At 35.5% G+C, this 57,671-nt stretch carries 59 protein-coding genes and 1 other annotated feature (1 of these 60 running past the window's edge); of the genes, 6 read left to right on the top strand and 53 right to left on the bottom strand.

Annotated elements, in window-relative coordinates; translation table 11 throughout:
* On the bottom strand, nucleotides 1–956 hold the 5' portion of the coding sequence (locus tag M2139_RS05840; protein ID WP_280737888.1) for a DUF1002 domain-containing protein. The gene continues 67 nt to the left of window position 1, outside the view; the window shows 956 of its 1,023 coding nt (coding positions 1–956); the start codon lies at nucleotides 954–956; its stop codon lies beyond the left edge, outside the window.
* Nucleotides 957–1,128: 172 nt separating this feature from the next.
* The gene (locus M2139_RS05835; protein ID WP_280737887.1) at nucleotides 1,129–1,311 is read right to left on the bottom strand and encodes a hypothetical protein; all 183 of its coding nucleotides are present in this window, start codon (nucleotides 1,309–1,311) and stop codon (nucleotides 1,129–1,131) included.
* A 119-nt stretch (nucleotides 1,312–1,430) separates the two neighbouring features.
* On the opposite strand from M2139_RS05835, the gene M2139_RS05830 reads away from it, so the two are divergent.
* Nucleotides 1,431–1,988 carry an AAA family ATPase gene (locus M2139_RS05830; RefSeq protein WP_280737886.1) on the top strand — a complete coding sequence of 186 codons (558 nt, stop codon included), beginning with the start codon at nucleotides 1,431–1,433 and terminating at the stop codon, nucleotides 1,986–1,988.
* Nucleotide 1,989: 1 nt separating this feature from the next.
* Here M2139_RS05830 and M2139_RS05825 read toward each other — a convergent pair whose 3' ends face one another.
* The 26 genes from M2139_RS05825 to M2139_RS05700 all read right to left on the bottom strand — a co-directional run bounded on the left by M2139_RS05825 (nucleotide 1,990) and on the right by M2139_RS05700 (nucleotide 28,141).
* Entirely contained in the window at nucleotides 1,990–2,592 is a 603-nt protein-coding gene (locus M2139_RS05825) for an NUDIX hydrolase (protein ID WP_280737885.1), read from the bottom strand.
* 143 nt (nucleotides 2,593–2,735) lie between these two features.
* The gene (pheA, locus tag M2139_RS05820; protein WP_280737884.1) at nucleotides 2,736–3,581 is read right to left on the bottom strand and encodes a prephenate dehydratase; all 846 of its coding nucleotides are present in this window, start codon (nucleotides 3,579–3,581) and stop codon (nucleotides 2,736–2,738) included.
* Entirely contained in the window at nucleotides 3,581–4,090 is a 510-nt protein-coding gene (locus tag M2139_RS05815; protein WP_280737883.1) for a shikimate kinase, read from the bottom strand. Before M2139_RS05815 ends, pheA begins: the two co-directional genes overlap by 1 nt.
* A 33-nt stretch (nucleotides 4,091–4,123) precedes the next feature.
* A complete protein-coding gene (gene aroA, locus M2139_RS05810; RefSeq protein WP_280737882.1) occupies nucleotides 4,124–5,410 on the bottom strand; it encodes a 3-phosphoshikimate 1-carboxyvinyltransferase in 1,287 nt (428 codons plus the stop codon).
* 39 nt (nucleotides 5,411–5,449) lie between these two features.
* Complete coding sequence (locus M2139_RS05805; protein WP_280737881.1) at nucleotides 5,450–6,541, bottom strand: prephenate dehydrogenase; 1,092 nt, start codon at nucleotides 6,539–6,541, stop codon at nucleotides 5,450–5,452.
* A gap of 46 nt (nucleotides 6,542–6,587) precedes the next feature.
* Nucleotides 6,588–7,754, bottom strand: a complete 1,167-nt coding sequence (gene aroC, locus M2139_RS05800; RefSeq protein WP_280737879.1) for a chorismate synthase — start codon at nucleotides 7,752–7,754, stop codon at nucleotides 6,588–6,590.
* A 27-nt stretch (nucleotides 7,755–7,781) separates the two neighbouring features.
* Nucleotides 7,782–8,843: a 3-dehydroquinate synthase gene (aroB, locus tag M2139_RS05795; protein WP_280737878.1), complete on the bottom strand. Its 1,062-nt coding sequence runs from the start codon at nucleotides 8,841–8,843 to the stop codon at nucleotides 7,782–7,784.
* A 43-nt stretch (nucleotides 8,844–8,886) separates the two neighbouring features.
* Entirely contained in the window at nucleotides 8,887–9,909 is a 1,023-nt protein-coding gene (gene aroF, locus M2139_RS05790; protein ID WP_280737877.1) for a 3-deoxy-7-phosphoheptulonate synthase, read from the bottom strand.
* An 81-nt stretch (nucleotides 9,910–9,990) separates the two neighbouring features.
* On the bottom strand, nucleotides 9,991–10,860 hold the full coding sequence (gene aroE / locus M2139_RS05785) for a shikimate dehydrogenase (RefSeq protein WP_280737876.1): 870 nt from the start codon (nucleotides 10,858–10,860) through the stop codon (nucleotides 9,991–9,993).
* 397 nt (nucleotides 10,861–11,257) lie between these two features.
* Nucleotides 11,258–12,523 (bottom strand): MFS transporter, encoded by a 1,266-nt coding sequence (locus M2139_RS05780; protein ID WP_280737875.1) that lies wholly within the window; start codon nucleotides 12,521–12,523, stop codon nucleotides 11,258–11,260.
* A 31-nt stretch (nucleotides 12,524–12,554) separates the two neighbouring features.
* Nucleotides 12,555–13,847: an ectonucleotide pyrophosphatase/phosphodiesterase gene (locus tag M2139_RS05775; protein ID WP_280737874.1), complete on the bottom strand. Its 1,293-nt coding sequence runs from the start codon at nucleotides 13,845–13,847 to the stop codon at nucleotides 12,555–12,557.
* 395 nt (nucleotides 13,848–14,242) lie between these two features.
* A complete protein-coding gene (locus M2139_RS05770) occupies nucleotides 14,243–16,237 on the bottom strand; it encodes an ABC transporter permease (protein WP_280737873.1) in 1,995 nt (664 codons plus the stop codon).
* On the bottom strand, nucleotides 16,227–16,991 hold the full coding sequence (locus tag M2139_RS05765; RefSeq protein WP_280737872.1) for an ABC transporter ATP-binding protein: 765 nt from the start codon (nucleotides 16,989–16,991) through the stop codon (nucleotides 16,227–16,229). Before M2139_RS05765 ends, M2139_RS05770 begins: the two co-directional genes overlap by 11 nt.
* Before the next feature lie 85 nt (nucleotides 16,992–17,076).
* Complete coding sequence (locus M2139_RS05760) at nucleotides 17,077–18,087, bottom strand: sensor histidine kinase (RefSeq protein ID WP_280737871.1); 1,011 nt, start codon at nucleotides 18,085–18,087, stop codon at nucleotides 17,077–17,079.
* Nucleotides 18,084–18,752, bottom strand: a complete 669-nt coding sequence (locus M2139_RS05755; RefSeq protein WP_280737869.1) for a response regulator transcription factor — start codon at nucleotides 18,750–18,752, stop codon at nucleotides 18,084–18,086. Before M2139_RS05755 ends, M2139_RS05760 begins: the two co-directional genes overlap by 4 nt.
* A 202-nt stretch (nucleotides 18,753–18,954) precedes the next feature.
* A complete protein-coding gene (locus tag M2139_RS05750) occupies nucleotides 18,955–19,764 on the bottom strand; it encodes an SDR family oxidoreductase (protein ID WP_280737868.1) in 810 nt (269 codons plus the stop codon).
* Nucleotides 19,765–19,856: 92 nt separating this feature from the next.
* Nucleotides 19,857–20,273, bottom strand: a complete 417-nt coding sequence (locus tag M2139_RS05745; protein WP_280737866.1) for an Rrf2 family transcriptional regulator — start codon at nucleotides 20,271–20,273, stop codon at nucleotides 19,857–19,859.
* Between the two features lie 252 nt (nucleotides 20,274–20,525).
* The gene (locus tag M2139_RS05740) at nucleotides 20,526–21,359 is read right to left on the bottom strand and encodes a MerR family transcriptional regulator (RefSeq protein ID WP_280737865.1); all 834 of its coding nucleotides are present in this window, start codon (nucleotides 21,357–21,359) and stop codon (nucleotides 20,526–20,528) included.
* A 4-nt stretch (nucleotides 21,360–21,363) separates the two neighbouring features.
* On the bottom strand, nucleotides 21,364–22,098 hold the full coding sequence (locus tag M2139_RS05735; protein WP_280737864.1) for an ABC transporter permease: 735 nt from the start codon (nucleotides 22,096–22,098) through the stop codon (nucleotides 21,364–21,366).
* Complete coding sequence (locus M2139_RS05730; RefSeq protein WP_280737863.1) at nucleotides 22,095–22,808, bottom strand: ABC transporter ATP-binding protein; 714 nt, start codon at nucleotides 22,806–22,808, stop codon at nucleotides 22,095–22,097. The genes M2139_RS05735 and M2139_RS05730 overlap by 4 nt, the downstream gene beginning before the upstream one ends.
* 63 nt (nucleotides 22,809–22,871) lie before the next feature.
* Nucleotides 22,872–23,381: a DUF2922 domain-containing protein gene (locus tag M2139_RS05725; protein WP_280737862.1), complete on the bottom strand. Its 510-nt coding sequence runs from the start codon at nucleotides 23,379–23,381 to the stop codon at nucleotides 22,872–22,874.
* Between the two features lie 178 nt (nucleotides 23,382–23,559).
* Complete coding sequence (lepB, locus tag M2139_RS05720) at nucleotides 23,560–24,093, bottom strand: signal peptidase I (protein WP_280737861.1); 534 nt, start codon at nucleotides 24,091–24,093, stop codon at nucleotides 23,560–23,562.
* A gap of 104 nt (nucleotides 24,094–24,197) precedes the next feature.
* Complete coding sequence (locus M2139_RS05715) at nucleotides 24,198–24,968, bottom strand: ATP-binding cassette domain-containing protein (RefSeq protein ID WP_280737860.1); 771 nt, start codon at nucleotides 24,966–24,968, stop codon at nucleotides 24,198–24,200.
* Between the two features lie 30 nt (nucleotides 24,969–24,998).
* On the bottom strand, nucleotides 24,999–25,877 hold the full coding sequence (locus tag M2139_RS05710; protein ID WP_280737928.1) for an ABC transporter permease: 879 nt from the start codon (nucleotides 25,875–25,877) through the stop codon (nucleotides 24,999–25,001).
* Between the two features lie 25 nt (nucleotides 25,878–25,902).
* On the bottom strand, nucleotides 25,903–26,910 hold the full coding sequence (trpX, locus tag M2139_RS05705; protein ID WP_280737859.1) for a tryptophan ABC transporter substrate-binding protein: 1,008 nt from the start codon (nucleotides 26,908–26,910) through the stop codon (nucleotides 25,903–25,905).
* Between the two features lie 451 nt (nucleotides 26,911–27,361).
* The gene (locus tag M2139_RS05700; protein ID WP_280737858.1) at nucleotides 27,362–28,141 is read right to left on the bottom strand and encodes a hypothetical protein; all 780 of its coding nucleotides are present in this window, start codon (nucleotides 28,139–28,141) and stop codon (nucleotides 27,362–27,364) included.
* A 447-nt stretch (nucleotides 28,142–28,588) separates the two neighbouring features.
* Here M2139_RS05700 and M2139_RS05695 point away from each other — a divergent pair, with 447 nt between their 5' ends.
* Nucleotides 28,589–30,250 (top strand): phosphoenolpyruvate carboxykinase (ATP), encoded by a 1,662-nt coding sequence (locus M2139_RS05695; protein ID WP_280737857.1) that lies wholly within the window; start codon nucleotides 28,589–28,591, stop codon nucleotides 30,248–30,250.
* A gap of 54 nt (nucleotides 30,251–30,304) precedes the next feature.
* Here the strand turns inward: M2139_RS05695 and M2139_RS05690 are convergent, their stop codons facing one another.
* The gene (locus M2139_RS05690; protein ID WP_280737856.1) at nucleotides 30,305–31,450 is read right to left on the bottom strand and encodes an MFS transporter; all 1,146 of its coding nucleotides are present in this window, start codon (nucleotides 31,448–31,450) and stop codon (nucleotides 30,305–30,307) included.
* Nucleotides 31,451–31,555: 105 nt separating this feature from the next.
* Here M2139_RS05690 and M2139_RS05685 point away from each other — a divergent pair, with 105 nt between their 5' ends.
* Entirely contained in the window at nucleotides 31,556–32,353 is a 798-nt protein-coding gene (locus M2139_RS05685) for a helix-turn-helix transcriptional regulator (protein ID WP_280737855.1), read from the top strand.
* A gap of 49 nt (nucleotides 32,354–32,402) precedes the next feature.
* On the opposite strand, the gene M2139_RS05680 is transcribed toward M2139_RS05685, so the two are convergent.
* The 4 genes from M2139_RS05680 to M2139_RS05665 all read right to left on the bottom strand — a co-directional run bounded on the left by M2139_RS05680 (nucleotide 32,403) and on the right by M2139_RS05665 (nucleotide 35,534).
* On the bottom strand, nucleotides 32,403–33,200 hold the full coding sequence (locus M2139_RS05680; protein ID WP_280737854.1) for a DUF2785 domain-containing protein: 798 nt from the start codon (nucleotides 33,198–33,200) through the stop codon (nucleotides 32,403–32,405).
* An 84-nt stretch (nucleotides 33,201–33,284) separates the two neighbouring features.
* Nucleotides 33,285–34,700: a signal recognition particle protein gene (ffh, locus tag M2139_RS05675; protein ID WP_280737853.1), complete on the bottom strand. Its 1,416-nt coding sequence runs from the start codon at nucleotides 34,698–34,700 to the stop codon at nucleotides 33,285–33,287.
* Between the two features lie 16 nt (nucleotides 34,701–34,716).
* On the bottom strand, nucleotides 34,717–35,055 hold the full coding sequence (locus tag M2139_RS05670) for a putative DNA-binding protein (protein ID WP_280737852.1): 339 nt from the start codon (nucleotides 35,053–35,055) through the stop codon (nucleotides 34,717–34,719).
* A gap of 17 nt (nucleotides 35,056–35,072) precedes the next feature.
* Nucleotides 35,073–35,534 carry a DUF523 domain-containing protein gene (locus M2139_RS05665; protein ID WP_280737851.1) on the bottom strand — a complete coding sequence of 154 codons (462 nt, stop codon included), beginning with the start codon at nucleotides 35,532–35,534 and terminating at the stop codon, nucleotides 35,073–35,075.
* A 162-nt stretch (nucleotides 35,535–35,696) separates the two neighbouring features.
* Here M2139_RS05665 and M2139_RS05660 point away from each other — a divergent pair, with 162 nt between their 5' ends.
* Complete coding sequence (locus tag M2139_RS05660; protein WP_280737850.1) at nucleotides 35,697–36,416, top strand: response regulator transcription factor; 720 nt, start codon at nucleotides 35,697–35,699, stop codon at nucleotides 36,414–36,416.
* 2 nt (nucleotides 36,417–36,418) lie between these two features.
* Nucleotides 36,419–38,164: an ATP-binding protein gene (locus tag M2139_RS05655; protein WP_280737849.1), complete on the top strand. Its 1,746-nt coding sequence runs from the start codon at nucleotides 36,419–36,421 to the stop codon at nucleotides 38,162–38,164.
* Nucleotides 38,165–38,218: 54 nt separating this feature from the next.
* On the opposite strand, the gene M2139_RS05650 is transcribed toward M2139_RS05655, so the two are convergent.
* The 7 genes from M2139_RS05650 to M2139_RS05620 all read right to left on the bottom strand — a co-directional run bounded on the left by M2139_RS05650 (nucleotide 38,219) and on the right by M2139_RS05620 (nucleotide 44,189).
* A complete protein-coding gene (locus tag M2139_RS05650) occupies nucleotides 38,219–38,791 on the bottom strand; it encodes a DUF6434 domain-containing protein (protein ID WP_280737848.1) in 573 nt (190 codons plus the stop codon).
* 87 nt (nucleotides 38,792–38,878) lie between these two features.
* Complete coding sequence (locus M2139_RS05645) at nucleotides 38,879–39,634, bottom strand: helix-turn-helix domain-containing protein (RefSeq protein WP_280737847.1); 756 nt, start codon at nucleotides 39,632–39,634, stop codon at nucleotides 38,879–38,881.
* A 46-nt stretch (nucleotides 39,635–39,680) separates the two neighbouring features.
* Nucleotides 39,681–40,700, bottom strand: coding sequence for an alcohol dehydrogenase AdhP (gene adhP, locus M2139_RS05640; RefSeq protein WP_280737846.1), 1,020 nt, complete (start codon nucleotides 40,698–40,700; stop codon nucleotides 39,681–39,683).
* 286 nt (nucleotides 40,701–40,986) lie between these two features.
* On the bottom strand, nucleotides 40,987–41,301 hold the full coding sequence (locus M2139_RS05635) for a YciI family protein (RefSeq protein WP_280737845.1): 315 nt from the start codon (nucleotides 41,299–41,301) through the stop codon (nucleotides 40,987–40,989).
* A 23-nt stretch (nucleotides 41,302–41,324) separates the two neighbouring features.
* Nucleotides 41,325–41,624, bottom strand: coding sequence for a hypothetical protein (locus M2139_RS05630; protein WP_280737843.1), 300 nt, complete (start codon nucleotides 41,622–41,624; stop codon nucleotides 41,325–41,327).
* A 44-nt stretch (nucleotides 41,625–41,668) separates the two neighbouring features.
* Nucleotides 41,669–42,574: a YafY family protein gene (locus tag M2139_RS05625; protein WP_280737842.1), complete on the bottom strand. Its 906-nt coding sequence runs from the start codon at nucleotides 42,572–42,574 to the stop codon at nucleotides 41,669–41,671.
* A gap of 142 nt (nucleotides 42,575–42,716) precedes the next feature.
* Nucleotides 42,717–44,189, bottom strand: coding sequence for a UDP-N-acetylmuramoyl-L-alanyl-D-glutamate--2,6-diaminopimelate ligase (locus M2139_RS05620; protein ID WP_280737841.1), 1,473 nt, complete (start codon nucleotides 44,187–44,189; stop codon nucleotides 42,717–42,719).
* A gap of 289 nt (nucleotides 44,190–44,478) precedes the next feature.
* Here M2139_RS05620 and M2139_RS05615 point away from each other — a divergent pair, with 289 nt between their 5' ends.
* On the top strand, nucleotides 44,479–44,958 hold the full coding sequence (locus M2139_RS05615) for a LysM peptidoglycan-binding domain-containing protein (protein WP_280737840.1): 480 nt from the start codon (nucleotides 44,479–44,481) through the stop codon (nucleotides 44,956–44,958).
* Between the two features lie 99 nt (nucleotides 44,959–45,057).
* Here M2139_RS05615 and M2139_RS05610 read toward each other — a convergent pair whose 3' ends face one another.
* The 13 genes from M2139_RS05610 to M2139_RS05550 all read right to left on the bottom strand — a co-directional run bounded on the left by M2139_RS05610 (nucleotide 45,058) and on the right by M2139_RS05550 (nucleotide 57,488).
* Nucleotides 45,058–45,987 (bottom strand): TraB/GumN family protein, encoded by a 930-nt coding sequence (locus M2139_RS05610; RefSeq protein WP_280737839.1) that lies wholly within the window; start codon nucleotides 45,985–45,987, stop codon nucleotides 45,058–45,060.
* Nucleotides 45,988–46,000: 13 nt separating this feature from the next.
* Nucleotides 46,001–46,498 carry a GNAT family N-acetyltransferase gene (locus M2139_RS05605; protein ID WP_280737838.1) on the bottom strand — a complete coding sequence of 166 codons (498 nt, stop codon included), beginning with the start codon at nucleotides 46,496–46,498 and terminating at the stop codon, nucleotides 46,001–46,003.
* Nucleotides 46,499–46,517: 19 nt separating this feature from the next.
* Nucleotides 46,518–47,333 carry a Cof-type HAD-IIB family hydrolase gene (locus M2139_RS05600; protein ID WP_280737837.1) on the bottom strand — a complete coding sequence of 272 codons (816 nt, stop codon included), beginning with the start codon at nucleotides 47,331–47,333 and terminating at the stop codon, nucleotides 46,518–46,520.
* Nucleotides 47,334–47,506: 173 nt separating this feature from the next.
* Nucleotides 47,507–48,961: a sodium:alanine symporter family protein gene (locus M2139_RS05595; RefSeq protein WP_280737836.1), complete on the bottom strand. Its 1,455-nt coding sequence runs from the start codon at nucleotides 48,959–48,961 to the stop codon at nucleotides 47,507–47,509.
* Between the two features lie 180 nt (nucleotides 48,962–49,141).
* Entirely contained in the window at nucleotides 49,142–49,519 is a 378-nt protein-coding gene (locus tag M2139_RS05590) for a P-II family nitrogen regulator (RefSeq protein WP_280737835.1), read from the bottom strand.
* Complete coding sequence (locus M2139_RS05585) at nucleotides 49,516–50,286, bottom strand: DUF1538 domain-containing protein (protein ID WP_280737834.1); 771 nt, start codon at nucleotides 50,284–50,286, stop codon at nucleotides 49,516–49,518. Before M2139_RS05585 ends, M2139_RS05590 begins: the two co-directional genes overlap by 4 nt.
* Nucleotides 50,283–50,966, bottom strand: a complete 684-nt coding sequence (locus M2139_RS05580; RefSeq protein ID WP_280737833.1) for a DUF1538 domain-containing protein — start codon at nucleotides 50,964–50,966, stop codon at nucleotides 50,283–50,285. Before M2139_RS05580 ends, M2139_RS05585 begins: the two co-directional genes overlap by 4 nt.
* 151 nt (nucleotides 50,967–51,117) lie before the next feature.
* The gene (locus M2139_RS05575) at nucleotides 51,118–51,777 is read right to left on the bottom strand and encodes a methionine ABC transporter permease (protein WP_280737832.1); all 660 of its coding nucleotides are present in this window, start codon (nucleotides 51,775–51,777) and stop codon (nucleotides 51,118–51,120) included.
* Nucleotides 51,777–52,796, bottom strand: a complete 1,020-nt coding sequence (locus M2139_RS05570; protein ID WP_280737831.1) for an ATP-binding cassette domain-containing protein — start codon at nucleotides 52,794–52,796, stop codon at nucleotides 51,777–51,779. Before M2139_RS05570 ends, M2139_RS05575 begins: the two co-directional genes overlap by 1 nt.
* Before the next feature lie 21 nt (nucleotides 52,797–52,817).
* Nucleotides 52,818–53,663, bottom strand: a complete 846-nt coding sequence (locus tag M2139_RS05565; RefSeq protein ID WP_280737830.1) for a MetQ/NlpA family ABC transporter substrate-binding protein — start codon at nucleotides 53,661–53,663, stop codon at nucleotides 52,818–52,820.
* Nucleotides 53,664–53,794: 131 nt separating this feature from the next.
* Nucleotides 53,795–54,057, bottom strand: a binding site (T-box leader).
* A gap of 62 nt (nucleotides 54,058–54,119) precedes the next feature.
* On the bottom strand, nucleotides 54,120–54,857 hold the full coding sequence (locus M2139_RS05560) for a YdcF family protein (protein ID WP_280737829.1): 738 nt from the start codon (nucleotides 54,855–54,857) through the stop codon (nucleotides 54,120–54,122).
* Nucleotides 54,841–55,305, bottom strand: a complete 465-nt coding sequence (locus tag M2139_RS05555) for a SprT family protein (protein ID WP_280737927.1) — start codon at nucleotides 55,303–55,305, stop codon at nucleotides 54,841–54,843. The genes M2139_RS05560 and M2139_RS05555 overlap by 17 nt, the downstream gene beginning before the upstream one ends.
* Nucleotides 55,306–55,307: 2 nt before the next feature.
* Nucleotides 55,308–57,488 (bottom strand): Tex family protein, encoded by a 2,181-nt coding sequence (locus tag M2139_RS05550; protein WP_280737828.1) that lies wholly within the window; start codon nucleotides 57,486–57,488, stop codon nucleotides 55,308–55,310.
* Between the last annotated feature and the right edge of the window lie 183 nt (nucleotides 57,489–57,671).

Raw genomic sequence — 57,671 nt, 5'->3', positions numbered from 1 at the left:
TCCTTAACTGCATTAGTTAAATCGCCAAATTTATCACCAATGCCATTTAAAGTATTTTTAAAACCATCACTAATTTTATCTAATTGGGCTAATGATTCTTCTGAAAGCACACCATCAGTACTTGCATAGCGTTGCGCTAAAGCCACCAATTGATTAATGCTATCTTGCGAGATATAGTCAGATAAATCATTTTTAGCTAAAGCGTTGTTAACAATTTCAGTGACTTCTTCTGCAGTAACATTTTCACCGACTTTTTCTTTTAACTCCGCCAAATCTTTTTTGATATCAACTAAAGTTTGATTTAATTGGGTTTGATAAGCTTCTTCCGCCGCCGCTTGTTCTTCTGCTGATAAATCACTATTTTCACTAGCTGCTTGTTGGGTAATTTCGTTAGCCACTTGATTGGTGGTTGCTAATTCATCTTGGGCTAACTGCGCGCGATCGGTATCGATCACATCACCATTGGCTTCAAAGGCCTTATAAACACCAGTCAAAGCACTTTCACCAGTTACTTTAACAATACTTCCTACGTTAACGGTGGCGTCCGTAATCCCAGCGGTAATTAAAGGATTTTTATACTGGTCAGCTGTAATTTCGGTAATATTTTCTGGTGTTAAAATACTAACAGTAATTCCCTTACCAGGATTTTCTCGCGTTACAACTACGGAACTAAGCATAGAAGCATCATCGCCACTACCAGAGCCTAAATAATGAATTAAATCCGCCCCAGTCGCTGTTTGAATATTGACTTGATCAGCATTTACTTTTAATAAATTCATGGTTTCTCCCCGCTGAGCTTCAGATAAACCTGCTCCAGCGACAAAAGTTGGTTTCCCCCAACGTTCATTAATAACGGTATCTTCATTGACAGCCTCGCTAATTGAAGCAAAACCTGCTAAACTCACGGTACTAAGTAATAGGGTCATCATCCCAGTAACTACTTTATTTATTTTCATTGTTTCGTTCCTCCATTATCTATATCTATCAAAAAATAAGTACAAATTTATCATAACGTAATTTTTGTCAGTTCCCAAATAAGAAGACTTATTTTTAGAGATACTTAAACATTTTCAATAAAAATTAAAAAACTTGAATATCTCATAAAAAATGAAATACCCAAGTTTTGCTTTAAATATCTTTTGTTAAAAAGTGAATTTGACCATCTTTATCACGAGATAAGATTGTATTTTCTTTCAAATAAGTAAAGGTTAATTGATTAACACTCTCATCTTGTAACATTGTTTCATAGCCATTAAAGATGTCTCGCATATATTTTTTGTATGCAAATTTCTTTTTTAAACGTTTATTCATTGTCCACCATCCTGCTGTTTTCTACCTTCTTATCCTAACAAGAAATAGCCTAAGAAACAAGATATTTTTCTTAAATCAGCAAGTCATGATACAATTATCAAGGAGGTGTTAACTACGTCATGACAAATCATTGTTATATTTTTATTGGCCCTAGCGGCTCTGGAAAAACAACTTTAACCAATCAACTTTTTTCCGAAAAACAAAAAATTATTTCTCATACCACCCGTGCTCCCCGTCCAGCAGAAATAGCTGGTAAAGACTATTATTTTATTTCTGAAAAAGAATTTAAAACTTTAATTGCCACAGAAGCTTTTGCTGAATACGATTGCTATCAGGGCGATTATTATGGCGTTACTAAAAAAGAATTAACTGACAAATTAGCAGCCGCTGATTGCTATAATGTCTTGACTTTAAAAGGTTTTTTAACGCTAGCAGAAAACGACTCACAGCAAGCTATCTTGCCAGTTTTATTAACGGCTAATCAAGCTACTTTGCAACAGCGTTTAAGTAAACGTGGCGATGCAGAAGAAATAATCACAAAACGCTTAGCTTCAGCTGAAGCAGAAATGCTTAGCTATAAAATACTTGATAACCACCCAAAAGTCATCCGAATTGATGCTAATCAATCATTAACTAGCATGATTTTGTCTTTTAAAGAGCAAGTTCAGCAAGCATGATTTACTGACAAATTAGTTCCTTAGTGGTTACTAATTGCTGTAACTGCTCTTTAGTTGTTCTTTTTTTCGATAGCGCAGGAAGTTCAGCTAATGAAAAATAGTCCATCTGCAAAGTTTCCAGATTTTCCTGAAATTCACCACTTAACACTTCACAGCGAAAAACTAATTTATAATATTGAAATAACTGGGGAATATCTCCCCGTAAATTCGTATCAAAAATCGCTAATAATTCTTGAACAGCCACCTCTAAGCCTGTTTCTTCAAAAACTTCCTTGCGAACATTTTCCATCGGGGTGATTCCCACTTCAGCGTAGCCGCCAGGTAAGGACCACTCCTCACTAATAGCATCTTGAACTAATAAAATTTTATCTTCTTTTTGAATAAAAGCCCGCACATCCACTTTCGGTGTTGGATAGCCTTCATCTTTTTCTGTAATTTTTTGTAAATCAGTAAAAGAATTTTCGCTCACTTTACTTAATAACTGTAAAGAAATTTCTTTTAATTCTCGATAGCGTTCTTGATCAAATTGATCTTTTCCATAAAAAATACCCGCTTCGGCAATCGTTAACAAGCGACGATAAGTATCAAATAGTTGGCGATTCATAAAATCAGCTCTCCTTTTGAATTCGATTTCATTGACAACTAAACTATAGCAAAGCCACGTTGACTTAACAAATAATTTTCTAAAACTTCAGATAAAATTAAAAAGAGTAGGGCAAGTTGCGTTTACCCTACTCTCCTATTATTTTATTCACTAATTAAATGCACTGGATAATGACCGAAAATCTTGATTTCGCCACCTAGCAAACGAATTTCCTCTAAAGCATTTTCAATTAACGCCATCGGTTTCTCGACATTAATATCAATTAAAAAGAAATATTCTCCCAAGCTAGTTTTTAAAGGGCGAGATTCAATTTTACTTAAATCTATTTCCCGCCAACCAAAAGCCGATAAAGCTTTATGTAAAGAGCCTGGTTGATTGTAAGGCATAGTAATCGCTAAACTAATTTTCTCCATTGAAACTGGTAATGGCAAAGTCATATTTTTACCACCAATCACCCAAAAACGGGTGCGATTGATTTCAATATCTTGAATATTTTCAGCGACAATTTTCAAACCATATTTTTCGGCAGCTTGTTTTGCAGCAATTGCACCAATATTTCGTTGACGATTCAATTGAACATAATTGGCACCATAAGTTGTTGACGGAGCTTGCTCTATTTCAATCTCATCAAAATGTTCTTCAATAAATTTACGGCATTGGGCCAAGGCTTGCGGATGAGAAATAATTTTTTCTAACTGCTGCCAATTGTCTTGATGCTCTGGCGCCACCATTAAATATTGATGAATCGGTAAAACAATTTCTGCCCCCACTGTTAAATCGGCTTGATGGAATAAATAATCCAGCGTGGTATTAACAGAACCCTCAATCGTATTTTCAATAGGAACAACCGCTAAAATCACTTCTTCATATTCCACTGCTTTAATACAAGCGGGAATTGATGGATAAGCAATTAATGTTTCAGTTGGAAAAGCCGTCATGGCTGCCCGATGAGTAAAAGAACTTTCAGGCCCTAAATAACCAATTTTCATCACATTTCACCTACATACGCTAAAATTTCCGCCACAATCGTTGCCGGAGTTTTACCAGTTGTATCTACAATCAAACTGGCACTTTCTTCATAAAAAGGAATTCTTCCTTGATAAATTGCTTTAATTTCCTCAGGATTTTTTGCTGCAACTAAAGGTCGAACATTTACGGTATCAGCTAATAAGCGTTTCACTAATTCATCTGCATCAGTTTTTAAATAAACGACTACAGGCATTTGTTTTAACAACTGGCGATTTTCTTCTTTTAAAACGATGCCACCACCAGTTGAAATAATTTGCGTTAAATTCATAGTTTTTTTCAACACTTGGGTTTCTTTTTCTCTGAAAGCTGCTTCCCCGTATAAATCAAAATATGCTTGAATTGTCATGCCGATTTCTGCCACGATTAAATCATCAAAATCAATCGGCTGCATTTGTAAACTTTCTCCTAAAGCTTTGCCAATTGTAGTTTTCCCAGCTCCCATAAAGCCAATTAAAACGATACTTTTCATGGAAATCCCTCTTCCTTTTCTCTAAAAGCTAAGTTAATCTTGTTGAACTAATTTCGCTAAATCATCAAAGAAAGTTGGATAAGAAACCGCCACAGCTTCAGCTTGCTCTAAAATGACTTCCCCTTCAGTAACTAACAAAGCCGCAATTTGCAACATCATCCCGATTCGATGATCTCCGTAACTAGTAACTTTAGCCCCATGTAATGGCGTTGGGCCATTAATAATTAACCCATCATCCGTGCCTTGAATATCCGCCCCCATTTTTTGTAGCTCACAGGCAACTGCGTCAATTCGGTTGGTTTCTTTAACTTTTAATTCTTCAGCATCACGAATAATCGTTTGCCCTTCTGCCTGAGTGGCTAATAAAGCAATAATTGGCAACTCATCAATTAAGCGGGGAATAATTTCGCCCCCAATAGTTGTTGCTTTTAACTGAGAAGTTGTGACGCTTAAGGATGCTGATTGATTTAACTGATCAACTTCCGTGATTTCTAGTTGGCCATTCATTTGCTGAATCACCTCTAAAATTCCAGTACGAGTAGGATTTATCCCCACATTAGCTAAATGAATTTGGCTATTGGCAACTAATAAACCAGCTACTAAGAAAAAGGCCGCTGAAGAAATATCTCCCGGAACAATTACTTCTTGACCTATTAATTTTTGTGGACCGACAATTTTAATTTCTTTGCCTATTACTTCAATTTCACCGCCGAATTGACGAATCATTTCTTCTGTATGATTTCGTGAGATCTCTTTTTCAAAAATCACACTTTCGCCGTGAGCTTGTAAAGCTGCAAAAATAATCGCTGATTTTACTTGGGCGCTAGCCACAGGCATTTGATAAGTAATTGGTTGTAAATCTTTATTGCCTTTAACGGTAATCGGTGGAAATTCGCTGTTAACAACACCATTTAAACTTGCCCCCATTTGACTAAGTGGCGCCATCACCCGATTCATCGGTCGTTTGCTTAAAGAATCATCACCTGCTAACACTGTAGTAAAATCAGAACCAGCTAAGATTCCCATTAACAAACGAATCGTCGTGCCAGAATTCCCCATATCTAAAGTTTCTGCTGGGGCTTTTAAGCCAGTAAAACCTTTACCATCTACCGTAATTGTTGTGCCATCATCTTCAATCGCCACACCTAGTTTACGAAAAGCAGCTAAAGTTGATAAACAATCTTCTCCTCTCAGAAAATTATGAATTACCGTCTGACCTTCAGCAATCGCCCCAAACATAATGCTACGATGAGAAATTGATTTATCTGCCGGTATTTCTAAGCTACCAACTAAGCTTTTTGGATTTGTTAATAATTTCATTTTAGCTGTTCTCCTTCATTTTCCACCACAATAGCACTGTTATTTCAAGCGACAAGCATAGCTAGTTTGCGCTTCAATACAAGCTTTGCCTTTTAATAAATCATGGTTAGTTTTAAAAGAAACTTGCAGGACACCAATAATTTCTTCCCGTGTTTCTTGAATTTTCAAATTAATAATCGAAAGGCCCGCTTCCCCTAATAAGCCCGTAACTTCAGCAATTACCCCTGGTTGGTCAGGCACATCAATATATAAATCATGAAAGGCCGGAATCGCCCCATTTTCATGAACAGGTAAACGATCTCGGGTATCTTTTGCTCGATCGAAAAATTGATAAATCGCTGCTTCATCGCCAATTGCTAACCAATGAGTGACATGGGTCATTAGACGTTGCCATTCAGCAATCCCCGCTAATAAAGTTTCCCGATTACTAATCAAAATATCCGTCCACATTTGTGGGTCCGAAGAAGCAATCCGGGTAATATCCCGAAAACCACCTGCCGCTAATTGCTTGGCACGGGGATATTTTTGACTAAACACATCGCTTTGATTCACTAACCCCGCTGCAATAATATGGGGTAAATGACTTAACATGCCGGTAATTTGATCATGTTCATCAGCCTCTAACTCAACAAATTTTGCCCGCGTGCCCTTTAATAAATCTTGCAAGCTAGCTAAAGCCATAGGATTTTTTTCAATAGGGGTAAAAATATAATAAGCATTTTCAAATAAATCAATATTTGCTGCTAAAACGCCTGATTTATGAGAACCCGCCATTGGATGACCACCGATAAAAGTAATCGGCAATTCCGCAGCTACCTTAGTGATTTCTTCTTTGGTGCTACTGGCATCTGTGATAATCGCCTGTTCTTTCAAAGGTAATTGTGCCAACTCTTGCAATGTAGCAATGCCCGCTTTGACAGGAATCGCTAAAAAAATCACATCCATTTCAACAGCTGTTGTTTGCCAAGTTTGACTGATTTCATCAATAATACCTTTTTCTTTGGCGATTGCTTCACTGCTTTTATTTTTATCCCAACCATAAATGATGATTTCAGGATGTTCTTTTTTGATAGCTAAAGCTAACGAGCTACCAATCAAACCTAAACCAATCATTAAAATTTTCTTTGTCATTGCCATTTACTCCCATCTCGTGAATGTTATTGAAAAACTTAACTAATTAATAGTTTTGCAAATATTCACGATAGGCAGTTAGATTGATTTTTAATCTTTCAAAAGAATCACTTTCAAATTGGGCTAAAATTTCTTTAGCTAATTCAGTCGCTACCACGCTTTCACAAACAACACTGGCTGCCGGAACAGCGGTACTATCTGAACGTTCAACACTAGCTTTAAAAGGTTCTTTCGTATCAATATCGACACTTTGCAAAGGCTTATATAAAGTCGGAATCGGCTTCATAACTCCTTGAACAACAATTACTTCACCGTTAGTCATACCACCTTCAAAACCACCTAGATGATTGGTTTTACGAGTGTAGCCAGCTTTTTCGCTCCAAATAATTTCATCCATCACTTGTGAACCTGGCAGATTTCCCATTTCAAAACTAACGCCAAAAGAAACGCCTTTAAAAGCATTAATACTCATGACTGCTTGCGCAATTTTGGCATCTAATTTGTGGTCCCACTGCACATAACTACCTAAACCGGCTGGCACACCACCAACTACGACTTCAACAACGCCACCAATGGTATCCCCATTTTGCTTCGTTTTATTAATTAATTCTTTCATCGCGACTTCACAAGTTCCGTCAACTACCCGAACTTCAGAAGCTTCAGAGAGCTGTTTAATTTCTTGCACTGTAATATTTTCAGGAACAGTTGCCTTAATACCGCCTAAAACGACCACATGCCCCGCTACTTCAATGCCTAATTCTTTTAATAATTTTTTAGCTACTGCACCAATTGCTACCCGCATAGTTGTTTCTCGTGCAGAAGAACGCTCTAAAATATTCCGTAAATCTCGTTGGTTGTATTTCATGCCACCAACTAAATCAGCATGGCCTGGTCGTGGATGACTGACACGACGAAGCTGCTGATCTTCTACGCTAACTTCTGAAACTGACATAATTGTTTGCCAATTTTTCCAGTCTTTATTTTCAACGACTAAAGTTATGGGTGAGCCTAACGTTTTACCGTGACGAACACCAGATGTAATGCGCACTTGATCTTTTTCAATTTTCATGCGACCGCCACGACCATAACCGGTTTGGCGACGCGCTAATTCACGATTGATATCGTCAGCTGTTAAAGGCATCCCAGCTGGTAAGCCTTCAATAATTGTTGTTAATTCTGGACCATGTGATTCTCCAGCTGTAATAAAACGCATGTTCTTGCTTCCTTTCAAAAAAATCGTTTATTTTTTTAAGTAGTCTTTCATTTCTTCAATCGCTACTTGTTGGATTTCAGCCTGACCAATTGCCGTAACTAAAATCAGTTTCAAGTTGCTACCTCGTGTTTTTTTATCATGAGTAATCGCTTGATATAATTCTGCTTCATCCCAATTTTCACAAGTAATCGGTAAACCAAACTTTTCAACTAAGGTCGTTAACTGATTGGTAAAATCAGCTGGCATTTTGCCTTTAGCTTCAGCTGCTTTTGAAATTTGAATCATGCCAATCGCTACAGCTTCACCATGAGTTACCACACCATAGCCAATCGTATTTTCAATGGCGTGACCGATCGTATGACCAAAGTTTAAATTCAAGCGAATCCCGTTATCTAATTCATCTTCTTCTACCACTTTTTTCTTGATTTTTAAACAAGCTAAAATAACAGCTTCAGCATTTTCTAAAAGTTCATATTCATCTTTAAATGAATCCAACAGCTGCCATAAATCTTGATCGGCAATTGCCGCATATTTGATAATTTCCCCAATTCCTTCACGAATCCGACGAGTCTCTAAAGTTTGCAAAGTAGCAATATCAATTAAAACTCCATCTGGTTGCCAAAAAGCACCAACTAAGTTTTTAGCTTTGGTTGTATTAACGCCAGTTTTCCCACCAATACTGCTGTCCACTTGCGCCAATAACGTTGTCGGCACTTGTAAGAAGTGAATGCCCCGCATATAAGTTGCGGCCACAAAACCTGCCAAATCGCCAACAACACCACCACCTAAAGCCAAGATACCATCAGAGCGGGTAAATTGTTGCTCCGCTAAAAAATCATAACAGTTGCTAACTTGACTTAGGGATTTGCTTTTTTCACCAACTGGCACTACGAATTTATAAGGGGTAAAGCCTGCTGCCTGTAAAGCCTGCATAACAACTTCGCCGTAAAAACCATCCACCGTTTCATCGGTGATTACTGCAATTTTTTGGCTCTGCCATAATTTCGCTGCCCAAGTTCCAACTTGTTTTAAACCTTGGTTTTCGATTAAGATATCATATTGATGATGGGGCAATTTAACAGTTAACATGCCGTCACTTCTTTCTAATTTTATCTATTTTTCCATTAATAAATTATAAAGCATCAATTTCTTTCATCGCTTTTTCGATAATTTTAACTTCTTGCATCATTTTTAAATAAGTTTTTTCATTTAAAGATTGTGGACCGTCTGACCAAGCATTTGCTGGATCAGGATGAATTTCAACAATCATTCCGTCTGCTCCTGAAGCAACGCCAGCTCTAGCCATTGGTGCTACTAAATCCCAGATACCTGTACCGTGACTTGGATCCACAATAATTGGGAAATGACTCAATTTTTTAATCAAAGGTACAGCACTTAAATCAAAAGTATTACGGGTTGCTGTTTCGTAAGTCCGAATGCCTCGTTCAATGAAAATGACATTGTTATTATTTTCAACCGCAATGTATTCGGCAGCATTTAACCACTCATCAATTGTACCAGAAATTCCACGTTTCAAACCAATTGGCTTGCCAGTTTTGCCGACTGCTGTCAATAATTTAAAGTTTTGCATATTCCGGGCACCGATTTGTAAAATATCGCTGTATTCAGCGACTATGTCAATATGGCCTTCATCCATGACTTCGGTAATGACTTGCATACCTAATTCATCGGCTGCTTGGCGAATGTATTTCAAACCTTCTTCTTCCAAGCCTTGGAAAGCATATGGGGAAGTTCTTGGTTTAAAAGCACCTCCACGTAAAACTTGTGCGCCACCAGCTTTAGCAATGCGGGCACATTCACGAATTTGATCCAGTCCTTCAATCGAACAAGGCCCTGCCATCGTGACAAAATTCTCCTTACCTCCAATTTTTACGCCATTAACATCGACAACGGTATCTTGCGGGTGAAATTCTCTTGAAGTAAGTTTGTAAGTATTAGAAATACGGACAGTATTTTCAACACCTTCGTAACTGTTGAAAGCTACATCTTGCAATTTTCGGGTATCTCCTAATAAACCAATCACCACATGGTCCTTGCCTTGATTGATTTGAACTTCTAATCCTTCACTTTGTACTCTTTTAATAATATTTTCCACCTGTGTTTTTGTTGCTCCAGCTTTCATAATAACGATCATTTTATTTTTCCTCCAATTAGTTCATATTTTAGTAATAAATTTTTTCAAAAATTTAATTCTATCTTCACTCTGCTTTTCCTACTACATCTTTTCAATAATTGGTTTAACTAAATCAATTGGTAGTTCTTGACCTGTCCAAAGTTCAAAAGCAGCGGCTCCTTGATAAAGTAGCATGCCTAAGCCGTTAGCGGTTTTAGCACCACGAGCTTTGGCGGCTTTTAATAATTTGGTTTCTCTTGGGTTATAAATAATATCAACCACTGCTAAGTTTTCACGAATGATATCAAAATCATTGATTGGTGAAACTTCTACATTCGGTTGCATCCCCACGCCAGTTGCGTTAGTTAATAAAACACTTTCAGCAACATCTTGGGCTAAATTTTCTTGATTGGCTAAATCATTTAAATGAATCTTACAATTAGTTTTTTCACTAATATAAGTTAATTTAGCTTGAATCTTTTCATAAAACTCATCTTTTCTGTTATAGACAGCAATTTCTTTCACGCCATCTAAAGCAGCTTGCACAATAATTGCGGTAGCGGCACCACCCGCTCCAATGATTGTCATTTTTTTACCAATCACTTCAACTTGAAGGTCTTCCAGGTTGCGCATAAAACCTGTACCATCAGTAATATACCCGATTAATTTGCCATTCTGATTAACAATTGTATTGATTGCTCCCACTAATTGCGCGGCTTCACTTAATTCATCCATGTAAGGCAAAGCTGCTATTTTGTTAGGCATCGAAAGATTGGCACCTAGCATTTCAAGATTACGAATAGAATCAATCCCTCTTTCAATTCTTTCTGTACCTAAATCAAAAGCCAGATAAACTGCGTCAATTCCCAATGTTTCAAATCCCGTATTATGAATCATTGGTGAAATACTGTGACGAATCGGGGTTGCAAATAAGCCAACTAATCGTGTATGACCGGTAATTTTATTTTCCATACTTTTTTCCCTTCCTATAATTAATCATTGCTAACCTTCAAATTCCTTCTTCTTGAAAAACAAAAAGAAAGTATCCAATGTAAATTTACAGAAAATCTACAGTGAATACTTCCCAAAAAAGGATAAAATAAAAGCCACTATAGATATTCTCTACGTGGCTGAAAGTCATAACGAAATTCTCTAACCATCATAGATACAAAACCAAGTTTGGTGTTTGCATCCATGAAATCATGAATACAAACCTATCTAAAATAGCTAAAGTAATAGCGATTAGTATTTAACTGTTGTCGAATATTTAGTTCCATGATTAACCGCTCCTAACTGTTTTAAGGTTGAATTTAGTATAGACAGTAAAATAAAGAATGTCAATCTTTTTTTCAGATTTTTTTCAATTTCTCTAAATTGCTGAATCTTTTTGAATGGTTGGCGTCTTAGCAAATAAAATCGCTCCGATAATAAATAGTAAGATTAAACTAGCGATACCATAGCGAGAGTTCCCGGTTAAACTGGTCATAAAACCAAATAACATTGGCCCTAAAATTGCAGAAAATTTACCAAAAATATTATAGAAACCAAAAAATTCATTGGCGTGCTCTTTAGGAATCATCTGGGCAAAATAAGAACGACTGAGCGCTTGAATTCCCCCTTGTGAAGTTCCCACTAAAATACCGACAATCCAAAAATCTAAAACAGAATCCATAAACAACGCATAAATACAAATGAAAGTATAAACCGCAATTGCCAATAAAATCATTTTTTTCGTACCAAAACGTTTAGCCCCTAAGCCATATAAGATAGTAAAAGGGAAAGCAATAAAATTAATCACTAATAAGATAATAATCAATTTATCAGAAGAAACCCCCATATCAATCCCAAAGGCTGTCGCCATGGTAAAAATCGTATCTACCCCATCAATATAGAAAAAGTACGCAATCAGGAAAAAGACGATGCCTTTATATTGACGGATATTTTCAATCGTTCCTTTTAAACGCTGAAAGCTAACTTTCACCGGATTATCAATTGCTTCTAAAGAAAACTTTTGATGAACATGACGAAAAAACGGCAAACTAAACAATAGCCACCACAAGCCCGTTAAAATAAAACAAATTTTCGTAACTAAAATCGTATCTAATAAGCCAAAACCATCAGTCACTTGTAAAATCATCACGGCAATAAATAATAAAGCACTGCCAATATAACCTAAACCATAGCCCATAGAAGACACATTATCCATGCGTTCATCATCGGTTACATCCACCAAAAAGCCATCATAGAAAATATTGGCTCCTTGATAACCCATATGGGAAATGGCATAAATTACTAATAGAGCCACCCAACTTTTATTAGGAACAAAAGCTAGGACAAAAGTCATAATAATACCTGATAAAGCAAATAAGTTAAATAATTTTTTCTTTTTGCCTTCATAATCGCCTAAAGTCCCTAAAATCGGGGCGCTTAAAGAAATCAGCAAAGTTGCAAAAGAGCTAGCATAGCCCCAATAAGCAGTGGAATCTCCATTAGAAATCCCCGCTTCACCAGCGACAAATTTAAAATAAATCGGTAAAATTGCGGTTACCACCACTAATGAATAAGCTGAATTGGCCCAATCGTATAAAATCCAGCCCCGTTCTTCCTTTGTATAACTTTTCCAAAACTTTAACATATGTTAGTTTCCTCTCCCTTTAAGGATAAATTTATGACTCAAACAGCTCAGTTAAAACTTTACCAGCGACAGCTTGTGGAAATGTTTTTAAATCTAAAATTTTTGCAAAAGTCGGTGCTTCGTCAATCAAATTGGCAGCTTCGATGATTTGTCCTTGTTTAATACCAGGACCTTTTATCATCATCGTTGTTGCATAATCAGGTTTGTCAGGAGAAAAACCGTGAACGGCTTTATAGCGCTCGGAAGTCCCTAAGCTATCATCAGGAACAGCTTCAACCACCGCCCCTATAGCTTCATCAATAAAATAATAGCCACTTTTGGCTTCCAACATAAACGTCACATTGGGCGCTGCGCCTTGAGCCGCTGCTTCTTCTGTTGTATAAATTTTTTCAATGCCTGCCACTTGTTTTAATTGGGCTTTAACTTCAGCTGGAGTTACTGAACTGGCTTGGTCAATATAAATATAACAAGAGCCATCACAACTTTTGGCGTAGACTTGCCATTTTTTCTCAACTGTTGCATCGCTTTTGGCTTTTAGCCAACGGTTTTTAGCGAAAAGTGCATTTAAACGAATCATGTTATTTACATCAATTTGATAATGATCCCCTAAAATCACAAAAGTCGTTTCGTCATAGGTTCCCGCTTCTTTAGTCGCTTCAATAATTTCGGCAACTCGCCGATCTTGACGAAGTAAAGCTTGTTTGGCTTCATCCGAACGAACACCATAGCGATGACGCATACTGTCCATATCCACCAAATGAATTAATGTTAAATCGGGCTGCTTGCTTTTTAAAGTATCTACAGCACAGGCCGTTACAAAATCATCTAGCTGTGGTTGCTTAATGCCATTACGCAAATGACCGTATTTCTGATTCATTTCAATTAAAAATAAAGGTGAGCTTGCGCTTAAAGAACGCAATACTTGATTGGTCCAAATGCGATTAGGAAAAATTTCGGCAATATTATAATCAATCGAGCTTTTAGCCGTAACTGGCCATAAAAAAGCCGCTGTCGTAAAGCCTTCTTTTTTAGCGACATCGTACAAAGTTGGTGCTTTAACATCTTTAGCAAACCAATACCAATCAGGTGATTTTCGGTGGGATTGAATTTTGGTATTGTTAATAATGCCATGCTTTTTCGGATATTCCCCCGTTACAATTGTGGTATGTGAAGGATAGGTCAGCGTTGGATAAATCCCCCGCACCTTTTGTACTTGGGTCGCTTCTTTTCTAAAAGCTGCTAAAGTAGGTAAATTATTAATTTCTCCAGCTAAATCACTAGCCCCCATCGCATCAATCGAAATAACTACCATTTTCTTTTTCATAAGCCACTACCCTTTCTACTTGAGCTTATTATACAGAACAAAAAAGCCAACGTCTATTAATAAAAGCGGAGGGTGCTCGTTCAGCTCCCGAGCAAAGTGCAGAATCAAATTATAGTGGCGTTCTTCTGCCACGAATTTTATTCTCACTTTGCCGAGAGGAGCTAGCACCCGCAGCTAGATATCAAGAAAAGCTGTAAAAGCTCGTTCAGCTCTCGAGTAAAGTGCAAAAATAAATTATAGCGGTGTTCTATACCGCGAATTTCTTTTTCACTTTATCGAAGAGAGCTAGCCTTTACAGCTAGACACCATTAAAAGCGGAGAGACTTGTTCAGCACTTCTTCAAAGCCAAAAACCACTTGCCTGCCGCAACAGGCAAGTGGTTTTACTCAATCTCGCTATTTTTCTATCATCCGTAAGAAACTTACATAAGTGATGACAAAGTATAATAAGAATAAAACTAAGAAAACGCCCACGGCACTTAAATAGTATTGCGGGCCAAAAACGTTGATTAAACCGGTGTTGGCTACAAAAGCACTACTTAAAAATATTCCTAAAAATAAACCTAAGAAAATAGTAATCGCCACGGGGAATAAATAATAAAGAGCTAATTGTTTCAAAACGATTTTATTTTTCTCTCGCTGATTAACGCCTAAATTCCCTAAAATTTGGTAGCAATATTTATATTTAGTCGTATCGGAAAGTTGCTGAATCGCTAAAATACTCATGGCTACGATTAGAAAAACTGCTCCGATATAACCTAAAGCAAAACTCATGGTCGCTGCTGAATTGGTGTAATCATGAACCAAATCTTCTCTAACAATTAAAGGACTACCTAATGTAATAATATCTTCACTACCATTGCCATACTCTAGTGTCATCGCAACGCCATCAGGTTCTCCATCTTCATCAACATAAAGATAATCCTGCTCTAATTGACGAGCTAACCCATAAGTATCTTCAACAGAAACATTGGCAGCTAAAACCTCATAATAAGGTGTCATGGTTTCAATTAAGGAATCCGCAACTACAATCAAATAATCCGCGCCATTAGTACCAGCCTGCGTAAAAGGAATCGTTTCGGTATCTTGATATTTTAAAGCTTGCTTGGCAACATTCACTTGGTTGTGCTCCCCATAGTCCACAAACGTTTTTTCTAAACGAGCAGTAACTTGTAAAAGATAACTATCTTCAGCCAAATCAACTGCTTCATAACCAGTTAATTCCCGCAAATAATTATAATCTGACAAAGCCATAAATGTATCATAACCAAAGTATTCCCCTTTAGTTTTGGGTTTTAAATAGTCGTTTAATTGCGTATTGCCATTTTGATAGATAACATAAGTGTATTGCGCCGTCACTTCCCCAAATTCTTCAATCGTCGCCAACGGTTTTGCAAAATCTTCATTTTCTTCTTCACTGACATAGAGAACATCAATTGGCATTAAATACATATCAAAAGCTTCTTTACGATAGCCGTCAAACATCAAGACACACATAAATGACAAAATGGTAACGGTAAACAGCACGGTTAACGTCCCCATAGTAAAACGCATCGTGCGAATTTTGGCACTTAACTGTCTAAAAATAAAAATATTTTCTCGCCGATTCACCCGCCCTTTGCCTTTTTCAATATACGCAGTTAAGTAAGCAGACAGCCCGATAAATACGCCATAAATCGCTAAAGCTAAGCCAATAATTAAAACTACCACAAATGAATTTGAAGCTAAACCGGTATATACGAAGATATGAAATAGAACAATGTAGCTTAAACTGGCAAAAAAGACGACTTTCTCACTGACTTTTGCTTTAATTTTCTTTTCGTTTTGATTTTCTAAAGAAAGTAAATCAACAATTTCCATTTTCTTAAACTTATTGCCTAAACGGAATAATGATATGCCATATGCAATCACATAATAAAGCAAAGCTAACAAATAGGTATACAAACTAAATTCTATTTGGTAACTGTAAGTCACACCAAAAATGCTGTAGAAAATATTAACAAAAGCAACCTGAACTAAATAACCAGGGATAATCCCTAATAAGAAAGTAACGCCACCTAAAATAATATGCTCTCTTCTAAACATTTTAGTAATTTGCTTTTTCGTCATGCCGATTAACAAGTAATTACCAAATTCTTTACTTCTTCTTTCCAGCATGAAATTAATAATATATTTCGTCATCCACACCACAATAATTAAGATAAAGAAAGAAGCCATGCCGAAAATTACAATTAGCGAAGTTGCGTCTGCTAATAAATCTTGAATTGCTTGTGAAAAGAGCATGCCATTAAAAGCAAACATCAACATGGAAATCAAAGTCATGGTTAAAATGTAAATACTATAATCTTTCGCAGAGCGACGGGCGTTTCTAAAGGAAAGTTTATTCAGCATCCGCCTGACCTCCCATAATCGCTAGCACATCTAAAATCGTATTTAAAAATTCTCGGCGGGTTTGTTGCCCACGATAAAGTTCTTGGAAAATTTCTCCGTCATTTAAAAATAAAATCCGTTCACAATAGCTAGAACTAAAGGCATCGTGAGTTACCATTAAAATCGTCGCTGCCAAATTTTTATTCATGAACTCCATTAAGCTCAATAATTTAGTAGAAGATTTTGAATCCAACGCGCCAGTGGGTTCATCGGCTAAAATTAATTTAGGTTCGGTAATTAAAGCGCGAGCACAAGCACAACGCTGTTTTTCACCCCCAGACACTTCATAAGGAAATTTATTTTTCAAATGAGAAATGCCTAGCTGCTCCATAATTTTAGCAACTTCCTTCACTCGTGTTGCTTTGTCAACATCTCGCAAACTAAGGGCCATTTCAATATTTTCATCAATAGTTAAAGTATCAATTAAATTAAATGCCTGGAAAATGAAACCGAGATTTTTTTTCCGAAATTCAGCCAGTTCTTCTTCATTTAATTTAGTAATATCGACATCTTCAAAATAAATCTGACCAGCACTGACACGGTCAATAGTTGCTAACATATTCAATAAGGTTGTTTTTCCACTACCAGAAGTTCCCATAATACCGGTGAACTCCCCTTTATTGACTTCAAAACTGACACGGTTAAGGGCTTTGGTTGTTTGCCCGCTATCTCCATAATATTTTTCAACGTTGGTTGCAGTAATTAAATGACTCATTTTTTCTCTTCCTTCCTAAAATTAGCTTCGTTAATAGCATAAGCTAATTTTAGTCGTGCTAGTATCAACTTAACTTGCATTAAAGTTACAATTTTGAAATGTAAGTATTACGGGGGAAAACAAGCGTAACTTGTGTATACTCATTTTCAAGCGACTCAATTTGAATTTGCAAGCTTAACTTCTGACAAAGTTTTTTACAAAGATATAAGCCAATCCCCGTTGATTTACCAATCATTCGGCCATTACTACCAGTAAAGCCTTTCTCAAAAACCCGTGCTAACTCTTCGGCTTTAATGCCAATGCCGTAATCTTTAATCATTAATTCAGTTTTATCATCTGAGACTACAGTATAAAATTCTAACTTGCCGCTCTCCGCTTTTTTATATTTCACAGCATTAAAGATAATCTGATTAATAATAAAGCTTAGCCATTTTTCATCAGCTAAGACTTGTGCCTCGCAATCAAGGGTAACTTCCATATGATTTTGAATCAGCAAATACTTATTTTTCTTAACTAAATTTTTTACGACCGTTGCTAAAGAAATTTCTTGAATAAAATAATCTTTATAAACTTGTTCACTGCGAGCGTAAAACAAAGCTTGCTCCACTTGATTCTCTAATTCCGTTAAGTAGTAAATAATTCGTTGCTTTTGTTGGATTTCCACAGAATCCACCGCTAAATAAATACTGGTAATTGGTAGTTTAACTTCATGAATCCAAGCTTCAATAAAAGCTTTATACTCATCTTGTTGCACTTCTAAATGAGCAATGCTTTCTAAAGCCGACTTACTGACTTGCTCAATAATTTCTTTATACAGCTGGTCTTGATAATACCAACTTTTTTCCATCAACTCAGATAAAAGATAAGGCTTATCCAATTGTGCCAGTTGCCCATTGATTTTAGCAAAAAACTTTTTTCTTTTCCAAAAATCGTAAACTAAAAAGCCACTCAAAGCAATCAACCAAAAAATTTCAATCAAGCCAACTGTCACAAGGGTATTGCCCATACTTAATAAAAAAGCACCAAGCAAAAGCATGCCCATCAAATGAAAAAGAATCAGCAATATTTTATCGTGAAGATATTTAAAAATAGTCATATTTGATACCCAACGCCTCTTTTAGTCTGAATAAAGTCCGTGATGCCTAAATCAGCTAACTTATTCCGCAACCGCGTAACATTGACGCTTAACACATTATCGTCAATAAAAACATCATTTTCCCAAAGGTAATCAATAATATCAATTCGGGGAATCACTTCGCCTTTGCGTTGGAAAAAGTAATGCAATAGTTTGCATTCATTTTTCGTTAATTCCACTTCTTGCTCTTTATAACTAACTTTATAAGTATTTAGATTTAAAGCGACCTCATTATGCACCAGCTGTGTTTTTTCATTAGTTGGCATGGCGGTTTGTCGTTTTAATAAATTTTGAATGCGCGCTAATAATAAAGAAGGCAAATAAGGTTTACTAATGAAATCATCGCCACCCATCAACAAGCTATTCAACTCCGTTAAAACATTATTATCACTAGTTAAAAAGATAATCGGCACATCAGATTTTTGCCGTAACTCCTGACAAATCCCTTGCCCATTCGTTCCCGGTAAATTCAAATCTAAGAGCACCAAATCAGGCGCTGCTGCCAAAATTTGCTGGCTAACCTGATTGAAATCCTCAATCGCCACAACCTCATACATGGCATTCTCTAATAGTAAAACCAATTCCATGCGCACATTTTTTTCATCTTCAACAATTAAAATTTTCATTTTATCCTCCAGCTAATTAGCCCTCGTCGATTATCTTAAAATCAATAATCCTCACTCAACATCATAGCAAGAAAAATTGAAAAATTAAAGTATGAAAAGCTTTGCTAGTTATCAAAACATACTAAAAACGATAGCTTTATTTAAAACTATCGTCTAATAGATATTAAAATATGCAAAAAGAAGTTTACCAAGTAGTAGTTTATTATTTTTCCATCACCTTTTTAATTGTTGAAATAAATATTCCTTTAGGCAATAAAGAGCGTAAAGTTGTAAGATTTTTTGAATTACCTGTAGGGTATCTTAGTTTCTTTCTATTATCAGTAGAAGCTTTATAGATTGTTTCAGCAACGCCAAACGGTTCTGAGCCTTTTTCCCCATTTTTAAGTATATTTTTCATTACCTTTTCAGAATAAGATTTATAATCTTCTATGTTTTCACTATTTACCATTGTCATTGAGCGTCCATAAAAATTTGTTTTAATCACACCTGGCTCAATAATTTTAACTTGAACATTAAAAGGTTGTAATTCATATTGTAAGGATTCAGAAAAACCTTCAACTCCCCATTTAGTTGCATGATACAAAGATTGTAATGGTATGGATATTAAGCCAGCAATAGACGAAACATTAACAATAACTCCAGATTTTTGCTTCCGAAAATATGGGACTACTTCTTTTGTCACTTGAATTAATCCAAGTAAATTAGTATTAATTTGCTGATTTATTTGTTCATCGGTAAAGGTCTCAAATGCGCCGAGCGTATAGTAGCCAGCATTATTAACTAATACATCAATACCGCCAAAAATTTCTATACTTTCTTTAACGGCATTTTTAATGCTAAGAGTATCCGTTACATCACATTGTAATACTTTAAGATTATCTAATTTGGATAATTCTATCTCCTCCTGTGGATTTCGCATTGTTGCGATAACATTCCAGCCCTTTGATTGAAATAATTTTGCTGTCTGCTTTCCGATTCCTGAAGAAGCACCTGTAATAAAAACTGTTTTCATAATAACCTCCTGTATTTTATTTATAAAATAAATATAAATTATATCTAGTTAAAGTTTAAAGAAAACTGAACCATATTAGTTCAGCAAGCTCTTTACTTAATTAAATCCAATAGCGTTTTCTTTGATAATGATTCTTTCATTGCTTTTTCTGCGTCATTTAGGCATTCTATGCCACTATTAACAATTGAATCAAGATTTTCATAATCTATATTGAAATTGTGTTGTATTTTGAATAATGGTTTATCTTGCTCCACTGCCGTGAATACTTCTAACATTGATATCTCTGAAATTGATTTAGTTAACAGATTCCCGCCTTTTGCACCTTCTTTTGTGTGAATCAAACCTGCCACTCTTAATTTATTTAGTATCTTTACAGCTGTAGGATTGGGGATAGATAAATATTCTGAGATACTCCTTGTAGATAAGAAATCATAAAGGCCATCTTCAGTTTTGAAATGTATATATAGTAAAATTGATGTCGCTTGAAATGTTGCTGTAGAATATGACATTTTATAATCCTCCTAACGCCGAATTCAATATATTTATAAACAAACTATATATCGTTTATATCTAGTTGTCAATGATATATTATTAGACCTTATTTGACAATATCAACTCAAATTGTAAATAGTGAATAGCCTTTGTCTTCCGCCAAATAGTTTACCTTTACAGAAATTTGTACATTATCATTGTTTTAATATTTTTTCAGCAATAAAAAAGCTAACCCCTTTTTATCAGGCTTAGCTTAATTAAATTTCTATTTATACAACCGGAAATTGAATTTCCGTTAACCATTTTTCTTCTGGTGTGCCATTCCAGCGACCGTCAATATAAGATTCTCGTGGCAAGCCGATAATTTGATAATTATTTTCAGCGATAAACTCTAAAACCGAAGCAAATGCCCCAGGTAAATTATCATAAGAACCTTTATGAATCGCACAAATTGCTTTGGGAATTTTAGGCAGGATTTTAAATTTAATTTGCGGGCTATCATTTTTCATCTCGGTCACTGCTTCACAAATTTCTACATCAATATCGTCTTCTTTATATTCCCCATCATGATAAATATTAAAGCAATATTCTGGCGTAACGGTTTGGCAACCTAAATTTTCCAAATCGGCAGCCATTTCCACCATAATTCGGCTAAGATCACCATAATTGCTGATTGTTTCTCTTCGGGAAGCAACAATAATTTCTGGCAACTCTTTTTCAACAATTGGATATTCTAATAAAATATTAGGCTTAGCTAAATAACTTTCAATTACAGCTAAATCTTGGGTTTTATTAGCAATTTCCATCAGAATCCCTTGCTTTTTTTGTTGCAGTAAATTAGAACGAGAGACCCCTGCTTGAATTTGTTTTATCTCTTCAATACTACAGCCCAGTCGCCGCAAAGCAATAATTTCGTGCAAAACAGGTAACTGCCCCACATTATAATAACGATAGCCAGTTTCAGCATCAACATAATGGGGTTTTAAAATCCCCACTTCATCATAGTGACGTAATGTTTTGACGGTAATTTGGTTCATTTTTGAAAACAGCCCTACTTTGTAAAGACTATTTCCATGAATGGCAGGTTGATTTGCTTCAGTCATCAGGCTACTCCCATCTAAATAGTTTTAATGAGATTATTGTACCAGTTAATGCTAATAATATTAAATAAATGATTGAAAAATTTGAGAAATCATTTGAATTTAAGGAAATTGCTTTTAACAACTGAATCCCTTGTGATAAGGGTAAAAATCTTGCGATATTTTGCATGCCTTTAGGAAATAGTTCAAAAGGTATCACTGCACCAGATAACAATAGCATCGGGAAATAAACCAAAGTACAAACTAGATTGGCTTGTTTAACCGTTGAGCAAACGCTAGCAATCATCATTCCTAAGCTATACATGGAAAACATCACTAAAAAGTATGCACCAATAAATAGCAACCAAGAGCCCAACATCCGATAACCTAGAACAAATACCGCTAATAAAGTCACCCCTGTAGCTGAAGTGATTGCGGTCATAGCACCAATTGATACATGAACAGATAACAACTTTAAGGGACTAACAGGCGTTGTGAAAAAGTGTTTCAAAATCTTTTTATCACGATAATCACTAACCGTTAAGGGAATCCCCATAAATGCGGATGCACAAATTCCCACGGTAACTAAAGAAGCAAAACTTCCTTGTAAAAAAGTATAATCTCCATCAGCCACAACTTGGCTACCAGAAACTAAATTAATTAGGGCTAACACTCCCATTGGCATAATAATCCCAAAAATAATCCCGTCTAATGCTCGTAAAGAAATCTTTCCTTCTATTTTTAAAAGTTTGAAATATGTCATTTTGTACCTCCTACCATTGATAAATAGTAATCCTCTAAAGCTTGTGCATCTAGGTTTTCTTTTAACTCATTTAATGGATGTTGGGCAATCAAGTTGCCCTCTTTTAAAATCAGTAAATCATCGCATAGTTCCAAAACTTCTTCCATATAATGAGAGGTTAAAAAGATAGTTAAACCTTGTTGCTTCAACTCCTTCAATAGTTGCCAAACTTCCCGACGAGCTTCAACATCTAATCCAGTCGTTAATTCATCTAAAAAAACAATTTCTGGATTAGCAAGTAATGCAATGACTAAAGAAAGTTTTTGTTTTTGCCCACCAGATAAACCACTAACAAATTGCTTGCTTTGTTCTTGTAAACCAAACTGTTTCAATAATTGCTGATAATCTTGCGGATTAGCATATAAAGCAGACATTTCTTCACAAATTTCATAAACTTTAATATTATTTTGAAAATTTGCCGCTTGTAATTGTACTCCTACCCGTTGGAAAATTTGTTTGCGATTTTTTTGCGGAACTTTTCCAAAAATTAAATTTGTACCACTATCAATTTTTTTAATTCCTAAAATACATTCAATCAAGGTGGATTTGCCAGCCCCGTTAGGACCTAAAAGTCCTACCACTCTGCCTTGTTCTACTGAAAAACTGATATTTTTCAAGACTTGCTTTTCCTTGAATGCTTTTGAAAGCTGTTTAATCTCAATTACCTTCATCTTTTGCCCTCCTATTTGGTTTTAAGGTACTAATTGAGCATAAGCTCCGCCCTAACAGGAGAGTCAATAGGAAATTTTCACCTTTTTGGAAAAATCTGGTCCTCTTTGCCAATTATTGGTTTTCATATGGAATAATTGCTGGACAACTTGGTAAAAAATAGCTAAGCTTAAAGCTAATTCGTAGGCTAACCTACCTTGACAAACCTTTGCTTCTGTTAGCAAATTGCTAACAAATGCTTGTTCATTCTGCAATTCAATAGTTTTCATGACTGAACTTTCATCATCTTCCGCAAGTAACTCACCAAATTTTTGATTAACTAATAATGTCAAAGCTTCCTCTTCACTAGCATTTTTACTGATATCAAATAATGGCGTGGTGATAATTTCCACATACTTAGCGCTATGAATTTTAGTACATAGCTGCACACCCTTTTTAACAAACATCTTCAAAGCAACTAATTTTTCCATTAAATAGTAAACCTTTTCCGGTGCTAAATTTTGAGCAGCATGGTGAATAATAAAAGTTTGCTTGCTACCATCTTGATTCCAAAAAGTTAAGTGTAATTTTTTCATGATTGGTTTCCTCGTTTCCCTTATCAGTGATTTACTTTACACTCTATAAACGAAAGTTCGGTAGCAAAATGTCACCCTATTTTATTTTCAACTTTGATAGAATAAATCTATTTTTTATAAAAAAGGCACAAAAAAGCCATCGTCTACTGTACTTTACAGCAAACCATGACTTTTGATTTTATTTTAACTTTCCAAAATCGCCAATTGGCAAGATCCTGAATTTTGCGACTGACAATACCTCTTCTTCGGTAATACAGCCAAACATGCGACTATCTCCTGAATGTTGCCGATTATCTCCTAAAACAAATATTTGGTTTTCAGGAACTTCAACTTTAAAATCATTTGTATAAGGGTAACTTGATTTTTTTGCGTTTTCTTCAATTCTGGCTTGATTCAAATAAGGTTCGGCTTGCTTTTCACCATTAATGAAAAGCACATCGTCTTTCATTTCCAACGTATCACCGCCAACGCCAATTACTCGCTTAATATAATTACTTTCTTCGGGATTCCCAATGGAAGGAAAAACTACAATATCCCCGCGCTCAATGTCCGTTACCTGATTTTTTAAACCAATCAAATAATTGTGATCCTCTAAAGTTGGTTCCATTGAAATCCCATCGACAACCGTTGGTGAGAAAACAAAAACTCGCAAAATAATAACCACTACAGAAATCATGATATAAGGTAATAATTCTTTAATAATTTTTTTCATAGCTGCTCCTTAGCTAATTTTTTCAATTTAATTGCTACCTTAATTATTAAAGAAAGTTTCTTAGAAAGCAAGAATTTTAAGCTAAACTTAAAATTTTAAAGCAATTATTCCTCTTCTTCTTCAAAAAATAGTAATAAATCAGCTAATGTTAGTTTTTCTTTTGCTTGTTTATCTAAATCCTTAACAATTTTTCCCTTTTGTAAAACAATCAAGCGATTGCCGTAGTGTAAGGCGTCCTCCATGCGATGAGTAATCATTAAACAAGTTAATTGCTCCTGTTTAATGCGACTATCGGTTAACGCCATTAATTGCTTAGAAGTTTTCGGATCCAGGGCTGCCGTATGTTCATCTAATAGCAATAAGTCAGGCTTTTTCAAAGTTGCCATCAGTAAGCTTAAAGCTTGTCGCTGTCCGCCAGATAAGTCCCCTGTCGGTGTATCTAAATGTTTCTCTAAGCCATTCCCTACTTGACTACAAATTTCATGGTAAAGCGTCTTTTTCTCTTTTAACTCCCGCAGTTTAATTTTGCGCTTTTCCCCACGTTTTTCTGCTAATAGTAAATTTTCAGCAACTGTCATTCGCGGGGCTGTTCCCATTTTAGGATCTTGAAAGACGCGAGCTAAATATTTTGCCCGTTTTTCCTCATTCCAATTGGTAACAGTTTCTCCCATTAATTTGACGGTGCCACTAGTTAACGTTAGCGAACCGGCAATGCTATTGAATAAGGTACTTTTGCCAGCACCATTGCCCCCTAAAACAGTTACAAATTCTCCTTGATTAATCGTTAGATTGACCTCATTCATAATGACTTTCGTTTCATTAATGCCATTATTTATTTTTTTCGTTGCTTGAATTAATTCCAATACCTTTGTCATGGCCTTTACCTCCAAATAATTAAATGCCCTTTACTCTTTTTCTAAACCAGTTTTTAAATTCAATGTTTGTTTTAACTGAGGAATCATTAAGCAACAAGCTAAAATGACTGATGAAAAGATTTTTAAATAAGTTGTGTCAAAACCTAAACGAATCACTAATAAAATTAGTAATTGATAAATGATACTCCCCACCGCAATCGCCACTAACCGCGCGGCAAAAGTTAATTCACCAAACAAAACTTCTCCAATGATAATGGAAGATAAGCCAATCACAATCACCCCGGCACCTTTACTGGCATCGGCATAACCATCCCGTTGACAAATTAAAGCGCCCGCTAAAGCAATTACGCCATTTGAAAGAGTAATTCCTAAAATTTTCATAAAGTCAGTATTAATCCCAATGGAACGAGCCATGGATTCATTATCACCCGTTGCAATATACGCCTGCCCTAAATCAGTATTAAAGAAAAATAACATCAAACTAATAATAATCACTAGTGCCAATAAGCCCACCAGCACAATATCAAAATCAGCTGGCAAGCCCATTTGACTAAAAATGTCTTGCAATCTTGGTTGATTTAATAAAGAAAGATTGGAAGAACCCATCACGAATAAAATTACTGAGTTCAAAGCTGCCATCACTAAAATCCCCGCTAAAATGGATGGGATTTTCCCTTTAGTAAATAATAGTCCGGTAATTAAGCCCGCCGCCATACCAGCTAAAATCCCTAATAACGTTGCTAAAAAAGGATGAATGCCATGAACAATTGCCGTTACACAAACGGCCCCTCCTAAAGGAAATGAACCTTCTGTTGTCATATCAGGAAAATTTAAAATTCGATAAGTCATAAAAATCCCTAATCCTAAAATTGCCCATAACATTCCTTGTCCGATTGATGATACCATTATAAATTCCCCCTATTAAAAATATCATTTATTCATTAATTAGTTTTGCTTCAGCTAACACTTTTTCAGGAATTTCAATTCCTAAAAATTCGGCCTGCTGCATATTAATCACGGCTTCAACTTTAGTGTAGATATAAACTGGTGTGGTTGCAGGTTTTCTGCCATCTAAAGCATCCGCTACCATCTTCCCTGATTCAAAGCCTAAATCTTTTTGATTTTGACCAATTGACACTAAGCCGCCAGCTTCTACCATTGTATCAACTGAAGTAACGATTGGCGTCATTGATTTATTTGCTTCAGCAACCACTGTTGGCATTGCGGTTGCAATCATATTATCTTGTGGCAAATAAATATAATCGGCTTTTTCCGCCATCACTTCAACCGTCTGAGCGATTTCATTGGTGGAATTTACCACATATTCACTGACTTCTAAACCTAAAGCAGTCGCGGCCACTGTCGCTGATTCAACTTGTGATTTTGAATTATCTTCAGCAGATGAATATAAAATTCCAATTTTTTTAGCTTTTGGTAATAATTCGGCAGCTAAGGCAAATTGATCTTCAACAGATGGTCGATTGGATAAGCCGGTAATATTGCCACCAGGTTCCTCTAAAGACTGAACTAAGTCGGCTTTAATGGGATCGGTAATGGCCGCCATAATAATCGGAATACTTGAAGTTGCATTGGCCAACGATTGCGCAGCCGGTGTTGCTACACCAACTAATACATCACATTTTTTATCAATTAGCTGTTGGCTCATGGTAGCTAATTTACTTTGGTCGCCTTGACCGTTATAAAAAATTATCTCTAAGTTTTCCCCTTCCACATAACCTCTTTCTGCTAAACCTTCCACAACCCCTTCAGAAATTTGATCTAAGGCTTCATGGCTAACATATTGTAAAATCCCCACCTTTAATACTTCTTCAGTTTCTGAGTCCTTAGTGGTGGTTGTAGTAGTTACTTCTTTAACAAAAGAACCAATTAAAATTCCAAAAATAATAATTACCGCCAAAATTAAACGTCGATTGTTTTTCATAAAAAATTCCTCCAATAATTTAAATTAAACCAGCTTGACTGGTACATCAGTTTATTAACTTCTTTTAACTACAAAAAAACACTAACCATTACAATTTCTGCTGGTTAGTGTTTTAATTAAAATAAAACAAAAACCACATAGATTCTCTATGTGGTTAATTATCATTGTTTAACCGACATAGATACAATTCTTAGAAGCTACTCTAATAAGTTGTATCTATGAAGTGACTTCACAAAATACAACTACCATCTACGCCAGTTTTGCCATGAGTAATTCACTTTAAATGTAGTTGATAATTGCATGTCAATCACTTCCTTAGTCATAATAAGTTATCTGTCATTCTTTACGATAAAGTTACTATACCGAAAAAAATAACTATCGTCAACATATAAATGAAAAAAAGATGAGAATTTCTTCAACAATCTCTTTTCATCTTATAATCATTGAGTTATTACTCAGTAATTACTGCCTCTGGTTCGCTAGAAGCTAGCTGTTCTGCCGGTATTTCTTCCGGTTGTGGTTGTTCTTCCCATTGTACTTCAGGATTTTCTCCTTCAGGCACTTCTGGGGTCTCAGTACCTAAAACACCTGTAGGCATTTGATTCAAATACATAGGTAATTGATTTTCAACATCTCGCAATTCTTCATAAGTAAAGCGGACTTTTTCTATACCTTTTTCATATTGAACAAAGGTTAACTTGTCTTGCTCCAAGTTATACTGACTAGTTACTGATTCAGCCTGATAAACTAACGGGTATAAATAAACTTGCGTTCTTAATTCTTCATTAAGCTCTTTATCATTTAAATAAGTTAACATTTTTTTATATGATTTATCATTTGGTGAAGCAAACAAGACCGTTACTTGCTCCTGTTTAGCTAACTCCTCATCAATCTTACCATAATCAAAAAAAGCCACATGCTCTGAAGCAAAATCATTGTAGATTACACTATCAAGTTGAGAAGAACGAATACTTCCAATTATTCGTGGCATGAATAAACTGTAAATAATCGCAATAATTAAGGTAATGAAGGCCAATAACAACATAATTTTTTGGCGACCTGTAAGATATTCATCAAATTTAAAAAGAATACTTTTTGCGTTTTCCTCAAATTCTTCAACTTCTTTTTCTGCTACTTCAGTATCTGAAGTGTTTGTAGTATCTGATTCAACAGCTTTTGTATCTTTTTCAACTACAGCGTCTTTTTCTTTATCTTTATCTAACTCATCCAAAAAGTATCAACCCCTTTCCAAAATTAGTCTACGCCTCTATTTTATTATACTGTTCTTCAAATGGGTTGCAAGGATTTTTTTCTGTAAAAGCTGACTAAAACCGTGATTCATAAAAATATAACCTTTATAAAATATAAATATCACTATTTATTCCTGATTTTAACGAAAATCTTGGATTAATGACTCCTAAATCAGCTAATTCTTAAATTTTTCTTTCACCCTTTAAAAAAAATAAAATTAATTTTCTAAAAAAAGGAAGCGTTTTATTTTTTTGTGGTAAAATAGACTTGTTGGAAAAAGAAAGTTGTTAAACTATCATTTCTAATAAAAAATCGGCTGCCCTTCTACTAAAATCTAAACATTTAGTGAAATGGTCTATGCATGAAAATCAAACTAGTTTTCAAAAGGAACAAATTAAGAATATAGAAATGAACTAGGAGGAATAACATGAGCACAATTCAAGGAACACCAGTCAACCAGATCAAAAAAGATAATCCGCTATTTTCAAATTTTAGAGCGATTATCGAAACAAGTTTTTATGGCAATCATGTTCAAAAAATTACCGGCATTGATGAAGCCTACGAACTAGCAAAAAATGCTCCGGGAACCATTATTACCGATATTCCAGTTTATCAAGCAGAAAACCTAGGTATTCCTAGCGACGCCAAAGTTTTAGTTAACAACGATGGTAAAATCGTTGGACGAACAGCGGCTGCTAGAAGAATTATCGGGCAACCTGGTATTGATGATAAACTTTATAGTGATATTTTAAGAGAAGCCGTTTTTCAAGGAACCAAACAAGAATATTATCACGGTGAAGTTGTAGTTGGGCTGCATGAAGACTTTATGATGCGCTCTCACGTGATGATGCCAAAAGGTTTTGAGTTAGATTTTTATTCTTACTTATTGAACTTCCAAATTATGAATCAAGAATATCAAGAGCTTTACAGCCATTCTAAAGCTTATCAAGAAGGCGATGTTTATATTTATGGCGATCCTAATTGGAGCCACCCTGACTTCCCACTTGGTTTAGTCGTTTTTGATCCCCATCATAATGTCGCAGCTATTTTAGGTTTACGCTATTTTGGCGAATTTAAGAAAGCAACTTTAACTTTATCTTGGGCAACTGCCCATCGCAATGGCTTTATTGCTTGTCATGGCGGGATGAAACAATATCAATTAGCTAATCGCAAATTTACTATGGCGGCTTTTGGTTTATCTGGTTCAGGTAAATCAACCATCACTTTAGCGAAACATGGCAATAAATATGATGTGGTAGTTTTACACGATGATGCTTTTGTTATTGATAAAGAACAAGGTAAAACAACTGCCTTAGAGCCAGCATATTTTGATAAAACACAAGATTATCCAATGGATCATGAAGCCGTTAAATACTTTTTAACTTGTCAAAATGTCGGTGTTACTTTAGATGATGCGGGTAATAAAGTTTTAGTTACCGAAGATATCCGTAACGGTAATGGTCGAACTGTTAAATCACGTTTTGTTACCCCAAATCGCGTGGATCATTTAGATGAAAAAATTGATGCTGTCTTTTGGATTATGAAAGATGACAGCCTACCACCAATTGTGCGGATTGACGATCCTGTTTTAGCCGCTGTTTTCGGTGTTACTTTAGCTACAAAACGCTCAACTGCTGAAAATGTTGCACCTGGAACTGATTTGGATAGCTTAGTTATTGAACCTTTTGCTAATCCATTCCGCTGTTATCCGCTAGCCGAAGATTATCAAGATTTCCGTAATCTTTTCTCTGGTCAAGAAACAGCTTGCTACATTTTAAATACTGGCTTCTTCAATGGCAATAAAGTTACGCCTGCTGACACTTTAGGCAGTATCGAAGCAATCGTTGAAGACCAGGCAAACTTCCAAGACTTCGGACCAATGACTGCTATGAGCTACTTGCCAGTTGAAGGTCATGAGCCTAATTTCCATGATCAAGAATATATTACTAAATTACGAAAAGGCATGGAAAATCGTCTACGCTTCATTCAAGAAATGCGAGAAGAAAACGAAGGCTACAATGCCCTACCAGAAGAAACTTCTTTATTGATTCAACATCTAATTTTAGAATTAGAAAACGTTCAAGATTAATAGAAAAAAACCAGAGCAAGACTTTTAACAAGTTTTGCTCTGGTTTTTTAATCTTTAAAAATCTTTCATCAACTTTAATAGTAAACTCCCGATTAAAGTAATTCCAGCAAAAATGGCAAATAACCAAGGCGCTGCTTGCCAGCCTATAAAACTAAAAATACTATTTCCTAAAATCGGTCCTACCACCGAACCGATTTTAACTATTTCACCAAAAATAAAAGCCGAACTTTTAGTCGTATCATCAGCTAATTTATCCACCGCATAATCGTAATTACTGCCTAATAGAATTTCTCCCAATACATAGCTCCCTAAAAATAGCAACATTCCCCACATTTTTGTAAGATACGGAGCAAATAATAAACAAATTGCCAAATTAAGATTGCTAACTATTAATTTTTGCTTCATAGAATATTTTTTAGTTATTTTCATAATCGGAAATTGTAAAAAAATAATTAATAAACCACTAGTAGAAAGTAATTTTCGATAAATCGCAAGGCCCTGTTTTCCTTGATAAATTAAAAACTGTGGAATCGTTGATTGCAATTGCGAATAAGCAAAATACGAAAAAGTGACTGCCACGATTAACAAAATGAATTGTTTTTTCAAGCTAATTGATTTATTTTCTTCCCTACTCTGTTTGCTATTTAATTGATTGTCATCTTCTATAATGACTAAGCTACAATTCAACAACCCTACTATGAAATAAGCGAAACTTAAAATTAAATGACTATTCAAATCATTCAATTGAAAGTAATTATTTAGCAATGGTCCAATCACAGCCCCAAAATTAATTAAAGTATAGCGTAGATTAAAAATTTTTAAACGCATTTGCTCTTCAGACAAAAGCGAAAGCGCCAGCTTAACTTGTGGTTCATAGCAAGCTAACCAAAAACCATTTAAGCCATTCAAAATAAATAAAGAGACAAACATCTGACTATTCGCCAACAACATATTACTTATGCCACTACCAAAAGCAATTAAGATAAGCCATGTTTTTAATGGCAAATGATTACTTATTTTAGGAACAATCAGCAAACTTAACAAATGAAAAATGGCCTGACTACTGACAATTACGCCAATTTCAACTGGAGAAATATTTCCCAAATTTACTAAATAAAAAGTTAAAAATGGTGTCGTCATAAAATACGCAACTCTTGAAATCGCAATTCCTAGCAATAATAAACCAATATTTTTATTCATTTCAAAATAACTCCCTTACCTTAGTTAACTTCTAAGATACAGGAAACTGCTTTTTCTAAGTATTTATGTTAGTATACTAACATAATAGCCAATAGGAGAACTTATATGAATTACGGTAAAACTATTCAAAAAATTCGTAAAGCTAAGGGAATTTCGCAAAGTTCCTTAGCAAAAGATATTATGAGTCGGGGAAACTTATCTAATTTTGAAAATGGTCATTACTTACCTAGTTTCGATAAAGTCGTCGCCTTGCTTGAACGCTTAAATATTTCTGTTGAAGAATTTTTATTTTACAGCCAAGAAAAAAAGCTCATTAAATTTAATCATGAAACTTTAGTTACTATTGAAAATCAAGGGAGTTTAATTGAGCTAAAACAGTACGCTCAGGAAATCGATCAAGCTTATCGGTCAACTCCACAATTAAAAGAACTTTATTATTTATCTCAATACTTATTAATTATTCACCAACAACCCGCTCAGCTTGATTTAGAAAAAATCAGTCAAGCAATTAAACCACAACTATTTCAAAATAATCACTGGTATACTTATGAATATCGCTTATATAATAACTACTTTTTCTTATTCACTTGGGAAGAAAATCAGCTGCTTTACAAAAAGGTTTTAGGAAATATTCAAAAGCAGAATTTATTATTATCCTCACAATATCTTTTGCAACTGACCCTAAACTATGTCATTCAAGCTATTGAAAATCAGCAAAAAAAGGCTGCTTCTCAAGGGTTAAAACTAGCTAAACAAGAAGCCAGCGCTCATAATTTCTTGCAACCATTAATCACCATTCACTATTTAGAAACTGTTTTAGTTGAAGAAAGTGCTACTTTTTTAGCTAAAATTGAAGAATTGAATATCCCACAATTGAAAAATTATCTGCAAAAACTATTATAGAAAAACAAGCCAGCTGGTTCAGCTTACTGAACCAACTAGCTTGTTTTCTTTATATAATCCGATACTTATCATAAGCGATTTGTAAACATTCATTAATTTTTGCAAAACTCAACATTAAATCAAAGCGTTCAAATGATAAAATGAAAAATAATGATTTTAAAAACTGCAACCACCAAACATTGTAATAACCTTTTTCTACCACTATTCCTTGAGCTTTTGTTAACCAATTAGCTAAAATTTCATCTGTTATCTTCTGTTCCTTTAATAACTGGCTTATCACTCTTGCTAAACGACCTTCTTCGCCATATAAAAATTCTTCTACTTCAAATAAAGCATATTCAATACAATCAAAAATTGCTAAAGTATCTTTTGACGTAAACTGCTCCAAGCGTGAAAGTTGCTTCAATAAGTCAGCGCCATGAGCAAAGGCGTGAGCCCAACCTTTTTCCTCAACATAACCCCGATAATCTTTTTCTGTTTGCATATATTTAATGCCTAAACAAATCAGTTGGCTTTCTTCAATGTCTGTTAGCCAATTTTTTTGACAATGATTTTCTATCAATGCAGCTAATAATAAACTGGAAAAACTGCGAGTAAAAGTTGCATCAGTAAAAGTTTTTTCAATTTCAAAAAACAAATTTTCTGTCAATGAAACATTTAATAACTGTCGCTTTTGAGCCAATGAGATTAAATTTTTACTAAATAATTCTTTCCAAGAAGAATAAATCAACTCATCTCTTAACTGAGAGTCGCAGTTGCCAATATTAACAATCATTAAAGTTAAAATTTCATCGGAAATGGGTTGCTGACTGGCAATAGCAAGTTGAATTTCATTTTTAGCTGTCATTTTCTTCACTCCTTTAGCTTAACATAAAGAACCTTTGCTTCAGTTAACAACTGCTAGCAAGGGTCCTTTTCTATCATTTAATGCTTATTTCCGTTTCTTTTTCTTCTTCTTGTTTTTCTTCACCATGCGATTCATGGCCATTTTGCCTATTTTACCTTTAACGCCGGTGCCAAACATTTGATCCATTCCAGCAGGCATGCTGCCTTTGGACATTTGTTGCATCATTTTTTGCGATTCTTTAAATTGTTTCAAGAAACGACTAACCTCAACCACACTATTACCAGAACCAGCCGCAATTCGACGACGACGACTTGGATTTAAGATATCGGGATTTTTTCTTTCCGCTGGTGTCATAGAAGAAATAATCGCTTTTTTACGGTTAACATCTTTCGGATCCATTTTGACATTTTCAATTCCTGGCATTTGGCTCATACCCGGAATCATTTTAACTAAGTCTTCCAACGGCCCCATATTCATCACTTGGTCCATTTGCTCAGCAAAATCATCTAAGTCAAAAGAATTTTCCTGAATTTTGCGGGCTAAATCTTCGGCTTGTTTTTCATCATATTCTTGTTGGGCTTTTTCAATTAAAGTCAGCATATCCCCCATACCAAGGATTCGACTAGACATCCGGTCTGGGTGGAAAATTTCTAAGTCAGTTAATTTTTCACCAGAACCGATAAATTTGATTGGTGCGCCTGTTACGGAACGAATTGATAGCGCCGCACCACCACGGGTATCGCCATCAAGTTTAGTAATTACAACCCCAGTAATGCCTAATTGCTGATTAAAGCTGTCAGCAACATTAACAGCATCTTGCCCAGTCATAGCATCAACAACTAATAAAATTTCATCTGGTTGGGCTAATTCTTTAATTTGTTTTAATTCATCCATCAACGCTTCGTCAATATGTAAACGACCAGCGGTATCAATGATGACATAATCATTATGTTTTTCAGCAGCTAAAGCCATCCCTTGACGAACGATTTCAACTGGTGAAACATCTGTCCCCATATCAAAAACAGGAACATCTAGTTGTTGCCCTAAAACTTTTAACTGATCAATCGCTGCTGGACGATAAACGTCCCCTGCAATCATTAAAGGTCGGGCTTTTTCTGTTTGAATTAAATGTTTCGCTAATTTCCCAGCAAAAGTTGTTTTACCTGCCCCTTGTAAACCAACCATCATAATTACGGTTGGAATCTTAGGTGATTTGTTCAGCGGAACCGTTTCTTCCCCTAAAGTTTTCGTTAACTCTTCATCAACGATTTTAACGATTTGTTGGGCTGGTGATAAACTATCTAAAACTTCTGAACCCACCGCTCGTTCTCTTACACTTTTGGTAAATTCTTTAACAACTTGCAAGTTAACATCGGCTTCTAATAGTGCTAAGCGAATTTCTCGCATCATTTCTTTTACGTCTGCTTCAGTAATTTTTCCTTTGCGGCGTAATTTACCCATAGCCGCCTGTAAACGTTCTGTCAAATTTTCAAATGCCATTTATATATTCATTCCTTTACTCGTCAATTTCTTGGATTTTATGAATTAATTCAGATAATGTTTGATCTTTTGGATAAGTTTCTGAAATGTAAGTTTCCATTTCCTCTAATAATTCTCCCCGAACAAAATAATCAGAAAAAAGATGCAATTTTTTTTCATAATCTTCTAAAATTTTTTCTGTTCGCTTAATATTATCATAAACTGCTTGCCGACTCACTTGAAATTCTTCGGCAATTTCCCCTAAAGAAAAATCATCTGCATAATAAAGCTCCATATAATTCATTTGTTTTTCAGTTAATAATGTTGAATAAAACTCAAACAAAGCGTTCATTCGATTGGTCTTTTCAATTTCCATAAGTTATGCAACCACCTTTATCTTTCTTGATTGACTAGCCATTCCTCTTCTGTGATTACTTGCAACCCTTGAGAAATGAAATAGGCTGTTGCAACGCCAACATCGGCTTTTTTTATGCCTGAAAAACTGCCATCATAAATCAGTTGACTGCCACAAGAAGGACTATTTGCTTTTAAAACAAGATAATCAATCGAGTGCTTTTTTAATTCTTGATAAGCTTGAATGGCGCCTGCTTTAAAAGCTGCTGTGACGTTCTCACCGGTTTTCGTTACGACTTGGGCGTTTCCTTGCCAAACATCAAAACCATCGCCACCGACAATTTCTGAAGGTGTGCGGGGCGTTGGCAGTCCACCTAATACTTCCGGACAGACAACGATAGCTTTTTTATCTGCTACTAGTTGCTGCAAAGCTGCAACTGTATTATTTTTACCATCATAGCGACAGCAAATCCCACCTAAACAAGCACTGATTGCTAACATGCTGAACCTCCAACATTAAATTGCCTTTTTATTATAACATTTAATCAAGAGTAACAATAGTATTTCCTAGTAATTCTATGTTAAAATGAAGAAAATTTACTACTTTTTAAGTTGTAAAATGTCCTAATCATGATTACTTTAATTTAAGTAAGGAGCACCTTTATGAAGCATGTTCTCGTCGTTGATGATGAACCATCAATTTTGACTTTATTAACTTTTAATTTGGAAAAAGCTGGTTATCAAGTAACTACTGCTGAAGATGGCAAATTAGCTTATCAATTAGCCATGGAAAAATCTTTTGATTTTATTATTTTAGATTTAATGCTACCTAGTATGGACGGCTTAGATATTACCCGCCATTTACGGCAAGAAAAAATTGACACCCCGATTTTAATTTTAACCGCCAAAGACGAACAAATTGATCGAATTTTAGGCTTAGAAATGGGCGCAGACGATTATTTAGCTAAACCTTTTAGTCCGCGAGAAGTTTTAGCCCGCATGAAAGCTATTTTTCGACGAATGGAACCCCGGCAAGAAAAAACGCCAGCTCCTACTGTCACTGAAGAATCGGAAGATGAGTGGTTGCAAGTTGGTGAAATTCAAGCGAATTTAATTAATTATCAAGCCTTAGTAAACAATCAAGAAATTATGCTAACCCCTAAAGAATTTGAATTGTTGGTTTATTTTATGAAAAGAAAAAATCGCGTGATTAATCGGGAAACGTTGCTACAACGGGTTTGGCAATTTGATTTTTCTGGTCAAAGCCGAATTGTTGATGTCCATATTAGTAATTTAAGAGAAAAAATCGAAGTCGATCCCAAACACCCACAATATTTGCAAACGGTGCGGGGCTTTGGCTATCGCTTTCAGGAGCCTAAATAACTATGACTAAAAAAAACACAGAACCGCTTTTAGCTTTATGTTTAGTTTCGATTCTCTTCTTTACTAGCTGGTATAGTTTGTCAGCCTTTTTTAAAACCGAAGTCATTCAGCAACAAGAAACTTATTTATTAAAAAAAGGCCAATTACTGACTAATCAATTAGTTAAAAAAGATTTTACGGCTGAAACGAATGATGACGACTGGTTAAACAGCTGGCTTTCCAATCAACAAGAACGCATCACTCTTTTAGATGATGAAGGTCAGATTCTTTATGATACTTATCAACCAGAGCTTTCTGGTAGTCACGAAAATCGCCCTGAAATTCAAAGTATTTTAGCAGGTGCCTCTAACAGTCAAGCTTTAAGAGAGAGCACCACCCAAAAAGATGAGATTTTATATGTCGCCTTACCTATTATGCAAGGGGATCAATTGACAGGGATTGTGCGAATTGCTGAACCAACCGCCCATTTCCAACCACAAATTACCCGTTTTCGTCATAAAATTTTCAGCTTGTTAATTTGGCCCTTTTTAGTTATCGTCGGTTTATTGGCTTATTTTATCCGTCAAAAAAACCGCCCTTTAGAGACGGTCTTGCCGGTATTGAAAAAATTAGTGAAGCATCCGGAACGTTCAGGCAGTATTTTACAAGCCTCTAATCAGTGGGAAGATTTATATCATACTGTTAATCAATTAGGGAAAAAAATGAATGTAACTTATTTGGCCTACACCTCCATTGAAAATCGCTTTTACACCCTACTTAACGATTTAATGATTGGCGTTTTTATCATTGATAATCAAGGCCGTTTATTAATGGCCAATAAAAAAATGTTGCAACATTTAAACTTACAAGAATTAGATTCCACTGTGCCTTATACCGAACTGATTCAAGATTTAGAATTGATTCGTTTATTGCACCAAGTAGATAAAGATAATCCTTTTCTTCAAGAAGTCATTACAATGAAAGAACCTTATGAACAAATTCTTGATATTTCGCTGCGTTATTTTCAAGAAAGCCAAGAAGATATTCAACTTTTAGGTATCGCTTATGATTTAACTCGCATTCATCAATTGGAAAAGAAACAGCGGGATTTTGTCGGCAATGTTTCTCATGAACTAAAAACACCAGTTACTTCTTTAATTGGCTTTACCGAAACTTTATTAGATGGTGGTAAAGACGATCCTGAAACGCTAACTGCTTTCCTTGAAATCATGCAAAAAGAAGCTTATCGCCTACAAGAATTAATTCAAGATATCTTGCAACTTTCTCGTGATGAACAAAGCACGGTTTATGAAGAAGTCGCGATCGACTTAAAAGCTTTCATTGAAAATGTGGCTAACAGCTATCAAAAAACATTAACAGAAAAACAATTAACCTTGACCGTTAGCGGCCCTACTCCTTATCAGCTAACAACGCAAATTCAATTATTTCAACCAATTATTAAAAACTTAATTGAAAATGCAATTTACTATTCATCAGATCAAGGCGCAATTACGATTACTTATCAAGAACTACCACAAACGGTGCAAATAATCGTTAAAGATACCGGAATTGGTATTGAAGAAACCGAACAAGAAAGAATTTTTGAACGCTTTTATCGGGTGGATAAAGCCCGTAGCCGTAACTCTGGCGGAACCGGTTTAGGTTTATCCATTGTAAAAGAGTATGTTGAACTATTAGGTGGGAAAATTACCGTTAACAGCCAGCTGCAACAAGGAACTACTTTTACTGTCGAATTACCAAGAAAATAAAAAGAGACTGAGATACAAGCCAGCGCTCATTAAAGCGGCTGTATTTCAGTCTTTTTATTTTGTCTTTAAAGCAATTAAATCAGCTTTAGCATATTGATGTTGCCCTTTTTGCTGTTTCTTAAAATTCCAACAAGTAATGGCTTCTTTTAATGTTCTATTTTTATTATCAGCAAAAAAGTCACGGATATAAGTATTATATTTAAATTGTTGATTTATCTTCGTTTTTCCTGTCTTTTTTTCTGCTAAAATTTGCTGATAAGCACTGATTGCTTCTTGATACGTTTTGCCACTGTTGTTTTTTAACCATTTTTGAAAGACGACATTAAATGAAAAATTTTTACCAATTTCTTTTTTGAAAAATTCTCGGTGAACCTCGGAACAAACAAAATTTTCTTCAATAATTGAAGTTAAAGTTAGCGGCTCTAGTAAATTTTTCTTAGTTACGCTGGCTTTTTTTATCGTTAGTGATTTGCCAGTTTCTAAGTAATAGGCAATAATTTCGGTTAAATCAGTCTTACTGCCAGTCGCTTGCAAAGCTTCTTGTTTACAAAAAGCTTGCAACTCTGTTTTTAGAAAATAGGTTGTCTTAAAATCGGCAACTGACATATTTTTATTAAGGATTGCCATCAGTCTGCTCCTCTATTTTTTCATTTAGTATATCATAAACTAAAAAAGCAGTCAGGGAACCACCCTGACTGCTACTCATTTCATTTGCTAAGCAATTCCAATCGTCACAATTCCGTGATAAATATTGCGATATTGCTTAGGTGTATATGAAGTTACTTGTTTAAACTTTTTGCTAAAATAATTAGGATCATTAAAACCAACTGTCGTGGCTATTTCCTGAACGCTAAGATCCGTTGTGGATAATTCTTTTTTGGCTACTTCTAAGCGATAAATTAGTAAATACTCAGAAAAAGTCATCCCTAAAATATCTTTAACTAAACGGCTTGTATAGTGTTTACTTAAATACAGATGTTCCGCCAAAGTAGATAAAGTTAATTGTTCATGATAATTTTCATGAATAAATCTTAGAATTTGATGCTGCAAATGTAAGGAAGGATTACTATTACCGCTCTTTTCTACATTTAACAAAGAAACTTGATTAATTGACTGAATTGCCCGATCTAAAGCATAAACAAAATCCTCTGTTATTGGTTTCGTCAGATAGTCAATAAAGCCATAACGCAAAGCCTTTTGAGCAACATCAAAATCTTTTGTTTTTGAAAGAATAATTGATTTTACATTAGGATTGGTGGTTAGCAGTTGCTGATGAATTTCAAAACAATTTTCCTGCAACTCATTACTAACAATCGCAATATCAACTTTCACCTTTTTCATTTCTTTATTTAACTCCGCAACACTTTTAACAGCTGGTAATAAAATGACATTAGCAAACTGAGCTCTAGTTATCATAATTAATTGATCAATTAATTTTTTATCACTATCGACAATCAATACATTACACATTATCTTGACCTCCTCAATAAGCTAACACTTTTTCGTATACTCTATTTTAGTGGTGATTATGTGAAAAGTCTATAACCATACGGCCATTAATTTTTCCAGATAACATTTCATCAAAAATTTCATTAATTTCTTCTAAGTCACGCATCACAACTTTTGGTACAACCTTACCTTCTGCTGCAAACTGGAATGCTTCCGCTAAGTCAGTCCGTGTGCCAACTAAAGAACCAATAATTTTAATACCATCTAAAACTAAACGTGGAATACTTAAATCCATACTTTCAGTTGGCAAACCAACCGCTACAATTGTTCCGCCAGCGCGAACGCAATCAACTGCTGAGTTAAAGGCAACTTTAGAGACAGCTGTTACGACTGCTGCATGAGCGCCACCAGTAAGTTCTTGAATTTTTGCAGCCGCATCTTCTTTAGCAGGATTAATTACTACATCCACACCAAAAGTTTTAGCAAATTCCAATTGTTTATCATTAATATCAATACCGATAACTTTGGCATTAAAAACATTTTTAGCATATTGAACAGCTAAGTTTCCTAAGCCACCTAAACCGTAAACGGCAATCCATTGTCCTGGTTTAATGCCAGAAACTTTAACAGCTTTATAAGTAGTTACCCCTGCACAAGTAATACTGCTGGCAACCGCTGGATCTAAACCTTCAGGAACTTTAACAGCATAATCAGCCACAACGATACATTCTTCAGCCATACCGCCATCAACTGTAAAACCAGCATTTTTAACAGAACGACATAGTGATTCCTGACCATTAATACAATAGTCACAACTCCCACAGCTTTCAAATAACCAAGCAACACTGATGCGATCACCAATTACTAAAGAAGTCACATCTTTTCCGATTTCTGTAACAATCCCCACGCCTTCATGACCCAATGTGATACCTGTTGCATCACCAAAATCGCCATCTTTAACGTGTAAATCTGTATGACAAACCCCACAGCATTCCATCTTTACTAATGCTTCATTTGGGTTTAAGGCTCTTAATTTTTTTTCTGTTACATCAACTACTTTATTTTTTGCTACAACTGCTGCTTTCATACTTCCACCTCTTCTAAAAATTAAGGAGCTCTCTAACATTGTGAAATAGTTAACTATTTATGACTTAGACAAACAGCTTACGAAAGCTCCTCATAAAAAGATAGCATATAAAGCGCTTACTCAATTAGGAATATATTGCTGAAAAACTAGAAATTTTTGCAGTAAATAAAAAGCAAAAAGGCGAGTTTGAATCTGATTTCAAAACCGCCTTTAAGTTGCTATTTTATTTTAATGAATGAACTGCACAGCCTATTCGCTCTTTATTTCTATTAAAGAAGTCTAAACCTTACTGTTTGCTGCTATCGGAAACAAGCATGATATTTAACTGCTTAACTTCGCATCTATAAAACCCTCTCTGAATAATAGGATCATTATTGGCTATCTCTTGTGCTTCTGCTAAATCTTTTGCTTCAAAAAGCAACATCGCACCATCAATATGCTCCGTCTCCATATTTCCAAGCAAACCAGCCATTAGATATCGCTCTTTGGCTATGCTCTGTAAATACGCCATGCAATCTTGACCATCTTGCTCTGTTTCTTGTTTATCCTCAATTTTATAATCAATTCTTATATAAAGTGTGCTACCTTCTTTTAATTTCATAGTCATTCTCCTTTAATTTTTTATTAGAGTAAATAGTTATTTTCTCTGCTTGCTACTTGTAATGCTTTTAATTTATAGGTTGCAAAACCTTCTGCTACAAGTGGTTCTAATTTACAAAGCTCATCAGCTTCTTCATAAGTTTTGGCTTTAAGAATAAACATCCCTGCAACACCTGGATAACCTTTAAATGCACCACCAAGTTCCAAATGACCATTGTCATCTAAACTTTTCAAATTTACAACATGTCGCTCAACCACTGCTTTAGTCATTTTATTATAAGTTTTACTTTTTTCAATTATCATAATGTACAACCATTTTTCCATGTTCAAATCTCCATTCTAAGCATTGAGTTTTTTATCAAGCGAAATCACTCATATATTTTAGCTATTTCTAAAGCTTTTTCTTTTAACATTGAACGAGCTATTTCTGGTTCAAGTATTTCAACATACTTTCCATAAGACAGTAGACGATTGAAAGTCCAATTACTTAATTCATATTGAAAAGTAACCAAGTAACATCCATCTTCACACACAGAAATTTCATTTTCTTTAAATTCATCAAATAATCTAACTGCAATTTCAGGAGAAAATTTCACCTTAAAGCTTAGTAAATCAACTGCTTCATTGCATTTAGATACTGAATAGTCTTTTGGCAAACTACGTACAAAGGTATCAGGCATAACTTGAATTTTTTTCATTCTAGATAAACGAAAAATTCTTATAGCTTGTTTTTCTTGGCAATATCCGACAATATACCAAGCGTGTGATTTAAATACTAACCGCAAGGGCTCTACTATTCGGTCGGCTTTTTGTAGTTCAGAGTTGTAGTAATAGAATGAAATAGTATGCTTATTGACAATAGCATATTGTAGATCAGAAAGCTTAACCTTTTGTTTTTCATCACTACCCCAAAAAGTAAAATCAATGTCCAACCATTGTGGCTCCATGATATTCCTAAAAATAGCACCAACTTTATTTAGCGCCATTTCTGCATTAGGATATTTAGTTGCCTGCAACATCTGTAATCCTTGATATATATGCAGTTGTTCTTCTTTGGAAAATAAGCCCTTATCAATCGTAAAACCCTCAACTAATGATATTCCTCCACCAGTACCTTTTGAAGAGATTATTGGTATCCCTGCAAGAGTTAAGGTATTTATATCCCGATAAATTGTCCTTGTAGAAACCTTGAAATAATCTGCCAATTCTTTTGCTGTAATATGTTCACACTTGATTATATGGAAAACCATTTGCACCAAACGTTCAATTTGCACTTTACTCCTCCTTTTCAACAAAACAATAACATATCTAATATGACAAGTAGCTGTCGCATTAGATATTTTTAGCAAAAAAACTCAGTCATTAATAAAAAAGCAAATAATTAGTTTTTTAAACTAACTATTTGCTCTAAAATCTTTATTTTCCAGCTAAAGCTTCTTTAACGACTTTAACATCATCAAAATCATATTTAATCGTGCCGATAATTTGATAAGTTTCATGACCTTTACCAGCAATTAAAATAATATCTTGTTCTTTCGCTTTGGCCAAAGCTTTGTAAATGGCCTTTTTACGATCAGCAACGACTTCGTAATTAATAGCTTCTAAGTCAGCCGTCATATCATCAAGAATTTTTTCCGGATCTTCAGTACGGGGGTTATCTGACGTAAAGACGACGTGATTGCTTAAACGTGTTGCCACTTCTGCCATAATTGGTCGTTTCAACTGATCACGATCACCACCACAACCAACTACAGTAATAATTTTTCTTTGCTTAATTTTTTTCAAGCTGTTTAACACATTTTCTAAGCCATCAGGCGTGTGAGCGTAATCGACTAAAATCGTTAAACCTTGGTTATTAGGAACTAATTCCATTCTTCCACGGACACTAGTAAAACTTGATAATGCTTCGACAATCGCTTCAGGGGCGATTCCTTTTACAAAAGTCGCACCAATGGCTGCTAAAATATTATAGACATTAAATCTACCTAATAAGGGTACTTTAACTTCATAAGTCTGATCACCTAAAAGCAACTCAAAATGAGTGCCATCTGATTGAAACTCGATATTTTTCGCTTGAATATCGCCTTCACCTTCACAACCATAAGTTAAAATTGTTGCACTAGTTAAAGGTAATAATTGTTTGCCATAAGCATCATCTACGTTTATAATCGCAAATTTTTCTTTTCCTGCATATGAGCTTCCTAATTGAGAAAATAGTAAGCTTTTCGCTAAGAAATAATTATCCATTGTTCCATGGAAATCTAAATGATCTTGCGATAAGTTGGTAAAAACAGCCACATCAAAATCAACGCCCCAAACGCGCCCTTCATATAAAGCATGAGAAGAAACTTCCATCACGCAATCAGTAACTTTTTCAGCCTGCATATCTGCAAATAAGCTTTGCAACGTAACGGCTTCTGGTGTGGTATTAACCGTTGGGAAAGTATTTTCACCAATACGATTATACAAAGTACCAATTAAACCAGTTTTATGCTGGGTAGCTCGTAAAATATGTTCAATAATATGCGTAACGGTTGTTTTACCATTCGTACCGGTTACTCCATATAAAGTCAATGCTTCACTTGGATGGTGATAAAAAGCATCCGCTAATTGTGGTAAAGCTTTATTCGTATCTTTTACATAGATGACTGGCACATCAATTTCAACTGGTCGATCAGCAACAATTGCAATCGCACCTTCAGCCACCGCTTGTTTTACAAAATTATGACCATCAACGGTATGACCTTTAATACAAACAAATAAAAAACCTTGCTTTACTTTGCGGGTATCTTGAGCTACTCCTTTAATGTTAATGGTATCTAAACTATCTTCTTCGATATTTTCTACTGAGCGTACTAATACTCGTGATAATAAATCTGCTAATCTCATCTACTCTCACCTTAATTCTATAAATTTGTGGTAATACTTACCCCTCATTATAGCGAACTCCGAAATAAATGACTACCATTTAACGAAAGGATTTCAAAATTTTTCGTTAATTTCATTTGATTATGAATTTCTTGGCATAAGGCGACTTGATATTCTTAAGAAATGTAAAAAAATATCGCAAAAAAACGAAAGGTGTAATCATTTTGTTTGACTTTTTTACAGAATTGTTACAAAATAGAGCAAGTAATATTTCTATTTGATTAAATTTGATTGAAAGTGGCGTAAGTATATGAAAAAAACGAAATACATCTATTTAATTGTAATTGTAATTGCCTTAGGATTAGTGGCCTTCACTTCCTTTGAATCCCTTGTCCAAGTATGCAAATTAAAAAATACAAATGCACAACTCAGCCAAACCTTAACTTCTTATGAAGAAAAGATCGCAAACCTTGAACGCAGTGCCAGTAATCATCAAGAACAAATCACTAGTAAAGATCAACAAATCAAAACCCTTGAGAAAAAACTTGATGATCTTTATACAGGCGGTTCAACTAATGGCAGCTCAACAACTCCTGGTGCTACAAATACGAATGAAACGACGGATAGTAGTACTGACGGCGATGCTGTTTATGATACCGTTAGCGAAGCTTATCCAACATTGTATAGCATCGCTAATAAAAATGGCATCAGCCTTGAAACCTTATTACAACTTAATGGCTTGTCTTCTGATTCATTAATTGTTATGGGGCAACAACTTCGCGTGAAATAGGCAAAAGAACGATTAAACACAACTTGTTGTTTAATCGTTCTTTTGCCTATTTCAACTATAGAGACTAACACGCTTCAATAAAATAGTTCTTCTTTACTATTATTCAAATTCAACTTGTTCCACTTGATAATTTTCGGCTTGTAATAAAGCGATTAAACCCTCTTCGCCATACAAATGACCGGCTCCGACTACAATAAAATATTGTTTTTCTTCAGGTAATAAAGTCTTTAATTGCTGCAACCAATCATGATTTCGACCAGCTAACATAATATCATTATCTTCCTCTTCTTCTAAGAAAAGTTCATCAAAGTTATCTGCAATTTTACCTTCACAGTAATATTGTAATAATTCTTGAAGCTCAGATTTAGCAGTTTTTAGATCAGGTAGTTCGCCAATCCAGTCATCGGCAGTTGTTAGATAATCATCATAATATTGATTAATGATGTCATATTGCTGTCCGATTGTTTCAAAACCAATATTTTCAATTCCATTTTTGGAAACCAACTTAGCAATTTGCATATCTACTCCGTTATTAACTTCTTGAATACCGGAATATTTACTTTGCAGCATCGTTGTTAAGCCAAAATAGTTCATCCCCTCAATATTATTCAAACTTAAATTATAAGAATCTAACTTTTCTGCCAAACGTTCTTTATCTTTTTTACTTAAATCAGTTAAAACATGCGGTTCTTTGACAATAGCCCGTTGTGATAAAGCCGCCGCTGTTGGCGTGTTCATTGATTCAAAATTTATTTCTGAAATAACCACATCGGAAGTCGTAACAGCTTCCGTTATTTCTGTTGGAAAAGGATACATTTCCTCTTCACCAACATGAATGGAACCTAAGAGATAGCTGTGATTGCCCGCCTCATCAGTAATTGTATAAAGTGGCCACTGAACCTCTTCAATAAGAAATTCTTCAGTAGAAGCCGTTGTTGATTCACTGCTACTGGTTTGTGTCGTTTGATTACAAGCAGTAAAACCTAAAGTTAGGCTTGCCAACATTAATAACTTTTGCCATTTTTTCATTTTATTTCCACCTTTAAGTTAAAATTTTCGCCATATAGTATTCATCAATAAATTCCTCACCCAGCAAAATTCCTTGCCGCTTAATGCCTTCAACCTCAAAACCAACTTTTTTATATAGATTGAAAGCTGCTTTATTAATAGTCATAACGGTTAAAGCTAAACGATGAATCCCTTGTTCTTTTGCCCAAATTTCCAGATTTCCAAATAATTGGTAGCCAATTCCTTGTCCACGAAAATCTGCCAAAATCCCCACAACGATTTCAGCAGTATGTTTCACTTTTGCTAAAGGTAAAACTTCTGCCTGAATATAACCAACTAAGCGACCATCCTCGGTTTTAGCTGCTAACAATAAACCATTTGCTTGAATATTTTCAATTTCTGCTGTCAACTGCTCTAAATCAAATTGCCGTTCATGTGGAGAAAACAACATATAGGTCGTTTCTAAATCTAATTGGGCCTTTAATTGATAAAAAGCTAGTGCTTCTTCTACTAAAACTTTTTCAAATTTCATCTGTTTTCCCTACCTTAACTCAATAAGGATATTGCCATTGATTTTCTGCAAAATCAGCAATCACTTGTAGAACAGCAGAATCATTATTATAACCAATCACTTGGTTGGCAATTTCTTTAATATCCGATTGGGCATTTGCCATCGCAAAGCCATGACCTACATATTGCAACATTTCTTTATCGTTGCCAGAATCACCAAAAGCAATCATTTCATCAGGTGCAATCCCAAATTTTTCACCAATAATCGCCAAACCATTTGCTTTATTGATACCAGGCATAATTAAGTCAATATCGGCACCGCCACACTGCACGGCAATTAATTGGCCATTAAGTTTTTCGTTTAACATTGCAACGATTTCTGGAACTCGCTCTTCATCTTTAGGGGCTGATAGCGATACTTTCAAATAAGTATCTTGTGGTAATTCTTCAAAATCAACGACTCTTTCCAATCTGACAAAATATTGATTGGCGTAGTTGTATAACTCATCAGAAGTCGTATCTGTATAGGCGGTTTTTTTCCCGCAAATAATTTTTTCTATAGTAGGTATTTCTTTTAATTTCTCTAAAACACTTTTAATCAGTTGAGAATCAATGTCTGCTGCAAATAATTCTTCTGCCTGATATTTAACAAAAGCACCATTTTCAGCCGCAAAAGTCATTTCTTGATGTTGTGGGAAAAAGCCCCGTAATTGATAATATTGATTGCCACTGGCTACAACAAATAATACGTCATCCGCTTTCATTTTCTCGTATAACTCATTAAATTTCTCTCGGTCATAAGTCATATCAGATTTTAAAAATGTACCATCCATATCCGTTGCGATTAATTTAATCATCCTTAAATCCCCCTATTAAAGTTATCTAGTTACCTTTAGTTTACCCTTGTCCTTTTAGAAAAACAATTTCTTTTAAAAATTTCTACTATTATAGTATAGAAAGAAACAAAAAAAGCTAGCCAGATTCTTTTACTGAAATGAGTAAAAGAATCTGGCTAGCATTAATAAACTGCTTAAAATTCACTTTCTTCAACAATCGGTGCTACTTCGTTTGCTGAATTTTTATTGGTTTCTTTTTCTTTTGTTAAACGAGCCAGATACTCTTTAGTTTCCTTAAAGACAACTGGACTCAAAGCAATTAAGGCAATTAAATTAGGGAAAGCCATTAAGCCGTTAAAAATATCTGCTAAAGTCCAAACTGCCGCAACAGTCATATAAGGGCCAATGAAAACTGCCGCAATATATAAAAAGCGGAAAATTTTATTGCCTCGCACACTACCATTAGTTAAATAACTTAAGCAACGTTCAGCGTAGTAATTCCACCCCATAATCGTTGTAAAAGCAAAGAAAGATAGACAAATCATTAATAAAAATGAACAAATTGTTTCAGAAAATGGTAAAGCTGCTGAAAAAGCATAAATGGTTACGGCAGCCCCCTCTAATCCAACATCCCAAGCCCCAGTTATAATAATCGCTAAACCAGTCATAGTACAAACAACAATCGTATCAATAAAAGTTCCCGTCATTGAAACTAACCCTTGTCGCGCTGGCTCTTTGGTTTTAGCAGCTGCTGCCGCAATCGGCGCACTACCTAAACCAGATTCATTAGAAAAAATTCCGCGGGCAATCCCTTTTTGCATGGCAACCATCATGGCGCCTAAAGCTCCACCAGAAACAGCTCGTAAACCAAAGGCACCTGCAAAAATTTCACGAAAAGCGCCAGGGATTTTATCAAGATTTAAAACAATCATAAATAGACATAAACTTACATAAAGAACAATCATCGCTGGTACAATAATTTCAGCTACTTGTGAAATTCTTTGAACGCCGCCTAATAAAACAGCTGCAACTGCGATAGTAACTATTAAACCGACAATAATCACCGCAATTGAATAATCATTACCAAACAAATGCACAGTGTTTTGTTTATTAGGGTCAAAAAAAGTTTGTGCTGCACTGGTAATCCCGTTAATTTGTGTAAAGGTCCCAATACCTAATAAACCAGCGCCTAAACCGAAGAAAGCAAATAATTTGGCTAACCACTTCCATTTCAAACCCATCCCGCGTTCAATATAATAAAAAGGTCCACCTAAAATTTTGCCATCATCATCGACCGTCCGAAATTTAACCGCTAATAATCCTTCTGCATATTTTGTCGCCATGCCTAACAAAGCAGCCAGTTCCATCCAAAATAACGCTCCTGGTCCACCAGCTACGATTGCAGTCGCAACCCCTACGATATTCCCGGTACCGATGGTTGCTGACAAGGCGGTACATAATGCACCAAAACTAGAAATATCTCCTTCGCCATCTTCTTCGCTAGAAAACATAAATTTTAAGGCTATTGGTAATTTTCTAATTTGGATACCTTTTAAACCTAATGTTAAAAAAATGCCTACTCCCATAATTAAAACAATCATCGGGAGCCCCCAAATATAGCCATTTAAGCTATTTAAAAACCCGTTCACACGAAACACTCCTTATTTTCACTTCATTTTTTAATAATCAGTTTAACATACTTCTGTCAAGAAAAGGAGAAAACTTCTTATTTTAGCTAAAGTTTTTTGATTATTATTCGTATTTTACTATGAATAAGGGGTTTAAAAAAGAAAAAAATGCCTATTATTTTCACAATAGACATCTTCCATTTATTTATCATTTTCTAATAAATCTTCTAAATCAACGACTTGACAATAATCTTGAATTTTACTAATCCCCATAACTTTACTGACATCAATCGTAAAAATAATGCCGTTACCAGGCTTAGAAATTTCAATGCCTTCACCAATCGAAGATAAAACTACATTTGTTAAGCTAGATGGTACTAAAACTAGCACCACATCTTTTTCTGGTTCAATCTCTAAACCTAAAAATTTTCCAGTATCGTGAATCCCAGCACCGCGACCATGGAGAATCGTTCCCCCAGTGGCACCAACTTCTTTTGCAAAGTGAATCACATCATGACCATTCCCACCATCGACAATGGTAACAATTAAATCTAAATTTAAAGCAACAGGACTTTTCATTCTACTTCCTCCTTAATTATAGCTAAACGATTTTTTTGATCTCGTTCTTCTTTCTTCTTATAAATATAGCCTAACGCTAACGTTGATAAAATCGGTGTTAAAGCAATCATCGCGACTACGCCAAAACCATCAGTCATGGGATCGCGGCCTTCAATTTGGCTGGCAATTGAAACACACATGGATAAAATAAAGGTTGAACACATAGGCCCAGTGGCTACGCCCCCATTATCAAAAGCCATCGCCAAGAACATTTTATCAACTTTTCGCCCTAAGATAAAGACCAACAAGTAACCGGGAATCAAAAAGTAATATAATGAAAAACCAGCTAGCAAGCGCCACATAGATAAGCCAACTGCTAAACCAATCCCCACAGAAATAACCGCCAATAGCACTTTCGAACGAACTCGACCTTCACTGACTTCTTCAACTTGCTTCACCATTACATGAATCGCCGGTTCCGCAAAACCAACCAAAAAGCCCATCACAAAACCTAAAGGAATTAAAATTTGATTATTTTCTAGCGCCGCAATCGTTGACCCTAAATGTTGGCCAACTGGCACGTAGGCGATATTGACACCGTGCAAAAATAGCACCAATCCGATAAAAGTAATTAAAAAACCGCGCATAATATTCCAAAAACGTCGTTTGCGTAATTTGAAACTGGTGATATTTAATAAAACAAAAATCACAACAATCGGTGCCATAGCCAAAAATACTTCTTGAATCACCGTTGTAAAGCCACTAAAAATTTGTTGGAAAAAAGTCATCTAAAAATCACCCCCAAAAGCATTACTGCTAAAACGGGCCCTAAAGAAGCTACTCCCACCATACCAAAACTATCATTTTCATTTTTTTGCTGACGAACCATACTAGTTAATCCGCTAGCTAAAGCTAAAATAAATGGCACAGTTACCGGTCCCGTCGTTACGCCACCAGCATCAAACGCAATCGGCATAAATTGCGGATTGGTAAAAAATGAAGCGATTAAAATAGCTAAATAACCAATCAACATCATCTTGTAATAAGATAGCTTAAAAACGGTACGCAATAACGCCAACGCTAAGAAAATCCCCGTTCCTACACTAACAATTGCGATTAGTAAAACCTTGGTGATTTCACCATCAGAAATATCATTCACTTGCTGCGCTAAAACTTGTACAGACGGCTCTGCAATTGTAATTACCACTCCAATCGAAAAACCTAAACCAATAATTAGCGGCAAGCTACGGCGTTTAATCATATATTTCCCGACCAAATCGCCAACTTCCATCATGGAATAATCAGCGCCAAATAAAAATAGCGTCATTCCAATCATCATAACGCCAGCCCCTACCAGAAAAGTAAATAAATCTTCCCAAGCTAAAGGTGCTAACCAAAAAGTTAAAATAACAATTAAGACTGTCATAGGCAAAATAGAAACTACCACTTCTTGAAAATTTTTCTTCATATATTTCGCCTCCTACTTCTCAGCTTACCTTATATTTTTAGTATTTGCTAGTTAGATGGCAAAAAAATAATCGAAAACAAAAAAGCAACCTAGCCCGTCATTTCAATAAATGTGGGTAATAGCTTGCTTTTTTATTAGATAGATAACCTATTTATTTAGTAAAGGATTTAGCTAGATAATCGCCTAACCATTGAATCAATTGTACAACTACGATTAAGATTAAAACAACAACAATTAAAACACCAGTTTCATAGCGATTATAGCCAAATTGAATCGCTAAATCACCAATGCCGCCAGCCCCAATCGTGCCTACCATCGCTGAATAACCTAATAAACTAATGATAGTTAAAACAACACCTCTAATTAAAGTAGGTAAACTTTCTGGCAAAATAACTTCGCGAATAATTAAAGAAGTTTTGGCTCCCGTAGCGACAGCGGCTTCAATCACACCAGTTTTTATTTCCGAAAAAGCTCCTTCGGCAATTCTTGCATAAAAAGGAATTGCCGCAATTGATAAAGCAATGGCACCTCCCGTTGCGGTATAAGGATCTTGAATCAACCAAGTGATTGGCGCTAACAATACCACTAGCAAAATTAAAAATGGCAAGGAACGAATGGCATTGACTAAAAAACTTGCAATCCGATTGATATAAGGATGGGGAGCAAACAACTCCTGACTAGTTAAATATAAAAGTAAGCCAAGTAAGGTGCCACAGACAACGCCGATAATCGTTGCTATCCCAACCATATAAGCGGTATCCAGCAACGCTTGTGGTAAATAATTTTGTAAAATTTCAATTGTATCTGTCATTATTTTTCCACCTCATCTCTTAAATCACGAATAGCATAGACATTTTCTTTTAAATAGCTAACTGCTTGCTGAATCTGCTGCGCTTCACCAGTAATTTGCACAAAAAGAATCCCAATCACGGCCTCTTGGATATATTCTATTTTGCCATGAATGATACCAATTAGCACATTGAAATCTTTCGAAACTTGCGAAATCAAAGGATCTAACGTGTGAGCACCTTGATAACGCAGCTCCAATAAAACGCCTCCTGTTAAAGCGCTTTGTAAAGCCTGCGGAATCGTTAGATCAAAGAAACGGCCTACTAATTTTTGTGTGGTGGCAGCTTGTGGTTGCGCAAAAATTTCAAAGGTAGTCGCTTCTTCGATAATTTTTCCTTGTTCCATTACGGCTACTCGTTTAAATAAGCGTTTAGCCACATCTAATTCATGAGTAATAAAAATAATCGTTAAGCCTAATTCTCGATTGATTTTTTCTAAAATTTTCAATATTTCTTCGGTGGTTTCTACGTCTAAAGCGCTGGTCGCTTCGTCGCACAATAAAACTTCGGGATTGTTAGCTAAAGCCCGTGCGATACCGACTCGCTGTTTTTGTCCACCAGAAAGTTGATTGGGGTAAACATCTTTTTTATCAAGTAAATCAACTAATGATAATAATTCAGCTACTCGATCTGCTCTTTTTTCTTTAGGATAGTCGCCAGCTTTTAGTGAAAATTCAATATTCTCAGCAATTGTGCGATTTTCAATTAAATTGAAATGTTGAAAAATCATGCCAATTTTTTGACGAACTTGACGTAGCTCTTGACCTTTTAAATGGGAAATTTCTTGACCATCAATCCAGATTTCACCAGTTGTTGGTCGTTGTAATAAATTCAAAGTGCGAATTAAAGTACTTTTACCGGCACCGCTTAAACCAACAATGCCATAAATCTCGCCGGCTTCCACTTGAAAAGAAACATTGTCAACAGCGGTAATTTTATTTTGAAAGACGACGGAAAGTCCTTTTACTTCAATATGACTCACTGGTTTACGCTCCCTTTTCCATTATTTGTTAGCCCAATCACTTGGCTGACTGAAATCTTTAAATTCTGATTCAGCAATCGCTGACTGAAATTCTTGGCTCGCCAGAACTTTTGCAACAGCTGTAGCAAAGTCCTCATCTTTTTTCTCGGTAGCTACGACAAAAACATTTTTGTAAGCTTCTGCTAAATCTTCCAAAGCTAGCGCATCAGCGGGATCTAACTCAGCTGCCCAAGAATAATTTCCTGGAATCACTGCAACCACAACTGTATCTTGTGCTCTAACTAATTGCGCCGCCTCTAAAGTTTTAAACTCTAAATTTTTAGGATTAGCGACAATATCATCGGTAGTTGCTTTAGCGACGTTGATTTCTGGTTTCAATTCGACTAAATCATTAGCGGCTAGTAGCTGTAAAGCTCGGGCTAAATTAACTGCATCATTAGGAATCGCAATTTGAGCACCCTCTTCAATTTCTGCTAAGTCACTAATTTTCTTAGAATAAAGCCCCATGCCTAAAGTTGGCACTTGATCTAAAGCTGTTAACTCCAACAGATTATCACTGGCAAACTGCTCTAAATAAGTGCCATGTTGAAAAACATTGCCATCAATTTGATGATTTGCTAAAGCTTTATTAGGTTGTACATAATCGTTAAAAACTTTGGTTGTTAGTTGATAGCCTTCATCTGCTAATAAAGGTGAAATAATTTCAGTCACCATATCTCCGTAAGGACCAGCAGCGACACCAATTACTTTCGTTTCTAATTCTCCGCTGGTGCTGTCAGTGGCCTTTTCTTTACTACCACAAGCGGTTAACAAAGCGATTGTCCCTAAAGTTAATATTAAAATTTTGATTTTCTTCCATGATTTCATTGAATGATTCCCCCTAATTTTTCTGAAAATTTGTGATGGTAGCCAGATTGACGATTTTCTTTAAAACTTAACTTGGTGCGCGCATTTAGCCAAATTAATTTTTAAAGAAACGACAAAAAACCCTCATCCTTAAAAAGGACGAGAGCTAAGCTTCGTGTTACCACCTTCAATTTGCCTACTTCTCACGAAATAGACCTCTACCAGTACGGACTTGATTGTTAAATCGATACTGTGACGCTATAACGGGCGTTCCCGTTGTTTGCTTATATAAAAAATTATACTCACAAACACTCGCTCAAAGACCATTTTCCAAATTGCTTTCTTTACCTCATCTCACCAACAGAGGCTCTCTTTGAAATGCCACAACTTGTACTTTTCTTTTCAAAGCATTTTTTGTTATTGACGATATCATATCGAATGCAAAACAACTTGTCAACATTTTTAATCAAAATTTTTTTATCTTTTGATTTGAAACTGATATTCTTTTTGCAAATTTTCAAATGCCGTTAAAACAATTTCAGGGATTTCTACCGCAACAATATAGTCTTTGCCATTAGGTCCGTAGCCGTTTGCATCATTTTGCAAACGAGGAATTTCCCCTAATGATAAATTTATGAAATAGTCACTATCCCAAGCATCATTAAAAATTTGGTTTTCAAAAATAAATTGCTCCGACACAGCTTTTAATTTTGGAATCACTGGTACACAATTGGTAAAATTAGTTGGCTGATTTTGCCAATCTTTGGCAAAAGTAGCTTGTAAGCGTCGTTGTAAAAGGGGGTCTTGTAATAGTAGCACTTGCTGTGGAATAAATTTTTCAGCTTGTAAAATCTCTAAAGAAAACAAGGCATTCTCGCCAGAATTAGTGGAAGTTTTTTCCAGTAAAAGTGCTTCTTCAGGAATTTCAGCAGCTTCCATTAAATAACACGCATTAACTTCTGCTTCACTCATATTTTCTTGAAAATCAAAGCCTAATTTTTGAAAATTACTTTTTAATTTTGAAGTTGCGTGACCAATGCCACCGGTTAGTAAAATTTTGTTCACTACGCCTTGATGATATAAATCAGCACAAGCTTGCGTTAAATAAGGTAAACTATTGCCAGCTAAAATAGCTAAGTCATATTTTGGTAAAGTTAATTCTTCTTTAGCCGCTAAAAAGTTTAATAACTGATTCCACTCAGCAATCATTTGCATACACTACCTTTCCCTCTAAAACAAGCTTGCCACGACAGGCACCGCAAACATATTTTTTTAGATTGATTCTGCGTTTACGATAAATTTTCTTTTGACATTTTTCACAGCGATAACACCAATAATTTTCAGCCTCTTGTAAATTCTTAACATAACGACTGCCACCAGTTTGCTTCAATAAATTTTTGAAATCAGCATCCCGATGTTTATAGCCTCTGCCAGTTAAGTGCAAATGATAGTGACACAGCTCATGTTTAATAACACCGATTAAAGCTTCTTCCCCAAGTTTCTCTAAAACTAGCGGATTGAAATCAAGATGATGGTCATTTAAATGATACCGGCCACCAGTTGTTTTTAAGCGGGCATTAAAATAAGTTTCATGCAAAAAAGGCCGGTGAAAGAAATCTAAAGAGATTTCTTTCACCAAGACTTCAAGTTCTTGATTAGTCATCATTATTCTTGCGGTGCCTTCATGGTTAAGCTAATGCGGCCTTTATTGACATCAACTTGTTCCACCCAAACCGTCACCACATCACCTACCGCAACTACATCAGTTGGATGTTTTACGAAACGATTGCTTAATTTAGAAATGTGAACTAAACCATCTTGCTTGACGCCGATATCTACAAAAGCACCGAAATCAATTACATTACGAACCGTGCCTTTCATTTCCATACCAGGACGTAAATCTTCCATGGAAAGCACATCTTTTCTTAAAAGTGGCGCTGGTGCTTCTTCACGAATATCCCGACCTGGTTGAATTAAGCTGGCAACCATATCATGTAGCGTTTCTACGCCGACTGCCAAAGTTTCTGCGGTTTGTTGATTATCAAAAGATTTCAATTTTTGGCTAGCTTCAGTGGTGCCTAAATCAGCTAAAGTTACTCCGACTAAAGCGATTAAGGCTTGGGCATTTTCATAACTTTCTGGATGGATACCTGTGTTATCTAAAATATTTTTACCGTTAGGAATCCGTAAGAAACCAATCGCTTGTTCATAGGCTTTTGGCCCTAAGCGGGGCACTTTTTTCAATTGTGGACGTGCTGTAAATTCGCCGTTTTCTTCCCGATATTTAAAAATATTTTGGGCAGTTGTTTTATTTAAACCAGAAACATATTGTAATAATTGGGCGCTGGCGGTGTTTAAATCCACACCTACTTGGTTAACTGCCGTTTCCACGACAAAATCCAATTGTTCCGCTAAACGTTTTTGTGAAACATCATGTTGATATTGTCCCACGCCAACAGCTTTCGGGTCAATTTTAACTAACTCAGCTAACGGGTCTTGCAAGCGACGAGCGATACTAACCGCGCTACGCTCTTCTACTTGTAAATCAGGAAACTCAGCTCGCGCTGCATCGCTAGCGGAATAAACCGAAGCTCCGGCTTCATTAACAATTACGTAAAAAACTTCTCTTTTCACGTTTTTTAATTGTTCAGCCACAAATTGTTCTGATTCACGGCTGGCAGTACCATTCCCAATCGCTACTACATCCACTTGATAGTCTTCAATCAGTTTTCTAAATGCTGGCGCAGCAGCTGCTCTTTTAGCTTCAGCGGCTGGTTTATGGGGGTAAATCATTTGAATCGCTAAAACTTTCCCCGTAGCATCAACAATCGCTAACTTACAACCTGTCCGATAAGCAGGGTCAAAACCTAAAACGACTTTGCCTTTTAATTGTGGTTGTAATAATAAATTCCGTAAATTCTCACCAAAAATCACTATCGCTTGTTCATCAGCTTTTTCTGTTAATTCATTGCGGATTTCTCTTTCAATCGCTGGACCAATAAAACGTTTATAACTATCTTGATACGCCGCTTCAATATATGGCACAGTTGGCGATTGGCTTTCTTTAACTAATTGGCGGTTAAAATATTCCATAATCCGCTCTTCATCTGTAGCTAAACTAACTTTTAATATCTCTTCTTTTTCCCCACGATTGGTTGCTAAAATACGGTGAGAAACCATTTTATGAATTGGTTCTGAAAAAGCATAGTACATTTCATAAACACCTTTTTCATCTTTTTCTTCAGCTTTTACTTGGCTAACATAATCGCCTTTATTATAAGTAAAAGAACGAATCCATGTCCGGAACTTCGCATTATCCCCGATTTGTTCAGCTAAAATTTCATGAGCGCCGGCTAAAACATCTTCCACTGTCAAAACTTCTTTTTCTTCATTTAAAAAGGCTTGCGCTTTTTCAGTAATTTCCGCCGTTTTCGGTTGACTCATTAACCAATCAGCAAAAGGTTCTAGCCCTTTTTCTTTGGCAATCGTCGCTTTTGTCCGTCTTTTTTGTTTAAAAGGACGGTATAAATCTTCCACTTGCTGCATTTTAGTGGCTTGTAAAATTTCTGCCTGTAATTCAGGGGTTAACTTCCCTTGTTCTTCAATTAAACGAACAACTTCTTCTTTGCGTTTTTCTAAATTGGTTAAATAATTGAAGCGCTCTTCAATCAAGCGAATTTGTACTTCATCTAAGCTGCCTGTCATCTCTTTACGATAACGAGCGATAAATGGCACAGTATTTCCTTCGGCTAATAAATTTAATACGGCTTTTATTTGAGTCGTTTTAAAATCTTTTAATTCTAAAACAACTAATTTTAAAATCTCTTGGTTAATTGAATCTGACATGTTTTTCCCCTTATATCTATATTTTCATTGTAATCTTAACAAGTTTAGCACACTTTTATAAAAATCATCACCACCCTTCAAAAGGGTTGTTTGCTCTGGGGCTATAAGCCCCTAAAACCGGCCAGCGCCTAAAGACGCTGGCTTTTCACATTTCATGTTCAAGCCATAGTGCCTTTGCCTCTT

The organism is Enterococcus sp. PF1-24 (assembly GCF_029893325.1).
In the GTDB taxonomy this organism is placed as follows: Bacteria; Bacillota; Bacilli; order Lactobacillales; family Enterococcaceae; genus HY326.
This window is presented reverse-complemented; position numbering and strand designations above follow the sequence as displayed.

Excerpts from the sequence above, each read along its gene's own strand:
- M2139_RS05835 (WP_280737887.1), bottom strand. The coding sequence starts at position 1,311 with ATGAATAAACGTTTAAAAAAGAAATTTGCATACAAAAAATATATGCGA.
- M2139_RS05830 (WP_280737886.1), top strand. The coding sequence starts at position 1,431 with ATGACAAATCATTGTTATATTTTTATTGGCCCTAGCGGCTCTGGAAAA.
- M2139_RS05825 (WP_280737885.1), bottom strand. The coding sequence starts at position 2,592 with ATGAATCGCCAACTATTTGATACTTATCGTCGCTTGTTAACGATTGCC.
- pheA (WP_280737884.1), bottom strand. The coding sequence starts at position 3,581 with ATGAAAATTGGTTATTTAGGGCCTGAAAGTTCTTTTACTCATCGGGCA.
- M2139_RS05815 (WP_280737883.1), bottom strand. The coding sequence starts at position 4,090 with ATGAAAAGTATCGTTTTAATTGGCTTTATGGGAGCTGGGAAAACTACA.
- aroA (WP_280737882.1), bottom strand. The coding sequence starts at position 5,410 with ATGAAATTATTAACAAATCCAAAAAGCTTAGTTGGTAGCTTAGAAATA.
- M2139_RS05805 (WP_280737881.1), bottom strand. The coding sequence starts at position 6,541 with ATGACAAAGAAAATTTTAATGATTGGTTTAGGTTTGATTGGTAGCTCG.
- aroC (WP_280737879.1), bottom strand. The coding sequence starts at position 7,754 with ATGCGTTTTATTACAGCTGGAGAATCACATGGTCCAGAATTAACAACA.
- aroB (WP_280737878.1), bottom strand. The coding sequence starts at position 8,843 with ATGTTAACTGTTAAATTGCCCCATCATCAATATGATATCTTAATCGAA.
- aroF (WP_280737877.1), bottom strand. The coding sequence starts at position 9,909 with ATGATCGTTATTATGAAAGCTGGAGCAACAAAAACACAGGTGGAAAAT.
- aroE (WP_280737876.1), bottom strand. The coding sequence starts at position 10,860 with ATGGAAAATAAAATTACCGGTCATACACGATTAGTTGGCTTATTTGCA.
- M2139_RS05780 (WP_280737875.1), bottom strand. The coding sequence starts at position 12,523 with ATGTTAAAGTTTTGGAAAAGTTATACAAAGGAAGAACGGGGCTGGATT.
- M2139_RS05775 (WP_280737874.1), bottom strand. The coding sequence starts at position 13,847 with ATGAAAAAGAAAATGGTAGTTATTTCGATTGATGCGATGGGGGCTAGT.
- M2139_RS05770 (WP_280737873.1), bottom strand. The coding sequence starts at position 16,237 with ATGCTGAATAAACTTTCCTTTAGAAACGCCCGTCGCTCTGCGAAAGAT.
- M2139_RS05765 (WP_280737872.1), bottom strand. The coding sequence starts at position 16,991 with ATGAGTCATTTAATTACTGCAACCAACGTTGAAAAATATTATGGAGAT.
- M2139_RS05760 (WP_280737871.1), bottom strand. The coding sequence starts at position 18,087 with ATGACTATTTTTAAATATCTTCACGATAAAATATTGCTGATTCTTTTT.
- M2139_RS05755 (WP_280737869.1), bottom strand. The coding sequence starts at position 18,752 with ATGAAAATTTTAATTGTTGAAGATGAAAAAAATGTGCGCATGGAATTG.
- M2139_RS05750 (WP_280737868.1), bottom strand. The coding sequence starts at position 19,764 with ATGAAAACAGTTTTTATTACAGGTGCTTCTTCAGGAATCGGAAAGCAG.
- M2139_RS05745 (WP_280737866.1), bottom strand. The coding sequence starts at position 20,273 with ATGTCATATTCTACAGCAACATTTCAAGCGACATCAATTTTACTATAT.
- M2139_RS05740 (WP_280737865.1), bottom strand. The coding sequence starts at position 21,359 with ATGACTGAAGCAAATCAACCTGCCATTCATGGAAATAGTCTTTACAAA.
- M2139_RS05735 (WP_280737864.1), bottom strand. The coding sequence starts at position 22,098 with ATGACATATTTCAAACTTTTAAAAATAGAAGGAAAGATTTCTTTACGA.
- M2139_RS05730 (WP_280737863.1), bottom strand. The coding sequence starts at position 22,808 with ATGAAGGTAATTGAGATTAAACAGCTTTCAAAAGCATTCAAGGAAAAG.
- M2139_RS05725 (WP_280737862.1), bottom strand. The coding sequence starts at position 23,381 with ATGAAAAAATTACACTTAACTTTTTGGAATCAAGATGGTAGCAAGCAA.
- lepB (WP_280737861.1), bottom strand. The coding sequence starts at position 24,093 with ATGAAAAAAATTATTAAAGAATTATTACCTTATATCATGATTTCTGTA.
- M2139_RS05715 (WP_280737860.1), bottom strand. The coding sequence starts at position 24,968 with ATGACAAAGGTATTGGAATTAATTCAAGCAACGAAAAAAATAAATAAT.
- trpX (WP_280737859.1), bottom strand. The coding sequence starts at position 26,910 with ATGAAAAACAATCGACGTTTAATTTTGGCGGTAATTATTATTTTTGGA.
- M2139_RS05695 (WP_280737857.1), top strand. The coding sequence starts at position 28,589 with ATGAGCACAATTCAAGGAACACCAGTCAACCAGATCAAAAAAGATAAT.
- M2139_RS05690 (WP_280737856.1), bottom strand. The coding sequence starts at position 31,450 with ATGAATAAAAATATTGGTTTATTATTGCTAGGAATTGCGATTTCAAGA.
- M2139_RS05685 (WP_280737855.1), top strand. The coding sequence starts at position 31,556 with ATGAATTACGGTAAAACTATTCAAAAAATTCGTAAAGCTAAGGGAATT.
- M2139_RS05680 (WP_280737854.1), bottom strand. The coding sequence starts at position 33,200 with ATGACAGCTAAAAATGAAATTCAACTTGCTATTGCCAGTCAGCAACCC.
- ffh (WP_280737853.1), bottom strand. The coding sequence starts at position 34,700 with ATGGCATTTGAAAATTTGACAGAACGTTTACAGGCGGCTATGGGTAAA.
- M2139_RS05670 (WP_280737852.1), bottom strand. The coding sequence starts at position 35,055 with ATGGAAATTGAAAAGACCAATCGAATGAACGCTTTGTTTGAGTTTTAT.
- M2139_RS05665 (WP_280737851.1), bottom strand. The coding sequence starts at position 35,534 with ATGTTAGCAATCAGTGCTTGTTTAGGTGGGATTTGCTGTCGCTATGAT.
- M2139_RS05660 (WP_280737850.1), top strand. The coding sequence starts at position 35,697 with ATGAAGCATGTTCTCGTCGTTGATGATGAACCATCAATTTTGACTTTA.
- M2139_RS05655 (WP_280737849.1), top strand. The coding sequence starts at position 36,419 with ATGACTAAAAAAAACACAGAACCGCTTTTAGCTTTATGTTTAGTTTCG.
- M2139_RS05650 (WP_280737848.1), bottom strand. The coding sequence starts at position 38,791 with ATGGCAATCCTTAATAAAAATATGTCAGTTGCCGATTTTAAGACAACC.
- M2139_RS05645 (WP_280737847.1), bottom strand. The coding sequence starts at position 39,634 with ATGTGTAATGTATTGATTGTCGATAGTGATAAAAAATTAATTGATCAA.
- adhP (WP_280737846.1), bottom strand. The coding sequence starts at position 40,700 with ATGAAAGCAGCAGTTGTAGCAAAAAATAAAGTAGTTGATGTAACAGAA.
- M2139_RS05635 (WP_280737845.1), bottom strand. The coding sequence starts at position 41,301 with ATGAAATTAAAAGAAGGTAGCACACTTTATATAAGAATTGATTATAAA.
- M2139_RS05630 (WP_280737843.1), bottom strand. The coding sequence starts at position 41,624 with ATGGAAAAATGGTTGTACATTATGATAATTGAAAAAAGTAAAACTTAT.
- M2139_RS05620 (WP_280737841.1), bottom strand. The coding sequence starts at position 44,189 with ATGAGATTAGCAGATTTATTATCACGAGTATTAGTACGCTCAGTAGAA.
- M2139_RS05615 (WP_280737840.1), top strand. The coding sequence starts at position 44,479 with ATGAAAAAAACGAAATACATCTATTTAATTGTAATTGTAATTGCCTTA.
- M2139_RS05610 (WP_280737839.1), bottom strand. The coding sequence starts at position 45,987 with ATGAAAAAATGGCAAAAGTTATTAATGTTGGCAAGCCTAACTTTAGGT.
- M2139_RS05605 (WP_280737838.1), bottom strand. The coding sequence starts at position 46,498 with ATGAAATTTGAAAAAGTTTTAGTAGAAGAAGCACTAGCTTTTTATCAA.
- M2139_RS05600 (WP_280737837.1), bottom strand. The coding sequence starts at position 47,333 with ATGATTAAATTAATCGCAACGGATATGGATGGTACATTTTTAAAATCT.
- M2139_RS05590 (WP_280737835.1), bottom strand. The coding sequence starts at position 49,519 with ATGAAAAGTCCTGTTGCTTTAAATTTAGATTTAATTGTTACCATTGTC.
- M2139_RS05585 (WP_280737834.1), bottom strand. The coding sequence starts at position 50,286 with ATGACTTTTTTCCAACAAATTTTTAGTGGCTTTACAACGGTGATTCAA.
- M2139_RS05580 (WP_280737833.1), bottom strand. The coding sequence starts at position 50,966 with ATGAAGAAAAATTTTCAAGAAGTGGTAGTTTCTATTTTGCCTATGACA.
- M2139_RS05575 (WP_280737832.1), bottom strand. The coding sequence starts at position 51,777 with ATGACAGATACAATTGAAATTTTACAAAATTATTTACCACAAGCGTTG.
- M2139_RS05565 (WP_280737830.1), bottom strand. The coding sequence starts at position 53,663 with ATGAAATCATGGAAGAAAATCAAAATTTTAATATTAACTTTAGGGACA.
- M2139_RS05560 (WP_280737829.1), bottom strand. The coding sequence starts at position 54,857 with ATGCAAATGATTGCTGAGTGGAATCAGTTATTAAACTTTTTAGCGGCT.
- M2139_RS05555 (WP_280737927.1), bottom strand. The coding sequence starts at position 55,305 with ATGACTAATCAAGAACTTGAAGTCTTGGTGAAAGAAATCTCTTTAGAT.
- M2139_RS05550 (WP_280737828.1), bottom strand. The coding sequence starts at position 57,488 with ATGTCAGATTCAATTAACCAAGAGATTTTAAAATTAGTTGTTTTAGAA.